General features: G+C 66.8%; 57 protein-coding genes and 1 riboswitch. Of the genes, 34 read left to right on the top strand and 23 right to left on the bottom strand.

What is annotated here, in order from left to right; all coding sequences use genetic code 11:
* Positions 1–10: 10 nt before the first annotated feature.
* The 6 genes from rplT to EJI01_RS07890 all read right to left on the bottom strand — a co-directional run bounded on the left by rplT (position 11) and on the right by EJI01_RS07890 (position 5,590).
* A complete protein-coding gene (gene rplT / locus EJI01_RS07915; RefSeq protein WP_028253492.1) occupies positions 11–370 on the bottom strand; it encodes a 50S ribosomal protein L20 in 360 nt (119 codons plus the stop codon).
* Positions 371–394: 24 nt separating this feature from the next.
* Positions 395–598 carry a 50S ribosomal protein L35 gene (gene rpmI / locus EJI01_RS07910; RefSeq protein ID WP_028253491.1) on the bottom strand — a complete coding sequence of 68 codons (204 nt, stop codon included), beginning with the start codon at positions 596–598 and terminating at the stop codon, positions 395–397.
* A gap of 147 nt (positions 599–745) precedes the next feature.
* Entirely contained in the window at positions 746–1,357 is a 612-nt protein-coding gene (gene infC / locus EJI01_RS07905; RefSeq protein WP_126836544.1) for a translation initiation factor IF-3, read from the bottom strand.
* A 99-nt stretch (positions 1,358–1,456) separates the two neighbouring features.
* Positions 1,457–3,364 carry a threonine--tRNA ligase gene (gene thrS, locus EJI01_RS07900; protein WP_126836543.1) on the bottom strand — a complete coding sequence of 636 codons (1,908 nt, stop codon included), beginning with the start codon at positions 3,362–3,364 and terminating at the stop codon, positions 1,457–1,459.
* A gap of 271 nt (positions 3,365–3,635) precedes the next feature.
* Positions 3,636–4,955 (bottom strand): isocitrate lyase, encoded by a 1,320-nt coding sequence (gene aceA, locus EJI01_RS07895; RefSeq protein ID WP_126836542.1) that lies wholly within the window; start codon positions 4,953–4,955, stop codon positions 3,636–3,638.
* A gap of 218 nt (positions 4,956–5,173) precedes the next feature.
* The gene (locus tag EJI01_RS07890; protein WP_126836594.1) at positions 5,174–5,590 is read right to left on the bottom strand and encodes a gamma-glutamylcyclotransferase; all 417 of its coding nucleotides are present in this window, start codon (positions 5,588–5,590) and stop codon (positions 5,174–5,176) included.
* A gap of 39 nt (positions 5,591–5,629) precedes the next feature.
* On the opposite strand from EJI01_RS07890, the gene EJI01_RS07885 reads away from it, so the two are divergent.
* Entirely contained in the window at positions 5,630–6,556 is a 927-nt protein-coding gene (locus EJI01_RS07885) for a DMT family transporter (protein WP_126836541.1), read from the top strand.
* Between the two features lie 183 nt (positions 6,557–6,739).
* On the top strand, positions 6,740–7,156 hold the full coding sequence (locus EJI01_RS07880) for an SWIB/MDM2 domain-containing protein (RefSeq protein WP_126836540.1): 417 nt from the start codon (positions 6,740–6,742) through the stop codon (positions 7,154–7,156).
* Between the two features lie 62 nt (positions 7,157–7,218).
* Here EJI01_RS07880 and EJI01_RS07875 read toward each other — a convergent pair whose 3' ends face one another.
* A complete protein-coding gene (locus EJI01_RS07875) occupies positions 7,219–8,943 on the bottom strand; it encodes a thiamine pyrophosphate-binding protein (RefSeq protein WP_126836539.1) in 1,725 nt (574 codons plus the stop codon).
* A 93-nt stretch (positions 8,944–9,036) separates the two neighbouring features.
* On the opposite strand from EJI01_RS07875, the gene EJI01_RS07870 reads away from it, so the two are divergent.
* The 13 genes from EJI01_RS07870 (at position 9,037) to EJI01_RS07810 (ending at position 22,843) form a co-directional block, all read left to right on the top strand.
* A complete protein-coding gene (locus tag EJI01_RS07870; protein ID WP_126836538.1) occupies positions 9,037–9,684 on the top strand; it encodes a TetR/AcrR family transcriptional regulator in 648 nt (215 codons plus the stop codon).
* 99 nt (positions 9,685–9,783) lie between these two features.
* Entirely contained in the window at positions 9,784–10,758 is a 975-nt protein-coding gene (locus tag EJI01_RS07865; RefSeq protein ID WP_126836537.1) for a Bug family tripartite tricarboxylate transporter substrate binding protein, read from the top strand.
* Between the two features lie 24 nt (positions 10,759–10,782).
* Positions 10,783–11,946, top strand: a complete 1,164-nt coding sequence (locus EJI01_RS07860; protein ID WP_126836536.1) for a Gfo/Idh/MocA family protein — start codon at positions 10,783–10,785, stop codon at positions 11,944–11,946.
* Between the two features lie 10 nt (positions 11,947–11,956).
* A complete protein-coding gene (locus EJI01_RS07855; protein ID WP_126836535.1) occupies positions 11,957–13,144 on the top strand; it encodes a dihydrodipicolinate synthase family protein in 1,188 nt (395 codons plus the stop codon).
* 27 nt (positions 13,145–13,171) lie between these two features.
* Entirely contained in the window at positions 13,172–14,194 is a 1,023-nt protein-coding gene (locus EJI01_RS07850; RefSeq protein WP_126836534.1) for an NAD-dependent epimerase/dehydratase family protein, read from the top strand.
* Between the two features lies 1 nt (position 14,195).
* Positions 14,196–15,263, top strand: a complete 1,068-nt coding sequence (locus tag EJI01_RS07845; protein ID WP_126836533.1) for a dihydrodipicolinate synthase family protein — start codon at positions 14,196–14,198, stop codon at positions 15,261–15,263.
* A gap of 65 nt (positions 15,264–15,328) precedes the next feature.
* Positions 15,329–16,339: a Bug family tripartite tricarboxylate transporter substrate binding protein gene (locus EJI01_RS07840; protein ID WP_126836532.1), complete on the top strand. Its 1,011-nt coding sequence runs from the start codon at positions 15,329–15,331 to the stop codon at positions 16,337–16,339.
* The gene (locus EJI01_RS07835; protein ID WP_126836531.1) at positions 16,336–16,932 is read left to right on the top strand and encodes a tripartite tricarboxylate transporter TctB family protein; all 597 of its coding nucleotides are present in this window, start codon (positions 16,336–16,338) and stop codon (positions 16,930–16,932) included. The genes EJI01_RS07840 and EJI01_RS07835 overlap by 4 nt, the downstream gene beginning before the upstream one ends.
* A gap of 15 nt (positions 16,933–16,947) precedes the next feature.
* Entirely contained in the window at positions 16,948–18,474 is a 1,527-nt protein-coding gene (locus EJI01_RS07830) for a tripartite tricarboxylate transporter permease (protein WP_126836530.1), read from the top strand.
* Positions 18,475–18,485: 11 nt separating this feature from the next.
* Positions 18,486–19,340, top strand: a complete 855-nt coding sequence (locus tag EJI01_RS07825; protein ID WP_126836529.1) for a sugar phosphate isomerase/epimerase family protein — start codon at positions 18,486–18,488, stop codon at positions 19,338–19,340.
* Positions 19,333–20,757: an enolase C-terminal domain-like protein gene (locus tag EJI01_RS07820; RefSeq protein ID WP_126836528.1), complete on the top strand. Its 1,425-nt coding sequence runs from the start codon at positions 19,333–19,335 to the stop codon at positions 20,755–20,757. The genes EJI01_RS07825 and EJI01_RS07820 overlap by 8 nt, the downstream gene beginning before the upstream one ends.
* A gap of 33 nt (positions 20,758–20,790) precedes the next feature.
* On the top strand, positions 20,791–21,669 hold the full coding sequence (locus tag EJI01_RS07815) for a sugar phosphate isomerase/epimerase family protein (RefSeq protein ID WP_126836527.1): 879 nt from the start codon (positions 20,791–20,793) through the stop codon (positions 21,667–21,669).
* Between the two features lie 55 nt (positions 21,670–21,724).
* Entirely contained in the window at positions 21,725–22,843 is a 1,119-nt protein-coding gene (locus EJI01_RS07810; RefSeq protein WP_126836526.1) for a DNA glycosylase AlkZ-like family protein, read from the top strand.
* Here the strand turns inward: EJI01_RS07810 and EJI01_RS07805 are convergent.
* On the bottom strand, positions 22,821–23,186 hold the full coding sequence (locus EJI01_RS07805; protein WP_126836525.1) for an ArsR/SmtB family transcription factor: 366 nt from the start codon (positions 23,184–23,186) through the stop codon (positions 22,821–22,823). The genes EJI01_RS07810 and EJI01_RS07805 overlap by 23 nt on opposite strands.
* Positions 23,170–23,631, bottom strand: coding sequence for an SRPBCC family protein (locus EJI01_RS07800; RefSeq protein WP_126836524.1), 462 nt, complete (start codon positions 23,629–23,631; stop codon positions 23,170–23,172). The genes EJI01_RS07805 and EJI01_RS07800 overlap by 17 nt, the downstream gene beginning before the upstream one ends.
* Before the next feature lie 166 nt (positions 23,632–23,797).
* A riboswitch (FMN riboswitch) is annotated at positions 23,798–23,975 on the top strand.
* Positions 23,976–24,063: 88 nt separating this feature from the next.
* Here EJI01_RS07800 and EJI01_RS07795 point away from each other — a divergent pair.
* From EJI01_RS07795 to EJI01_RS07785, 3 genes are all read left to right on the top strand, one after another.
* Positions 24,064–24,576 carry a 6,7-dimethyl-8-ribityllumazine synthase gene (locus EJI01_RS07795; protein ID WP_126836523.1) on the top strand — a complete coding sequence of 171 codons (513 nt, stop codon included), beginning with the start codon at positions 24,064–24,066 and terminating at the stop codon, positions 24,574–24,576.
* A gap of 13 nt (positions 24,577–24,589) precedes the next feature.
* Entirely contained in the window at positions 24,590–25,264 is a 675-nt protein-coding gene (locus tag EJI01_RS07790; protein ID WP_126836522.1) for a glutathione S-transferase family protein, read from the top strand.
* 110 nt (positions 25,265–25,374) lie between these two features.
* Positions 25,375–25,833, top strand: coding sequence for a hypothetical protein (locus EJI01_RS07785; RefSeq protein WP_126836521.1), 459 nt, complete (start codon positions 25,375–25,377; stop codon positions 25,831–25,833).
* A 269-nt stretch (positions 25,834–26,102) separates the two neighbouring features.
* Here the strand turns inward: EJI01_RS07785 and EJI01_RS07780 are convergent, their stop codons facing one another.
* Together EJI01_RS07780 and EJI01_RS07775 are read right to left on the bottom strand one after the other, a co-directional pair.
* Positions 26,103–26,855, bottom strand: a complete 753-nt coding sequence (locus EJI01_RS07780) for a sulfite exporter TauE/SafE family protein (protein ID WP_409513936.1) — start codon at positions 26,853–26,855, stop codon at positions 26,103–26,105.
* Between the two features lie 4 nt (positions 26,856–26,859).
* Positions 26,860–28,101, bottom strand: a complete 1,242-nt coding sequence (locus EJI01_RS07775) for an MFS transporter (RefSeq protein WP_126836519.1) — start codon at positions 28,099–28,101, stop codon at positions 26,860–26,862.
* Positions 28,102–28,190: 89 nt separating this feature from the next.
* Between EJI01_RS07775 and EJI01_RS07770 the strand changes: the two genes are divergently transcribed.
* From EJI01_RS07770 to EJI01_RS07760, 4 genes are all read left to right on the top strand, one after another.
* Positions 28,191–29,012: an AraC family transcriptional regulator gene (locus EJI01_RS07770; RefSeq protein WP_126836518.1), complete on the top strand. Its 822-nt coding sequence runs from the start codon at positions 28,191–28,193 to the stop codon at positions 29,010–29,012.
* Between the two features lie 75 nt (positions 29,013–29,087).
* Positions 29,088–30,779 carry a SulP family inorganic anion transporter gene (locus EJI01_RS07765; protein ID WP_126836517.1) on the top strand — a complete coding sequence of 564 codons (1,692 nt, stop codon included), beginning with the start codon at positions 29,088–29,090 and terminating at the stop codon, positions 30,777–30,779.
* Entirely contained in the window at positions 30,776–30,985 is a 210-nt protein-coding gene (locus EJI01_RS29595; protein WP_312846040.1) for a hypothetical protein, read from the top strand. Before EJI01_RS07765 ends, EJI01_RS29595 begins: the two co-directional genes overlap by 4 nt.
* A complete protein-coding gene (locus EJI01_RS07760) occupies positions 30,928–31,581 on the top strand; it encodes a metallophosphoesterase (RefSeq protein WP_312846039.1) in 654 nt (217 codons plus the stop codon). Before EJI01_RS29595 ends, EJI01_RS07760 begins: the two co-directional genes overlap by 58 nt.
* Here the strand turns inward: EJI01_RS07760 and arfB are convergent.
* Entirely contained in the window at positions 31,550–31,963 is a 414-nt protein-coding gene (arfB, locus tag EJI01_RS07755) for an alternative ribosome rescue aminoacyl-tRNA hydrolase ArfB (RefSeq protein ID WP_126836516.1), read from the bottom strand. The genes EJI01_RS07760 and arfB overlap by 32 nt on opposite strands.
* A 24-nt stretch (positions 31,964–31,987) precedes the next feature.
* Positions 31,988–33,730, bottom strand: coding sequence for an alkaline phosphatase D family protein (locus EJI01_RS07750; RefSeq protein ID WP_126836515.1), 1,743 nt, complete (start codon positions 33,728–33,730; stop codon positions 31,988–31,990).
* 211 nt (positions 33,731–33,941) lie between these two features.
* On the opposite strand from EJI01_RS07750, the gene amrB reads away from it, so the two are divergent.
* From amrB to EJI01_RS07735, 3 genes are read left to right on the top strand one after another with little or no spacing between them, the layout of a single operon-like run.
* Positions 33,942–34,748, top strand: coding sequence for an AmmeMemoRadiSam system protein B (gene amrB / locus EJI01_RS07745; protein ID WP_126836514.1), 807 nt, complete (start codon positions 33,942–33,944; stop codon positions 34,746–34,748).
* Positions 34,745–35,830 carry an AmmeMemoRadiSam system radical SAM enzyme gene (gene amrS / locus EJI01_RS07740; protein WP_126836513.1) on the top strand — a complete coding sequence of 362 codons (1,086 nt, stop codon included), beginning with the start codon at positions 34,745–34,747 and terminating at the stop codon, positions 35,828–35,830. The genes amrB and amrS overlap by 4 nt, the downstream gene beginning before the upstream one ends.
* Positions 35,831–35,841: 11 nt before the next feature.
* Positions 35,842–36,318 (top strand): YbhB/YbcL family Raf kinase inhibitor-like protein, encoded by a 477-nt coding sequence (locus EJI01_RS07735; protein ID WP_126836512.1) that lies wholly within the window; start codon positions 35,842–35,844, stop codon positions 36,316–36,318.
* Between the two features lie 19 nt (positions 36,319–36,337).
* Here EJI01_RS07735 and EJI01_RS07730 read toward each other — a convergent pair whose 3' ends face one another.
* Both EJI01_RS07730 and clpB read right to left on the bottom strand, forming a co-directional pair.
* The gene (locus EJI01_RS07730; protein ID WP_126836511.1) at positions 36,338–36,670 is read right to left on the bottom strand and encodes a hypothetical protein; all 333 of its coding nucleotides are present in this window, start codon (positions 36,668–36,670) and stop codon (positions 36,338–36,340) included.
* A gap of 5 nt (positions 36,671–36,675) precedes the next feature.
* On the bottom strand, positions 36,676–39,297 hold the full coding sequence (gene clpB, locus EJI01_RS07725) for an ATP-dependent chaperone ClpB (RefSeq protein WP_126836510.1): 2,622 nt from the start codon (positions 39,295–39,297) through the stop codon (positions 36,676–36,678).
* A gap of 169 nt (positions 39,298–39,466) precedes the next feature.
* Between clpB and EJI01_RS07720 the strand changes: the two genes are divergently transcribed.
* A complete protein-coding gene (locus tag EJI01_RS07720; protein ID WP_126836509.1) occupies positions 39,467–40,465 on the top strand; it encodes a Bug family tripartite tricarboxylate transporter substrate binding protein in 999 nt (332 codons plus the stop codon).
* Positions 40,466–40,567: 102 nt separating this feature from the next.
* On the opposite strand, the gene EJI01_RS07715 is transcribed toward EJI01_RS07720, so the two are convergent.
* Positions 40,568–41,128, bottom strand: a complete 561-nt coding sequence (locus tag EJI01_RS07715; RefSeq protein ID WP_126836508.1) for a molybdenum cofactor biosynthesis protein MoaE — start codon at positions 41,126–41,128, stop codon at positions 40,568–40,570.
* A gap of 153 nt (positions 41,129–41,281) precedes the next feature.
* On the opposite strand from EJI01_RS07715, the gene dapA reads away from it, so the two are divergent.
* A complete protein-coding gene (gene dapA, locus EJI01_RS07710) occupies positions 41,282–42,271 on the top strand; it encodes a 4-hydroxy-tetrahydrodipicolinate synthase (protein WP_126836507.1) in 990 nt (329 codons plus the stop codon).
* Here dapA and moaD read toward each other — a convergent pair.
* From moaD to EJI01_RS07680, 6 genes are read right to left on the bottom strand one after another with little or no spacing between them, the layout of a single operon-like run.
* The gene (moaD, locus tag EJI01_RS07705; RefSeq protein ID WP_126836506.1) at positions 42,258–42,509 is read right to left on the bottom strand and encodes a molybdopterin converting factor subunit 1; all 252 of its coding nucleotides are present in this window, start codon (positions 42,507–42,509) and stop codon (positions 42,258–42,260) included. The two genes, dapA and moaD, sit on opposite strands and share 14 nt — an antisense overlap.
* A gap of 2 nt (positions 42,510–42,511) precedes the next feature.
* Positions 42,512–43,759 carry a gephyrin-like molybdotransferase Glp gene (gene glp / locus EJI01_RS07700; protein ID WP_260602367.1) on the bottom strand — a complete coding sequence of 416 codons (1,248 nt, stop codon included), beginning with the start codon at positions 43,757–43,759 and terminating at the stop codon, positions 42,512–42,514.
* On the bottom strand, positions 43,752–44,297 hold the full coding sequence (mobB, locus tag EJI01_RS07695; RefSeq protein WP_126836505.1) for a molybdopterin-guanine dinucleotide biosynthesis protein B: 546 nt from the start codon (positions 44,295–44,297) through the stop codon (positions 43,752–43,754). The genes glp and mobB overlap by 8 nt, the downstream gene beginning before the upstream one ends.
* An 18-nt stretch (positions 44,298–44,315) precedes the next feature.
* Entirely contained in the window at positions 44,316–45,731 is a 1,416-nt protein-coding gene (thrC, locus tag EJI01_RS07690) for a threonine synthase (protein WP_126836504.1), read from the bottom strand.
* Complete coding sequence (locus tag EJI01_RS07685) at positions 45,731–47,053, bottom strand: homoserine dehydrogenase (protein WP_126836503.1); 1,323 nt, start codon at positions 47,051–47,053, stop codon at positions 45,731–45,733. The genes thrC and EJI01_RS07685 overlap by 1 nt, the downstream gene beginning before the upstream one ends.
* Positions 47,054–47,081: 28 nt before the next feature.
* Entirely contained in the window at positions 47,082–48,308 is a 1,227-nt protein-coding gene (locus tag EJI01_RS07680) for a pyridoxal phosphate-dependent aminotransferase (RefSeq protein ID WP_126836502.1), read from the bottom strand.
* 66 nt (positions 48,309–48,374) lie between these two features.
* Here EJI01_RS07680 and EJI01_RS07675 point away from each other — a divergent pair, with 66 nt between their 5' ends.
* From EJI01_RS07675 to EJI01_RS07650, 7 genes are all read left to right on the top strand, one after another.
* The gene (locus EJI01_RS07675; RefSeq protein ID WP_126836501.1) at positions 48,375–48,761 is read left to right on the top strand and encodes an Mth938-like domain-containing protein; all 387 of its coding nucleotides are present in this window, start codon (positions 48,375–48,377) and stop codon (positions 48,759–48,761) included.
* 134 nt (positions 48,762–48,895) lie between these two features.
* Positions 48,896–49,372, top strand: coding sequence for a peroxiredoxin (locus EJI01_RS07670; protein WP_093109821.1), 477 nt, complete (start codon positions 48,896–48,898; stop codon positions 49,370–49,372).
* A gap of 191 nt (positions 49,373–49,563) precedes the next feature.
* Positions 49,564–51,312: a PhoH family protein gene (locus EJI01_RS07665; protein WP_126836500.1), complete on the top strand. Its 1,749-nt coding sequence runs from the start codon at positions 49,564–49,566 to the stop codon at positions 51,310–51,312.
* 75 nt (positions 51,313–51,387) lie between these two features.
* Positions 51,388–51,657: an EVE domain-containing protein gene (locus tag EJI01_RS29590; RefSeq protein ID WP_312846038.1), complete on the top strand. Its 270-nt coding sequence runs from the start codon at positions 51,388–51,390 to the stop codon at positions 51,655–51,657.
* Positions 51,621–51,833, top strand: a complete 213-nt coding sequence (locus tag EJI01_RS29585) for a hypothetical protein (protein ID WP_312846036.1) — start codon at positions 51,621–51,623, stop codon at positions 51,831–51,833. Before EJI01_RS29590 ends, EJI01_RS29585 begins: the two co-directional genes overlap by 37 nt.
* A 20-nt stretch (positions 51,834–51,853) precedes the next feature.
* The gene (locus tag EJI01_RS07655; protein WP_126836499.1) at positions 51,854–52,306 is read left to right on the top strand and encodes a GyrI-like domain-containing protein; all 453 of its coding nucleotides are present in this window, start codon (positions 51,854–51,856) and stop codon (positions 52,304–52,306) included.
* A 42-nt stretch (positions 52,307–52,348) separates the two neighbouring features.
* Positions 52,349–53,059, top strand: coding sequence for a helix-turn-helix transcriptional regulator (locus EJI01_RS07650; RefSeq protein WP_126836498.1), 711 nt, complete (start codon positions 52,349–52,351; stop codon positions 53,057–53,059).
* A gap of 25 nt (positions 53,060–53,084) precedes the next feature.
* Here the strand turns inward: EJI01_RS07650 and dnaB are convergent, their stop codons facing one another.
* A complete protein-coding gene (dnaB, locus tag EJI01_RS07645) occupies positions 53,085–54,488 on the bottom strand; it encodes a replicative DNA helicase (RefSeq protein WP_126836497.1) in 1,404 nt (467 codons plus the stop codon).
* Positions 54,489–54,541 lie beyond the last annotated feature (53 nt).

Genomic DNA, 54,541 nt, shown 5'->3' with positions numbered 1-54,541 from the left:
CTGTGCGGGATCAAGCAGCCAGCTTGGCCTTGACCTGCTCCACGATGCCGGCAAAAGCGGCCTTGTCGTGCACGGCGATATCGGCCAGGACCTTGCGGTCGATCTCGATACCGGCCTTGCGGATGCCGTTGGCGAACTGGCTGTAGGTCAGGCCCAGCTCGCGCGAAGCCGCATTGATACGGGCAATCCACAGTTGGCGGAACACGCGCTTCTTGGTGCGGCGGTCACGGTAGGCGTATTGGCCTGCCTTCATCACCGCCTGCTTGGCGATGCGGAAGACATTGCCGCGGCGACCGCGGAAACCCTTGGCGAGTGCGAGAACCTTCTTGTGGCGGGCGCGAGCCGTTACACCACGTTTGACGCGAGGCATGTGTGTACTCCTTGTTCGTCTGGATTAAATGCCGCTGCCGGGCAACATGGCGGCCATCGAAACCATGTTGGTCTCGTGAACTGCCGTTGCACCACGCAGGTGACGCTTGTTCTTGGTGGTCTTCTTGGTCAGGATGTGACGCTTGAAGGCTTGACCGCGCTTGACGGTGCCACCGGGACGAACGCGGAAACGCTTTTTCGCGCTGCTCTTGGTCTTCATTTTGGGCATGTGAATGCTCCTTTAGTTTGTGCTCGTGAGGCGCCGCGGATATTCCACGGGCTTGTTGGCCCCGAGACACTTCTTTATCCCGCCCTTGCCTGCACCTTGGAGTACTGGCAAAGGCGAAATCCCTTCGAATCCTTCTACCTCTTCAGCTCAGGCCGCAGCAGGTGCGGCTGTCGACTCAGCCGCCGGTTTTGCCGCGCCACCCGCCTTCTTGCGGCCCGGTGCGATCATCATGATCATCTGCCGGCCCTCGAGCTTCGGAAACTGCTCGACCACGATCGCGTCGCCCAGATCCTCACGAATGCGCTGCAACAGCGCCAGACCGAGTTCCTGGTGCGTGATCTCGCGCCCCCGGAAGCGCAAGGTAATCTTGCACTTGTCGCCCTCGTCAAGAAAGCGCCGGATGTTGCGCATCTTGATGTTGTAGTCGCCTTCGTCGGTACCCGGCCGGAACTTGATTTCCTTGACCTCGATGACCTTCTGCTTCGATTTCGCTTCGGCGGCCTTTTTCTGCTCGTGGTACTTGAACTTGCCGTACTCGATCAGGCGGCAGACCGGCGGATTGGCCGCCGCGACGACTTCCACCAGATCCACGTCTTGCTCACCGGCCAGCCGCAAGGCCTCGGCAAGACTCACGACACCCAGTTGCTCGTTGTCGGGCCCGATCAGACGGACTTCCGGGGCCATGATTTCCCGGTTCAGGCGGTGTTGGCGTTCCTCGCGGTGGCGGCGGTCGCGAAATGCAGTAGCGATGGTCAGGATCCTTCAATCAATCTGCTACAAAAACTGTAGCGAACGCCGTCTAGTCCACGCCCACAAGCAGCCTGATTGCTCAAAATCAGCCTTTGAACCGGTTCAAATTCAAAGCTTGTGTTGGATGTCGTCGGCGATCTTTTGGGAGAACGCCTCCACCGACATGGCACCGAGATCAAGATTGCCCCGGGCGCGCACTGCGACGGCACCTGCTTCCTTCTCCTTGTCGCCCACGACGAGGATGTAGGGAAGCTTTTGCAACGAATGCTTCCGTATTTTATACGTAATCTTCTCGTTGTGCAGATCGAGCAAAACTCTAAGCCCTTGATTTTGCAGCGATTTCGCAACCTGAGATGCGTAATCGGCCTGCCCCTCGCTGATATTGAGCACCGCGACCTGTACCGGAGCCAGCCAGGCGGGCAGCGCGCCGGCGTGATGTTCGATCAGCATGCCGATGAACCGCTCGAGGCTGCCGACGATCGCACGATGCAGCATCACGGGATGTGCACGGCCGCTGGACTCGGTGACGTACTCTGCGTCCAGGCGCTCGGCCATGTTGAAGTCCACTTGCATCGTGCCGCACTGCCACTGGCGTCCAATGGCGTCTCGCAGCGTGTATTCGATCTTCGGCCCGTAGAAGGCGCCTTCGCCGGGTGAGATGACGAACTCCACGCCCGATCGGCGCAGTGCCTCCATCAGCGCATGCTCGGCCTTGTCCCAGAGTTCGTCGGAGCCGATGCGGTTGTCGGGCCGCGTCGCGACCTTGTAGAGGATCTCGGTGAAGCCGAAATCGGCATAGACCTTGAGCAATTGCCCCGTGTAGGCCACGCATTCCTCGAGAATCTGGTCTTCGGTGCAGAAGATGTGGCCGTCGTCCTGCGTGAATCCCCGCACCCGCATGATCCCGTGCAAGCCGCCCGAGGGCTCGTTGCGATGGCACTGGCCGAACTCGCCGTAGCGCAACGGCAGGTCGCGGTAGCTGCGCAGATCGGATTTGAAGATCAGCACATGGCCCGGGCAGTTCATCGGCTTGAGCGCGTAGTCGCGCTTTTCCGATTCCGTCGTGAACATGTTCTCGCGGTAGTTCTGCCAGTGGCCCGTTTTCTCCCACAGGCTCTTGTCGAGGATCTGCGGCCCCTTGACTTCCTGGTAGCCGGTGTCGCGGTACACCTTGCGCATGTACTGCTCGACCTGCTGCCAGATCGCCCAGCCCTTGGGATGCCAGAACACCACGCCGGGCGCCACCTCGTCGATGTGGAACAGGTCCAGTTCCTTGCCCAGCCGTCGGTGGTCGCGCTTTTCGGCTTCCTCGATGCGCTGGATGTACTGGTCCAACTGCTTCTTGTCGGCCCAGGCCGTGCCATAGACGCGCTGCAGCTGCTCGTTCTTGGCATCGCCGCGCCAGTACGCGCCGGCCAGCTTCGTGAGCTTGAAGACCTTGAGGAAGCGCGTGTTCGGCACGTGCGGGCCGCGGCACATGTCGACGTATTCCTGGTGGTAGTACAGGCCCATCGCCTTCTCGTCGGGCATGTCTTCCACCAGCCGCAGCTTGTAGTCCTCGCCGCGGGACTTGAACACCTCGATGACCTCGTCGCGCGGCGTCATCTTCTTGACCACGTCGTAGTCCTGCGCAATCAGCTCGCGCATGCGCGCCTCGATCGCTTCCATGTCCTCGGGCGTGAAGGGGCGCTCGTAGGCGATGTCGTAGTAGAAGCCCTCCTCGATCACGGGGCCGATCACCATCCTCGCCGTTGGGTAGAGCTGCTTCACCGCGTGGCCTACCAGGTGGGCCGTCGAGTGCCGGATGATCTCCAGCCCCTCGTCGTCCTTGGGCGTGATGATCTGCAGCTTGGCGTCGCGGTCGATCAGGTCGCTGGCGTCGACCAGCTGGCCGTCAACCTTGCCGGCGACGGTCATCTTGGCAAGGCCGGGGCCGATGGACTTGGCAACGTCGGCCACCGAAACCGGGCCGGGAAACTCGCGGCGCGAGTTGTCGGGGAGCGTGATCTGGATCATGGAAGAAACCTCGGCGAGAAAACAAAAAAGCGCGGTCCGGGACCGCGCTTTGGCTTGATCATGTGCTGGATGCTTCCAGCGTGCGCGGCCTACCGGCCTCTTCCTTCAAGGAAAAGGCCGCTCGTTGCTTGCGGCGTAGTTCGCGGTGTCATAACCAAGGTGCCTTTCTCGCTCTTGTTGCTGCTGAGACGGAGCTGTCGATTCTATCCGCAGCCGAAAAAAATCCCCGCGGATTGCTCGCGCGGGGACAAAACTCAAGCGCCGATGAAGTTCAGTGGAACTGCTCTTCCTCGGTCGAGCCGGTGAGCGCCGTCACGCTCGACTTGCCGCCCTGGATCACGGTCGTCACTTCGTCGAAGTAGCCGGTGCCGACTTCCTGCTGGTGCGACACGAAGGTGTAGCCGCGATCGCGAGCCGCGAACTCGGGCTCCTGAACCTTCTCGACGTATGCGGACATGCCGCGCTTCACGTAGTCCTGCGCCAGGTCGAACATGTTGAACCACATCGAGTGGATGCCGGCCAGCGTGATGAACTGGTACTTGTAGCCCATGGCGCCGAGTTCCTTCTGGAACCTGGCGATGGTCGCGTCGTCGAGGTTCTTCTTCCAGTTGAAGGAGGGCGAGCAGTTGTACGCCAGCATCTTGCCGGGATGCACCTTGTGCACGGCCTCGGCGAACTTGCGCGCGAACTCGAGGTCGGGCGTGCCGGTCTCGCACCACACCAGGTCGGCATAGTGGGCGTAGGCGACGGCGCGCGAGATCGCCTGCTCGATCCCCTTCTTCGTCTTGTAGAAGCCTTCGGCCGTGCGCTCGCCCGTGAGGAAGGGCTTGTCGTTCTCGTCGTAGTCGCTGGTCAGCAGGTCGGCCGCTTCGGCGTCGGTGCGGGCGATCACGAGCGTCGGCGTGCCGCAGACGTCGGCCGCCATACGCGCTGCGATCAGCTTCTGCACCGCTTCGGTGGTCGGCACCAGCACCTTGCCGCCCATGTGGCCGCACTTCTTAACCGAGGCGAGCTGGTCCTCGAAGTGCACGCCGCCGGCGCCGGCCTTGATCATCGCCTTCATCAGCTCGAAACCGTTGAGCACGCCGCCGAAGCCTGCTTCGGCATCGGCCACGATCGGCGCGAAGTAGTCGACATAGTCCTTGTCGCTGGGGTTCGCGCCCTTCGACCACTGGATCTCGTCGGCGCGGCGGAAGGTGTTGTTGATGCGCTCGACCACCGACGGCACGGAGTCGACCGGGTAGAGCGACTGGTCGGGGTACATCGAGGCGTAGCTGTTGTTGTCGGCGGCGACTTGCCAGCCGGACAGGTAGATCGCCTTGACGCCGGCCTTGACCTGCTGCATGGCCTGGCCGCCGGTGAGTGCGCCAAGGCAGTTGACGTAGGGCTCGTTGTTCACGAGATCCCAGAGCTTCTCGGCACCGCGGCGCGCCAGGGTGTATTCGATCGGGAAGGAACCACGCAGGCGCACCACGTCGGCTGCGCTGTAGCCACGCTTGATGCCCTTCCAGCGCGGGTTGGTGGCCCAGTCTTTTTCGAGGGCGGCGATCTGCTGTTCGCGGCTGAGTTGTTCAGTGATGGTTTGGGGCATGGTCACTCCGAGGGTTGATTGAGAGTTGGGCGCTGGGGCCGTGGAATGACTGTACGACAGGCCTCCTACTCTTATGTCTTATAGAAGACATATTTTTTGCCCTTAAAAATCAACCACTTACAGCAAATTTTCTCAATGCGGAACAAACTTTCTTGTATTGAGAAAAAATATTGCAATGCAGCATGCACAAATTTCGCGATGTGCAATGAACTCTTCATTCATGAAATCGAGCGCATGTGCGTCAGCCAGTCGCCGCTCGCGATCACCGGCCTGCCCACGATGCGCTTCGGATGAATCTCATAGACCAGGCACACGAGTTCCTTTGCACCGGCTTGTACTTTCAGTTCCCGCTTGATGTATTCGCCGCTGTCGCCAGGCTTCACTTCCTCGAGCAGATCGAGCTGTGCTTCGAGTGCCGATGTGATGGCATAGATCTCGCCGACCACCCGTGCGGTCCCGCCGAGCACGGCGCCCGGATAGCTGCCCAGGTCGTACAGCGTGCCCGCGATGGAGGCATCGGCCACATGCTCGGGCGCCGGCGAGAAGCGAGCGATGTCATTGCGTCCGCCCGCGCGCAGGGTGCCGTAGACGAACACGTGGCGGGTCGGGCCCGCCGGGCCTGCGGAATGGGGCATCATCGAAATCAATTCTTGCTGCGCAACGCGCCCAGTCTATTGAACACCGCCCTCCCCGCACCCGGCCGCTTCGTGGCCTACGGTTGCCTGGCCCTGAGCATGTCGCTCGTCGGCAGCTACGTCGCACTCTCCAAACCGCTGGTGGTTGCCTTCCCGGTGCTGCTGCTCGCGTGGCTGCGCTTCGGCATAGCGGCGTTGGCGATGCCGCATTGGCTGCGCCGTCCGAGCGATGAGCCGGCGATGACCGCGCGCACGCGCGGCCTGGTCTTTCTCGAGTCCTTCCTCGGCAACTTCCTGTTCTCGATCTGCATGTTGTTCGGCGTGAGCCTGACCAGCGCGGTGTCCGCGGGCGTGATCATGGCGTCGATCCCCGCCGTCGTCGCGCTCACGAGCTGGCTGTTTCTGCGCGAGCGCATCACGATGCGCATCTGGATCGCGATCGCCTGCGCGGCGCTCGGCATCGGCCTGCTCGCGTTCGCGCCGGCACACGCGCAAGCTCATCCAGGCAGCGGCGCGTCGGCATCGATGCCCTGGCTCGGCAACCTGCTGGTCTTCTGCGCCGTGCTCTGCGAGTCCGCGTACGCTGTGATCGGCAAGTCGCTCACCGGCCGGCTCGGCCCCAAGCGCATCTCTTCTCTGATCAACCTTTGGGGCTTCGTGCTCTCGACGCCGCTGGGTATCTGGTTCGCGCTTCGCTTCGATTTCGGCGCGGTGTCGCTCGGCCTCTGGGGCCTCCTGATCGTCTATGCGCTGGCCGCGAGCATCTGGACCGTGTGGCTCTGGATGACCGGCCTCAAAGGCGTGCCGGCCTCGCAGGCCGGCGTGTTCACCGTGATGCTGCCGATCAGCGCGGCCGTCGTCGGCGTGCTCGTTCTGGGCGAGAGTTTGTCGCTGCTGCAGGTCTGCGCGTTCGCGCTTGCGCTGCTCGGCGTGGTGCTCGCCACGTGGCCTTCGCGCCGCCCCTGAGACAGCGTGCGCACCGCTCGGAGGGAAAACGAGCACTTCTCTCCTCTGAAAAAACAACAGCTCCCAATGAAAAAAGCGCTTTTTCCCTTGGAAACGCGTTTCTTCTCCTTTAGCATCCGCAATGCCAGTGGAGACACCGCTTTTCATTGGTGAAAGTGTCCAATCCAAAAAAGGAAATCAACCATGGCAACTGCAAAGAAGGCTCCGGCCAAGAAAGCTCCTGCGAAAAAGGCCGCTCCGGCCAAGAAGGCGGCTCCTGCCAAGAAGGCTGCGGCGAAGAAGGCAGCTCCCGCTAAGAAGGCCGCTCCCGCCAAGAAGGCTCCTGCGAAGAAGGCAGCTCCCGCCAAGAAGCGCACGCCCAACGCCGCGTTCATGAAGGCCCTGACCCCCAGCCCGGCGCTCGCTGCCGTGGTCGGCTCGACGCCACTGCCGCGCACCGCTGTCGTGAGCAAGTTGTGGGACTACATCAAGAAGAACAATCTTCAAGACAAGGCCAACAAGCGCAACATCAACGCCGATGCCAAGCTGAAGGAAATCTTCGGCAAGCCGCAAGTGTCGATGTTCGAGCTCGCCTCCTTGATCGGCAAGCACGTCAAGTGAGCCCCGGAGCGCCATCGGCGCCCCGAGTGAAGAAAGCCGGCGCGAGCCGGCTTTTTTTTGCCCTACACGCGCGGTCGCGCCTGCGCGGCCTGGGTGATCGACGACAGCGTGCCGCGTGTCGTGATCACCTCGGGATCCAGCGGAATTTCGATCAGCGTCCCCGTCTCGGCCGCCAGCGCGCGCAGCAGCGCAGCTTCGAACTGGGCGGTCTCGGTCACGCGTTCGGCCGCATAGCCGTAGGCGCGGGCCAGCGCGCAGAAGTCCGGATTGCGCAAGGCCGTGCCACTGACATTCGCCGGGTACTCGCGCTCCTGGTGCATGCGAATGGTGCCGAACATGCTGTTGTTGAGCAGCACGATGATGCTCTTGCCTCCGTGCTGCGAAGCGGTGGCGAGCTCCTGTCCGTTCATCAGGAAGTCGCCGTCGCCGGCAATGGTGAAGGCGACGCGCCCGGTGGCGATGTTGGCCGCGATGCCGGCGGGCACGCCGTAGCCCATGGCGCCGCTGGTCGGCGCGAGCTGTGTCTTGTGGCCCTTCGCGAGGCCGTGGTAGCGGAAGTAGCGATGCACCCAGCTCGCGAAGTTGCCCGCGCCGTTGGTGATGGCCGCGTCCTGCGGCAGGTGCTGCTGCAGCAGCCGAACCACCGCCGCCATGTCGACCGCGCCGCGCGGCGTCTCGGCCGGCAAGCCCGCGAGGGCCTGGGGCTCGAGGTTCGCGAGGTAGTCCGCGTTGGCCTGCGCCGTCCACGCCTCCCAAGGCAGTTCGGCCGGCGCGCTCAGCACCTCGAGACTGCGCGCGGCCGCGCTCATGCCGGCATTGATGGCCAGGTCGGCTTGGTAGACTCGGTTGAGCTCTTCGGCGCTGGCATGGATGTGCACCAGCGTCTGCCTTGCCTTCGGCGCTTTGAGCAGCGTATAGCCGCCGGTGGTCATCTCGCCGAGGCGCGGGCCGATCACGAGGACCAGGTCGCTCTGCCTCACGCGCTCGGCCAGCTTCGGATTGATCGCGATGCCGACGTCGCCGGCATAGAGCGGATGATGGTTGTCGAAGGTGTCCTGGAAGCGAAAAGCATTGGCGACCGGCAGCCGCCAGTTCTCCGCGAAGCGTTGCAGCGCCTGCGCCGCCTGCACGGTCCAGCCGCCGCCGCCGGCGATCACCAGCGGGCGCTCGGCCTTCATCAGCAGCGCGCGCAATGTACGCAAGGCGCCGGGGTCGCTCCAGGGCTGCACGGCCTCCACGCGCGCCAGCGGCCGCGCCGAGGTCATGATGCGCAGCATATCTTCGGGCAGCACGAGCACCACCGGCCCGGGACGGCCGTTCATCGCCGTGGCGAAGGCGCGCGCGATGTACTCGGGAATGCGGTCGGCATCGTCGATGCGCTCCACGCGCTTGGCGAAGCCCTTGGTGCTGGGGCCGAAGAAGCTGCCGTAGTCGACCTCCTGGAAGGCCTCGCGATCGCGGAAGTCGCTGCCGACGTCGCCCACGAAAAGCACCATCGGCGTCGAATCCTGGAAAGCGTTGTGCACGCCGATCGAGGCATTGGTGGCGCCCGGGCCGCGCGTCACGAAGCAGATGCCCGGTCGACCGCTGAGCTTGCCGTGCGCCTCGGCCATGAAGGCCGCCCCGCCCTCCTGTCGATTGACGATGAAGCGGATGCGTTCGCCATAGGCATGGAAGCCATCGAGCACCGCCAGAAAGCTCTCGCCCGGGACGCCGAAGGCCAGCTCCACGCCTTGCTCGACCAGGCACTCGACGATCAAGTGGCCTGCAGGTTGCGATGAACTCATGGACGTGATGCCTCTGTTGCAATATCGGTGCGCGGATTATCTGCGTGCACCGAAATCCCTTGTCTTAATTCACCAACTGGTTAAATTCCGTTCATGAAAGCCCCACTCCCTGCGTCCGCAGAACCGCGCTCGCGCGACGCGGATCGCTCGCAACTCGCGATCCTGGCCTCGGCGCGGGACGAGTTCGCGCAGCGCGGCCTCGCCGGTGCGCGCATGGACAGCATCGCGGCGCGCGCCGGGCTCAACAAGCGCCTGATCTACTACTACTTCGGCAGCAAGGACGACTTGTTCCTAGCCGTGCTCGAACGCACATATGCCGACATCCGCGAGGCAGAGCAGATGCTCCACCTCGACGAGATCGAGCCGGTCGAAGCGATCCGGCGATTGATCTCCTTCACCTGGCACTACTACCTCGACCACCCCGAGTTCATCACGCTGCTCAACAGCGAAAACCTGCACCGCGCGACCCATCTCAAGCGCTCCGACCGCATCCAGGAAATGAACTCGCCGCTGGTTCAGCTGCTCGACACGGTGCTCGAGCGCGGCCGCAGGGACAACCTCTTCCGCGCCGGCGTCGACCCGGTGCAGCTCTACATTTCCATCGCCTCGCTCTGCTACTTCTATCTCTCGAACAACGACACGCTGTCGGCCGTCTTCGGCCGCGACCTGCGCGCGCCCAAGGCCATGGCGCAGCGGCTGTCGCACATGACCGACCTGGTGCTGGGCTACGTGCTGCGCTGATACGGGTATCTCCTAGGGTTCGGCCGTTGACGGGCCGGCGCATGGCTTTTTAGAATCTCTAATTCACTTTTTGGTGAATTGCACACAAGGAGACTCCCCATGCCCACGACCCGACGCACCGCCCTCATCGCCGCGCTGGCGCTCAGCACCTCGCTCGGCGCTGCGGCGCAAGGCGCCTATCCCAACAAGCCGATCCGCGTGATCGTGCCCTTCGCGGCCGGCAGCACCACCGACATCATTGCGCGCGCCATCGCCGACAAGATGGGAGCCAGCATGGGCCAGACCCTGGTGATCGACAACCGCGGCGGCGCCAGCGGCACCATCGGCCAGCAGGCCGTGGCCACGGCAGCGCCGGACGGCTACACGATCATGATCCACTCGTCCTCGCACACGGTCAGCCCCTCGACCTTCGCCAAGCTGCCCTTCGACACGATGAGCGACTTCGCCGGCGTCACGCCGATCGCCTCGCTGCCGAACGCGCTGGTGATCTCGCCCTCGAAGAACATCAAGACGCTGAAGGACCTGATCGCGGCGGCCAAGGCCAAGCCCGGCAGCATCAACTTCGCGTCGGCCGGCCAAGGCAGCGCCACGCACTTGAACGCGGAGAAGTTCAAGCTGGCCGCCAACATCGATGCCACCAACATCCCGTTCAAGGGCTCGGCCGAAGCCGTGACCGAAGTGCTGGCCGGCCGCGTCGACTATTACTTCTCGCCGATCGCGCCGGTCATCGGACAGATCAAGGACGGCCAACTGCTCGCGCTGGCCGTGGGCTCGCCCAAGCGCGCGGCGGCGCTGCCCGACGTGCCGACCACGACCGAGGCCGGCGTGCCCGGCTCCGAGTTCAATTTCTGGATCGGAATGATGGCGCCCGCCAAGACGCCGCGCGACATCGTGATCCGGCTGCACGACGAGGTCGCGAAGGCGCTCGCCAGCCCGGAGGTCAAGGAACGCTTCCTGAAACTCGGCGCTGACGCCTGGACGCTCAAGCCCGAGCAGTTCGATGCCTACATCAAGGAAGAAATCGCCAGCAACGCCAAGCTCGTGAAGGCCGCAGGCCTCACGCCGACGCAGTAAAGACTCAAGGAAGGAAATACATACATGGCACAGCAACGACTCGGAATCATCATGCACGGCGTCACCGGACGCATGGGCATGAACCAGCACCTGATCCGTTCGATCGTCGCGATCCGCGCCCAGGGCGGCGTCACGCTCTCCAACGGCGACAAGGTCATGCCCGACCCGATCCTCATCGGCCGCAACGCCGAGAAGATCGAGGCGCTGGCCAAGGCGCACGGCATCCAGCGCTGGGGCACCGACCTCGATCGCGCGCTGGAGAACAAGGACGACACGATCTTCTTCGACGCCGGTACTACGCAAATGCGCCCCACCCTGCTGGCCAAGGCGATCCGCGCCGGCAAGCACGTGTACTGCGAGAAGCCGATCGCGACCAACCTCAACGAGGCAGTGGAGATCGCACGCCTGGCGGAAGGCTCGGGCCTCAAGCACGGCGCGGTGCAGGACAAGCTCTTCCTCCCCGGCCTGCGCAAGCTCGACATGCTGCGCCGCGCCGGCTTCTTCGGCCGCATGCTCTCGGTGCGCCTGGAGTTCGGCTACTGGGTGTTCGAGGGTGACCTGCAGCCGATCCAGCGCCCCTCGTGGAACTACCGCAAGGAAGACGGCGGCGGCATGATCCTGGACATGATGTGCCACTGGCGCTATGTGCTCGACAACCTGTTCGGCGAGGTGCAGTCGGTCTCGTGCCTCGGTGCCACGCACATCCCCAAGCGCTGGGACGAGGACGGCAAGCCTTACGAAGCCACCGCCGACGACGCCGCCTACGCCACCTGCGAGCTGCGCGGCCACAGCGGCGAACCGGTGATCGCGCAGCTCAACATGAGCTGGGCCACGCGCGTGCGCCGCGACGACCTCGTGACCTTCCACGTCGACGGCACCGACGGTTCGGCCGTGGCGGGCCTGTCTTCCTGCCGCGCCCAGTCGCGCGTGGCCACGCCGCGCCCGATCTGGAACCCGGACGAGAAGCAGACCATGAACTTCTTCGACCAGTGGCAGGAAATCCCCGATTCGCAGCCCTACGACAACGGATTCAAGATCCAGTGGGAGCACTTCATCCGCCACGTGGTGGAAAACGCGCCCTACAAGTGGACGCTGCCCGAAGGCGCCAAGGGCGTGCAGCTGGTGGAGGCCGCGCTCGAATCCTGGAAGGACCGGCGCTGGATCGACGTGCCGGCGCTGAAGATCTGAGGATCGACCGATGGCTCTCTCCCTGACTCTTCCGACTGCAGCGGGTGCGCTCGCGCCGTACACGCTGCGCGGCACGACGCCGGTCAAGCCGCCTGCGGGCGTCAAGTTCGACCGCATCGCCTACTCGGCCGCGCACGTCGTGGCGGATCCGCTCGCCGCCATCGACCCCTGGCTCGAATGCGCCGTCGACTGGGACGCCACCATTGCCTATCGCCGCCATCTGTGGTCGCTGGGCCTGGGCGTGGCCGAGGCCATGGACACCGCGCAGCGCGGCATGGGCCTGGATTGGCCGACGTCCCTGGAGCTGATCCGCCGCTCGCTCGACGCGGCGAAGGACGTGCCGGGTGCGCTCGTCGCCTCCGGCTGCGGCACCGACCACCTGAGCCTGATCGACGTGAAAAACGTCGACGATGTGATCCACGCCTACGAAGAGCAGATGGAAGCCATCGAGTCGCTCGGCGGCAAGCTGATCGTGATGGCCAGCCGCGCGCTGGCCCATGTCGCCAAGAGCCCGGCCGACTACGAGCGGGTCTACGACCGCATCCTCTCGCAGGCGAAACAGCCGGTGGTGCTGCACTGGCTCGGCGACATGTTCGATCCCGCGCTGGCAGGCTATTGGGGCACCAAGAATGTCGACGCGGCGATGGACACCGCGCTCGCCATCATCGCGGCCCATCCGCACAAGGTGGACGGCATCAAGATCTCGCTGCTCGACAAGGACAAGGAGATCGCGATGCGACGCCGCCTGCCGGCGGGTGTGCGCATGTACACCGGCGACGACTTCAACTACGCCGAGCTGATCGCCGGCGACGGATTCGGCAGCGAGCCCACGCACGGGAAGAGCGATGCGCTGCTGGGCATCTTCGATGCCATCGCGCCGGCGGCGAGCGCCGCGCTGGGCGAACTGGCGCAGGGCAATACCGAGAAGTTCCACGCGATCCTCGGCCCCACGGTGCCGCTGTCGCGCCACATCTTCGCGGCGCCCACGCGCTTCTACAAGACCGGCGTGGTGTTCATGGCCTGGCTCAACGGCCACCAGAAGCACTTCGCGATGGTCGGCGGCCAGCAGAGCACGCGCTCGCTGCCGCACTTCGCCGAGCTGTTCCGGCTTGCAGATGCGGCCAACCTGCTGGAGCAGCCGGAGCTGGCCGTGTCGCGCATGAAAACGCTGCTCGCGATGCACGGCGTCGACGGCTGATCCACACGCCACACGGGGATCGCCACCATGCCATTGCCCGACCGCTTCGAAGACCTCGAACAGCTCGAGGACCTGATGTCGCAACCTTCCGCGGCGCTTATGCAGACGCTGCAGAAGGTGGAGGGCGACATCCTGGTGCTGGGCGTCGGCGGCAAGATGGGCCCCACGCTGGCCCGCATGGCCCAGCGGGCGACGCCGGGCCGCCGCGTGACCGGCGTGGCGCGCTTCTCCGAGCCCGGCCTGCGCGGGCGGCTCGAAGGCCACGGCGTCGAGTGCGTCGAAGCCGACCTGCTCTCGCGCGAGGCGCTGGCGGCCCTGCCCGACGCCCCCAATGTGGTCTTCATGGCCGGGCGCAAGTTCGGTTCCTCCGGCAGCGAATGGCTGACCTGGGCGATGAACGCCCACGTGCCCGCACTGGTGGCGGAGCGTTGGCGCAATTCGCGCATCGTGGCCTTCTCGACCGCCTGCGTGTACCCCTTCGCCGAGGTGCGCGGGCCGGGCGCGCGCGAAGACGTGCCGCCGACGCCGCCGCCCGGCGAGTACGCGAACTCCTGCGTCGCACGCGAACGCATGTTCCAGCACTTCTCGCACCTGCATGGCACCGCGGGGCGGTTGATCCGGCTTTCCTATGCGATCGATATGCGCTACGGCGTGCTGCACGATCTGGCGCAGAAACTCGTCGCGCGCGAGCCGATCGATCTGACGATGGGCCATGCCAACATCATCTGGCAGGGCGAGGCCAACGACTGGACGCTGCGCACGCTGGCGCACTGCGACACGCCGACCTCGCCGCTCAACCTGAGCGGGCCGCCCATCTCGATTCGCGAAGCGGCGCAAGGGCTGGCGCAGCGTCTCGGCGTCGAAGCGATCTTCACCGGCCGCGAGGCCGGCACCGCCTGGCTGATCGACTGCCGCCGCGCCTTCGAGCTCTTCGGGCCGCCGCAGGTCGCACTGGCGCGCATGCTGGACTGGACCGCCGACTGGACGCGCCGTGGAATGACGAGCCTCGGCAAGCCGACCCATTTCGAAGCGCGCGACGGCAAGTACTGACATGCACTACTCGGAAATCCCACCGGCCTCGCTCGCGCTGCTGAAGCGCGGCGCGGTGATTCCCGCGCACCTGCTCGCGCTCGACGCCAACCGCAAAGTCGACGAACGCCGCCAGCGCGCGATGAGCCGCTACTACCTCGATTCCGGCGCCGGCGGCCTGGCCGTCGGCGTGCATTCGACGCAGTTCACGATCCGCGAGGCAGGCCTGTACGAGCCGGTGCTCGAGCTCGCGATGCAGGAAGCGCTGACCTGGGAGCCTCTGGACGGCAATCGCCCGCTCTTCATGATTGCGGGCCTGGCGGGCTCGACCGCGCAAGCCAAGGCTGAAGCCGCGACCGCGTGCACATTGGGCTACCACGCAGGCCTGCTGAGCCTCGCCGCGATGAAGGGCGCGAGCGAAGACGCGCTCATCGATCATTGCCGAGCCATCGCCGATGTGATGCCGCTGGTCGGCTTCTACCTGCAGCCCGCGGTGGGCGGCATCCCTCTGCCCGTCGGCTTCTGGCGCCGCTTCGCCGCGATCGACAACGTGGTGGCGATCAAGATGGCGCCCTTCGACCGCTACCGCACGCTGGACGTGCTGCGCGGCGTGGTCGAGGCCGGCGCCGAGGCGCGCGTCATGCTCTACACCGGCAACGACGACCACATCGTGCTGGACCTGCTCACGCCCTACCGCTTCATGCGCGACGGCAAGGAAGTGGCGGTGCGCATCAAGGGCGGCCTGCTCGGGCACTGGAGCGTGGGCACGCGCCGCGCAGTGCAACTGCTCGCGCGCATCCACGACATCGCTTCGGCCGCATCGGTGCCCACGGAGTTGCTGACGCTCGATGCGCAGGTGACCGATTGCAATGCCGCCCTGTTCGACGTCGCCAACGATTTCCGCGGCTGCATCGCCGGCTGCCACGAGGTGCTCCGGCGCCAGGGCCTGCTGGCCGGCACCTGGTGCCTCGATCCGCTCGAAGGCCTGAGCCCGGGCCAGGCGGCCGAGCTCACGCGCGTGCACGACGCCTACCCCGATCTGCACGACGATGGCTTCGTCGCCGAACATCTGAAGCGCTGGCTGAGTTGAGCCGCTTCGCTTTCAAAGGTTTTCGCATCCCGTTTCCCCAGTTCAACTCATCACCAGGAGACACCATGCAGAAGCGCACCTTGATCCGAAGCATCGCCATTGCCGCGGCACTCGCCGCGATCGGCGGATCCGCCCTGGCCCAGCAGTGGAAGCCCGAGCGGCCCATCACCATCATCGTCCCCTGGGCCGCCGGCGGCTCCACCGACCAGGTGACCCGCGTCACCGCGGCGGAGATCGAGAAGACGCTGGGCCAGAAGGTGGTGATCGTCAACCAGCCCGGCGCCTCGGGCTCGATCGGCAGCAAGAGCGCGCTCGATGCGGCCAAGGACGGCTACACCTGGACCGCCGGCGCGGCGCAGGACCTGGGCTCCTACGAAACGCTGGGCATGCTCAAGACCAAGATCGCCGACTGGCACCTGTTCCTCAACGTCGCCAACGTGCAAGTCATCGGCGTGAACGCCGCCGCACCGTACAAGAGCGCCAAGGACCTGCTGGACGCCATGAAGGCCAAGCCCGGCCAGATCAGCGTGGCCACGGCGGGCGTGACCTCGGCCGGCCACAACGCGATGGAGCTCATCGCGAAGAGCACCGGCGTCAAGTACCGGCACGTAACCTATGACGGCGGCAACCCGGCGGTGGTGGCCACGGTGGCCGGCGAGACCGAGGTAACGACGCAGCTCGCGGTCGAGCAGGCCGACATGATTCGCGGCAAGCGCATCCGGCCGCTGGCCACGGTGAGCGACAAGGCATTGGAGCTGGAGGGCTTCGGCACCATCGAGCCGCTCTCGAAGACGCTGCCCGGCTTCAAGGCGCCGACCAACTATTTCGGCATCTTCATTCCCAAGGGCGTGCCCGACGAGGTGGTGAAGACGGTCGAGAAGATCTGGGTCGACAACATCGCCAAGAGCGAGACGCTGAAGAAATACGCCACCAGCCGCGGCGCACTGTTCGCGCCGCTCTACGGCGCCGAGGCGCAGACGGCCGTGATGCCGGCCATACAGGCCAACGCCTGGCTGTTGTTCGACAGCGGCAAGGCCAAGGTCTCGCCCGAGACGCTCGGCATCGCACGGCCGTGACGACCGCCACCGACACCGACACCGACACCGACACCGCGGCCGGCGCCGAACGCGCGGCAGCGGAGGCCGATGCCGCGGCGCACGCGCGCAAGACCTCGCCGCGCTCGGACCTCCGGCAATCGCTGGGCTGGATCGCGCTCGGCATCGCGACCACCATCGGCTCGCTGCGCATGGATCGGCTCGAGAGGCAGGACATCAACCCCTACACCGTGCCGGGCCTGCTGCCGGGCCTGCTCGGGGTGGTGTTCGTGTTCTTCGGCCTGTTGCTGCTCTACCGTTCCTGGCGTCGCCTGGTCGCTTCGCCGTATGCGCACAGCGCGGTCACCGGAAACGACCGTACGGAGTTCCGGCGGATAGGGACGGTGCTCGCACTGTGCATCGGGTTCGCTGCCGGCCTCGTCGGCCACGGCCTCGCCTTCTGGCTTGCGACCGCCCTATTCGTTACGGTCTCCATCGCCGTCCTGCAATTCGCCGAACGCAGCGCACGCAACCAGCGCCTGCGCGGACTGGCGTTCGCGCTCACCGTCGGCCTGGCGACCGGCGTCGTCATCACCTACGTGTTCCAGGAACTGTTCCTGGTGCATCTGCCCTGAACCGCAGGAGACCGCATGTTCGAAGGTCTGAGAATGCTGGGGGAGTCGTACCTCGGCTTCCTGAACTTCTGGTCCCTTGCCTACGGTCTGGGAGGCGCCCTGCTGGGCATCGTCGTCGGCGTGCTGCCGGGCCTGTCGGCCACGCTCTGCATTGCGCTCCTGACGACGCTCACGATCAAGCTGTCGCCCAACGACGCGATCCTGATCCTGATCTGCGCCTATGTCGGAACCATCTACGGCGGCAGCCGCACCGCCATCCTTCTCAACATCCCGGGTACGGCAGCCAATGCCGCTTCGTGCGCCGACGGCTATGCGCTCGCGCGCAAGGGCGAAGCCGGCCGCGCGATCGGCATCGCGACTTCGGGGGCTTTCACCGGCACGCTCTTCGGCGTGCTGTGCCTCGCCATGTTCACGCCGGCGCTGGCGGAGATCGCGCTGTCCTTCGGCGCTTTCGAGTTCTTCTGGCTCGCGCTCTTCGGTGTCGCGATGTCCGGCAGCATCGTCGGTGAAGACCCGCTCAAGGGCTGGCTCATGGGCTGCCTCGGCCTGCTCGTCGCGCAGATAGGGCAGGAAGGCCTCTACGCCTACGACCGGTTCACCTTCGGCTGGGACGAGCTCTCCGGCGGGATCGCGCTGATCCCCGCGCTCATCGGCGCCTTCGGCTTCGCCGAGGTGTTGACCTCGCTGGCGGAACCGATCGAACGCAAGCTCGTCGCCGTGCGCGATTCCGCGCTGCCTCGCTTCCGGGAGGTCGTCAGATACTGGCGTACCGTGCTGCGCTCCGGCGTCATCGGCGTGGTGACCGGCATCCTGCCGGGCGTCGGGGAGGACTCCGGCGCCTGGATGTCGTACGCCGCCGCCAAGGCAGCGAGCCCTGAGCGCGAGCAGTTCGGCAAGGGCTCGATCGACGGCCTGATGGCAGCGGAGACCGGCGACATGTCGGCCATCCCCGGCGGCATCATCCCGGCACTCGCTTTAGGCATTCCGGGCTCTGCCCCCTCGGCGGTGCTGATGGCCGCCATGATCATCCATGGCATCCAGCCCGGCCCCATGCTCATGATCAGGACGCCGCACTTCATCTACGACGTGGTGGCGATGACGACGCTGGCCACCATCAGCATCCTCTTTTTCGGCTTGTTCCTGGTGCGGCCGCTCCTGCTCGTGCTGCGCGTGAAGCGTTCGGTCCTCATGCCCATCATCTTCGTACTGTGCACGGTCGGCGCGTACGCGATCGCCTCGCGCCTCTTCGACGTCTACGCCATGTTGGCGATCGGCGTCGGAGCGTTCTTCCTGCGCCGTCGCGGCTACGAGATGGCGCCCTTTGTCCTTGGCCTGGTGCTGGGCGACCTGCTGGACAAGAGCCTGCGCCGCGGCCTGGTGCTGTCCGACGGCAGCATCGAGCCCTTCTTCACGCGGCCCATCTGCGCGGCGCTCGCGGCGGTCACCATCCTGACGATGCTGATGTACATCCCGGCGGTGAACGTCCGCCTGCGCCGGGCCTGGGGCGGCGCCAAGCGCTTCGTGTTCCGCCGCAGCGCCTGAGGCCGGACGTCATGAAATTTTCTCTCTGCAACGAGGTCCTGAAGGAGTTGCCTTTCGAGGCCCAATGCCGATCCGCGGCGGCGCTGGGCTACGACGCGCTGGAGGTGGCGCCCTTCACGCTCGCGGCCGACCCGATGGACCTCGGGGATGCAGAGGCGCGCGCCTTCGGCCGCATGGCACGCGACCACGGCATCGAGATCAGCGGACTGCACTGGCTGCTGGTCGCGCCCGCGGGCCTGTCGATCACGAGCGCCGACGCCGCGCTGCGGCAGCGCACCACCGCCGTCATGCAGCGCCTGGTCGAACTCTGCGCGCTATTGGGTGGGCGCTACCTGGTGCACGGCTCGCCCAGGCAGCGCTCCGTGCCGCCGGGCGATACGCATGCCGCGGCGCTCGAACGCGCGCGCGAGTGCCTGGCGGCCGCCGCACGATCCGCGCAGCAATGCGACGTCATCTATTGCATCGAGCCGCTGGCCACGGCCGAGACCGACCTGTTGAACACCGTGGCCCAGGCGGTCGAGCTGGTGCAAGCCATCGCCTCCCCTGCATTCAAGACCATGATCGATTGCAGCGCGGCCGGTCAAGTCGAAGCCGAAGACGTGCCCGCACTGATGCGTCGCTGGATGCCCACCGGCCACATCGCCCACGTGCAGGTGAACGACCCCAATCGCCGCGGGCCGGGGCAAGGCGAGATGCGCTTCGCACCCATCCTCGCGGCGCTGCGCGAGATGCGGCAGGCCGGCCACTACCAGGGCATCGTCGCGGTCGAACCTTTCGACTATGTGCCCGACGGCATGGGCTCGGCCGCGCGCGCCATCGGCTACTTGCGCGGGCTCGAAGAAGCAGCGGGAGTTGGCCATGGTTGAGGCGCCGCGCTTCGTGATCCGCGAGATCGCGCTGTTCGAGCGCCCGGTGGTGCTGCGCCTGCCCTTCCGCTTCGGCGTGGTGACGCTGACCGAATGCCCCCAGGCCTTCGCGCGCGTGCGCATCGAGTTCGCCGACGGGCAGAGTGCCTGGGGGGCCGCCGCCGAATTGATGGCACCCAAGTGGTTCGACAAGGACCTCGCGCTCAGCAACGAGGACAACTTCGACCAGCTGCGCCGCGTCACGGCGCTGGCGCGCGAGGCCTACCTGAGCGAGACCACGCCCGCGAGCGCCTTCGGCCACTTCGCGCGGCACCACGACGCGCACCGCCTGGCAGCCGGGCGGCTCGGCTTTAATCCGCTCCTCGCCAGCTACGGGCCTGCGCTACTCGACCGCGCTGTGCTCGATGCGCTGTGCCGTGCATTGCAGATGTCGTTCTACGCAGCGGTGCGCAGCAATGCCGCGGGCATCGGTCCGGCACGCCCTGAGTTCGACGGGTTGGAGATGGACGCTTTCCTCGCCAGCCTCACGCCGGGCGCGCACATCGAGGCACGCCACACCGTCGGCATGCTCGATGCCATCACAGCGGCCGAGCTGAAGGAGCCGGTGGCCGACGGCCTGCCGGAAACGCTCGAGGACGTGGTGCGCGTATACGGCCACCGCTATTTCAAGCTCAAGGTGGGCGGCGACATCGATGCCGACCTCGCGCGCCTCCGCGCGATCGAAGCCGTGCTGGACCGCATCGGCGATCCCTACTTCGTCTCGCTCGACGGCAACGAGCAATACGCCGACGCGGCCGGCATCGCCGAGCTGATGGCGCGCATGCGCGAGACGCCCGCGCTCGCGCGGCTCTACGCCTCGATCCTGTTCGTCGAGCAGCCGATCGTGCGCAAGCTGGCGCTGGAACGCGACCTTCGCGACCTGCGCAGCGCGAGCATCGGCAAGCCGGTGATCATCGACGAGTCCGACGGCGAGCTCGACAGCTTCGTCCAGGCCCGGGCGCGCGGCTATGCCGGCGTGTCCTCGAAAACCTGCAAGGGCTTCTACAAGTCGCTGCTCAATGCGGCGCGCTGCGCGGCATGGAACGCCGAGCCCTCGCAGATCCGCTACTTCATGTCGGCCGAGGACCTGACGACGCAGGCCGGCCTGGCCGTGCAGCAGGACCTGGCCCTGGTCAACCTGCTGGGCATCACGCACGTGGAGCGCAATGGCCACCACTACGTCAACGGCATGGCCGCGCTGCCGGATGAAGAGCAACAAGCTTTTCTCGACGCGCACGGCGACCTCTACGAGCGCTCGCACGGCGCGGCGCGCCTCTGCATCGCGAATGGCCGCATCGCCCTCGCCTCCCTGGACTGTCCCGGTTTCGCGAGCGCGGCCATGCCCGACTTCGACGCCATGACGGCGCTCGCCATCTGATCCCTCACCAACCCTATGCTTCCAACTTTCCCCATGCGCGATTTCTCTCACGACCACGAGTGGCTCTCCATCAATACCGCCACCGTGCGCAAGCAACGCGGCGCCGAAGTGGCGCTCGACCGCATCATCGACCAGTGCGCCGCACGCGGCATCCGTGCCATCAGCCCCTGGCGCGACCAGGTCGCCGCCGCCGGCATCGACAAGATCGCGAAGCAGCTCAAGGCGCACGGCATCGGCCTGTCGGGCTACTGCCGCGGCGGCTTCTTCCCGGCGCCCGATGCGGCCGGTCTCGCAGCCGCGCTGGACGACAACCGCCGCGCCATCGACGAAGCGAAGATGCTGGACGCGCCTTGCCTCGTGCTGGTGGTCGGCGCCCTGCCCGGCGCGCTCGAGGGCAAGGCCCTCTACAAGGACCTGTCTCGCGCGCGCGCCGAAGTGCACGACGGCATCGCCGCCTCGCTCGACTACGCGCGCGAGGTCGGCATGCCGCTCGCCATCGAGCCGCTGCATCCGATGCAGGCCGCCGACCGCGCCTGCATCAACACGCTCGAGCACGCCCTGGACCTGTGCGACGAACTCGATCCGCAGCGCTCGGGCATGCTCGGCGTCGCGCTCGACATCTACCACGTGTGGTGGGACCCGAAGCTCGAACAGCAGATCGCGCGCGCCGGCAAAGAGCGCCTGCTCGCCTACCACGTCTGCGACTGGCTCACGCCCACGCGCGACCTGCTGAGCGACCGCGGGATGATGGGCGACGGCGTGGTCGAGCTCAAGAAGATCCGCGGCTGGGTCGAGGCCGCCGGCTTCGATGGCTTCAGCGAAGTCGAGATCTTCTCCGCGCTCGACTGGTGGCAGCGCCCGGGCGAGGAAGTGCTCGACACCTGCATCGAGCGCCACCGCAGCACGGTTTAGGGCCTGTGAACAGGCCGTGCTGCACGCACCAGCCGGCTGTGCTGCAATCCGCCGCATGGCTGCACCCACCCTCGACGACCTGCGCCGCTATGCCGTGGCGCGCACCCTCTTCAAGGCCACGACCCTCCCGCGCGCGATCCGGCGCCTCGGCTTCGTGCAGGCCGACCCGATCCGCGCGCCGGCACGCGCGCAAGACCTCACGCTGCGCCATCGCGTCGAAGACTACCGTGCGGGCGACCTCGAAAGCCGGTACGCCAGGCTGGCGATCGACGAAGACTGCCTCGTCAACTACGGCTTCCTGCCGCGCGAGCACCTGGCCCTGATGCATCCGCGCGAGGCCAAGCGCGCGTGGGACGCCGAGACCCGCCGCAAGGCGGCCGAGGTGCTGGCCTTCGTGCGCGAGCACGGGCAAGTGCATCCGCGCCAGGTCGAACAGCATTTCGCCCACGGACGCGTGAAGAACTACTGGGGCGGCTCGAGCAACGCCACCACGCACCTGCTCGACGGCATGCACTACCGCGGCATGCTGCGCGTGGCGCGGCGCGACAGCGGAACCCGCGTGTACGAAGCGGCGGCCCATGCGCCCGGCGACGACAGCCCCACCGGCCGGGCACAGCGCGCCGCCGCGCTGATCGATCTCGTGGTGCGCAAGTACGCGCCGCTGCCGGCCGCGAGCCTCACCTACCTCGTTCGCCTGCTCGGCTACGGCGCCCCGCACCTGTCGGCTCACACCCAGGCCGCCTTGCGCGAAGCGCGCGAAGCGCTCGCCAGCTGCCGCATCGACGGCACCACCTGGTACTGGCCGGCCGACGAGAACCCGGCCTCGCGCCGGCACGCCCCCGACGAGGCGGTGCGCCTGCTCGCGCCCTTCGATCCGGTGGTGTGGGACCGCCGCCGCTTCGTGCTGCTGTGGGGCTGGACATACAAGTTCGAGGCCTACACGCCGCCTGAGAAACGCCAGCTCGGCTACTACGCGCTGCCCCTGCTGCGGCACGACCGCGTGATCGGCTGGGCCAATGTCGCGGCGCGCGAAGGCCGGCTGCAACCGTCCTTCGGCTACGCCGGCGCGAAGCCGCGCGACGCAGCCTTTCGCGCGGCTCTCGACGACGAACTGCAGCGCATGACCGAATTCCTGGCCCGGAGGCCAGCGCTCAATCCTCGACGGCCAGCTTGAGCCGCATGAGCGCCTGATCCCACTGCTGCGCGATGGCATCGAGCGAGCGCCGGCCTTCTTCCAGCCGCGCCCGCTCCAGCTCCCAGAGCCGTTCGCGCCCGATCTTCACGTCATGCACCAGGCCCGCGCCAGCCAGCACCTGCAAGTGCTTGGTGACGGCCTGCCGCGTGATCTCGGTGCCGGCGGTGAGCTGCGCGATCGACATCGCGCCGCCGGCACACAGCACGGTCACCAGGCGCAGGCGCGTCTCGTCGCCCAGCGCAGCGAAGATCGAAGCAGAGTTCTTCAGCGCCGGCTTCTTCAGCGACGAGCGCTTCGCGGGCGCGCTAGGGCGTGGCGACATGTTTCTCGATGTTTTTCATCTGCTCGTCCCAGCCGCCGCTGTTCATGCGGAAGGCCTCCAGCCGGCGTTCCGGCGGGATCTTGTCGAAGCCGGATTCGACCAGCGTGAGCAAGGTGCCGTCCTCGACTTCGGTCAGCTCGAACTCGACCAGCGTGGTGGGCTCATGGGAATAGTCGACGGCAGGATCGATCGCCGCCGGATGCCAGCGCAGGGCCAGCAGGCGCTCCGGCTCGATGCGCTCGACCAGCACATCGAAGACCAGATGCTCGTAGCCCGGATAGGTGATGTTCCCGCGCGCGTGCTGGCCGGCGGCAAAGACCTGCCCCTTCAGCGCCACGCCGAACCAGCCGCCGAACTCCTCGGCGTTCGACAGCGCGCGCCAGACCCGCGAGCGCGGGGCCTTGAGAAGAATCTTTCTTTCGATACGGTCCGTGGATGCGTTCATATGCAACCTCCTGGCTGCATATTAGGCAATGCCAACGCCAAACGCAACCATTTCATTGCATTTCCGGCGAAGGCCCCGCGCCGCGCGAGGTCTGGCGCACGCGCGACAACATGCCCGCCGCGCCGCTCCTAGAATCGCCGGGCCGCCGCACGAAAGCGCGTCGGCAAAGCGTTCTCAGGGCGGGGTGGAATTCCCCACCGGCGGTGATGGCGACACGTTCGCACGAGCCCGCGAGCGCCTGCGGCGCGTCATGCGCCGCAGGGTCAGCAGACCTGGTGAGATCCCGGGGCCGACGGTTCAGGGCTTCTGACGAAGTCCCACAGTCCGGATGAAAGAGAGCGCGACCCCGTTGCCGGGCAGGCGCCTTCGCGCGTGCCCCGGCCTCGGGTTCGTGCGCCCTGATTCAGGCAACCCTTGTACAAGAGGCAAACCATGAGTCAGATCAACGACCTTCCCCTCTCCGCCGTGGCGTCGACCGAAGCATCGCGCGGCCGGCGCATCGCCTTCGTGCAGGCGCAATGGCATTCGGACATCGTCCACCAGGCGCGCGACGCCTTCCTCGAAGAGATGCAGCGCCGGGGCGTGCCGCAGGACGGCATCGACATCTTCGACGTCCCCGGCGCCTTCGAGATTCCGCTGCATGCCAAGCGGCTCGCCAATTCGGGGCGCTATGCGGCCATCGTCGGCTGCGCGCTGGTGGTCGACGGCGGCATCTACCGCCACGAGTTCGTCGCCAGCACGGTTGTGCAGTCGCTGATGCAGGTGCAGCTCGAAACCGACGTGCCGGTCTTCTCGGCAGTGCTCACGCCGCACCACTTCCACGAGCACATCGAGCATCGCAAGTACTTCCACCGCCATTTCGCAGTCAAGGGCACCGAAGTGGCCGAGGCTTGCGTCAAGACTCTCGAAGGGCTGCGCCGCGTTGACGAACTGCTCGCCGCTTGAGTAGGCTTTGGCGATGAACACCGTCGCCAAGCCCTACACCCTCTACGGCGCGCCCGGTTCGGGCGCGACGCCCGTGCATGCGGCGCTCACGCTGATCGGCGCGCCCTGCACCATCGTCGATGTCGCGCCCTGGAAGAGCGAAGCCGAGCGAGACAAGCTGCTGCCGGTCAACGCGATGCGGCAGGCGCCGGTGCTGGTGCTGCCTTCGGGCGAGGTCATGACCGAGAGCGCCGCGATCCTGGTCTGGCTCGGCGACCGCCATCCGGATGCGGGTCTCGCCCCCGCCATCGACGATCCGCAGCGCGCGCAGTACCTGCGCTGGATGAGCTTCGTCTCCGCCGCGATCTATTCCTTGTTCTGGGTGCGCGATGTGCCATCGCGGCTGGCAGCCGATGCGGCGGCCGAAAAGGTGATCCTCGAACGCACGGAAGAACGCATCGCCGAATGCTGGCGTCTCATGGATGCGCAGATGCCGCGCGGCACGCCCTACCTGCTGGGCGACGCCATCGGCATGCTCGATCTCTACGTGACGGTGGCCTCGCGCTGGACGCCGCGGCGACGGCGCTTCTACCGCGAGGCGCCCCGCATGGCCGAGGTGGTTCGCCGCGTCGATGCCGAGCCGCGCCTGGCCGAGTTCTGGGCCGCGCGCTATCCCTTCGTCCCTGGCTGCGAGGCCGCAGAGTCCTGAGCCGCGTGGGGCCATCCAAGGGTTTGCGCTGACAAGATCCCGGTCAAACCCTGTTCCCGAGTCCCGTAAGAATTGCGTAAGATTCGCGGCCACGCCCCAACAGGACCCCCATGCTCGACATCGATTTGCCCGTGCCTGCTGCGGCGGTTCGCAGCCTTCTCGCCAACCACGGGATCGTCCCGGCGCTGGCCTTGCTCAACGACCGGACACTCTATCGATTCACGGCCATCTACAAACTGAGTGGCGAGGTGATGCATGCGGCGCACGCATTCGACCGCATTTCCGAATACCGAACCTGGCTGAAGGTGGTGCCGCTCGGCAGGAGCTTCTGCCAGTATGCGATCGAGCATGGCGAGTTCGTGACCAGCCATGCCTCCGCGGACCAGCGTCTGACGAGCCGCCCCTACGCCGGCTTCGTCGAGTCCTACTACGGCCAGTTGCTGACGCGCGCCGACGGCACGCCCTATGGCACCTTCATCCATTTCGATCTGGAGCCGCGCAGCATTCCAGCGGAGGAAGTCGCCTTCCTGCGCGAGGTGATCCCGCAGTTCATCGACTACCTGGGATGAACTAGGGCCTGTTAACGCTATTTGCGGGGTCGCGAAGGCCTGCCAGGGCGGGCCAATCAAGGCGCGCGACGCCGTGCGTGCGTCGGCACGCACAAGGAGCGCAACGCCGAGTGGCGCGCCCTGGCAGGCCTTCCCTCCGGGTTGCCCAGCCAAGGGGCCGTCTGCGGCGTTGCCCGCGCTTGCAAGGCGCAAGCCTTGCCGCGCGCGGGCGCCTTGCATCCAGCCCCTTGGCTGGGCAACGCGATCCCCGCAAATAGCGTTAACAGGCCCTAGCCGGTCCGCACCAGCAGCTCCGGCACCGAGGACGCCAGCAGCGCCACGCCCGACAGCGTCAGGAGTCCCAGCACGACCTGGCGAAAGCGCGCCTCGCTGATGCCGATGTAGAGCCGCGCACCGAGCAGCACCGGTACCAGCACCGCGACCGCGACGATGCCGAGGAAGGGCAGCGTCTGGACGCCGACGAGGCCCGTGCCCAGATAGAGCGAGAAGGCCACCACCAGCATCGAGAGATTGAAGTTCTGGATCACGGCCCGCTGCACGTCCTTCTCGAGGCCGCGCAGCGTGCACCAGAGCGTCGGGATCGCCCCGGTGAAGCCGCCGAGGCCGCCGCAGACGCCGCCGATCAATCCGATCACCGCATCGGCCGGCCGGCCGCCTGCGCTCACGCGCGGCAGATCGCGCGCCATCAGCATGGCCGGGCACCAGAGCACCAGCAGGCCGCCGAGACAGGCCTTGAACAGCGGCACGTCGAGCCGCGGCAGCAGCCACACGCCGATCGGCACGCCGACGAGACCGCCGAGGACGAAGGGCAGCAGCAGCGACCAGTTGAAGCCGCGGCGCACCGTGACCGCCGCAATCACCTGGCCGGCGAGCGCGCCGAAGGTCGCGAGCACCGCGGCCAACTTCGGATCCACCGTCCAGGCCCAGAAGGACATCGCGACCAGCCCGAACGCGAAGCCCGACAGGCCCTGCACGAATCCGGCCACGACCGCGCCGAACGCAACGATCAAGTAGAGCGACAAGAGCTCAGGCCGACGCGGGGACGAGGGCTTCGCGGCGCACGCGCCGCACATTGAGGGCGCTGGCGATCAGCACGGCCTGCACCACCGCGAGCCCGATGATCACGCTGGTGTACCGGCCATGGTCCATCAGCCGGCCGAAGATCAGCGGCGCCAGCGCCTGGCCGATGTCCAGGCCCGCGTAGACCACGCCGTAGACGCGGCCGGTCGCATTGGCCGGCGTCGAGCGCTTGACCAGCAGGTCGCGCGAAGGCCCCGCGATACCGGAGGCGAAGCCCATCGCGCCGAACATCACCGGCACCACGATGGGCGGGAAGTCGGCCAGCGCGAGCACCAGCGCCAGCACCGCGGCCGTGCCGAAGGCGGCGCCCACCACGCGCTCGCAGCGCGAGGGGTCGGACGCCAGGAAGCCGCCCACCACCATGCCGGCCGCGCTGGCCACCATGTAGATCGTGAGACACACAGCGACCAGCGCCACCGGCACCGCGTGCAGATGCCCGGCCGCCGCCGGCGCGAAGGTCTGCACCACGCTCAGCGCCATCGCATAGAAGAAGAAAAAGCCGAAGCACATCCAGACCGCCGGGATCTTGAGGAAGGCGAATTCGCCGGTCGGCGCCGCATCCGAGCCGGTCGCCTTGTGCACCGCCTTGACGTCGAGCGCGAGCACGCTGCGGTTCCACCACAACACCGCCAGCACCACCAGCGCCAGCGCGCCGGCCGAGGCCAGCGCCACGCGCCACGAGAACGCGATGGCCAGCGGCACCACGAAAGCCGGCGCCACCGCCCAGCCCAGGCTGCCGGTGATGCCGTGCACGCTATAGGCATGGCCCAGGCGCGTGGGCGCCACCTTGCGGTTGAACAGCGTGTAGTCGACCGGGTGGAACACGCCGTTGCCGATGCCCGCGACCACCGCGCTGGCGAGCAGCATCCAGTAGCTCTGCGCCAACGCATAGCCAAAAGCCGCGAGGGCCAGCAACCCGAGCCCCACGAACAGCACCGGCCGCGGGCCCAGCTTGTCGACCAGGAAGCCCGAGGCCGCCTGCACCACGCAAGAGACCACGAAGAACACGGTGAGCACCGCGCCGAGCTCGGTGTAGCTCACGTCGAAGGCGTCCTTCAGCCACGGAAACAGCGGCGGCAGCACGAGCTGGGCGAAATGGCTGATGGCATGCGCCAAGCCGACGAGGCCGATCAGCTTGGCGTCGGAGCGCAAGGTGGGCGTGGCGGCGGAAGCGGAGGATGAAGACATGAATTGCAACAAGAAACCGGAGCGGGCACCGATCGTATTCCCGGAGGTGACGGCAGAATGGCGATACAGAGACAACATTTGTCGAAATCATGCCGCCCCTTGCCGCCACGCCGATCTACAGCGTCGCCTCGCTCACGCCTCACCTCTATGCGCCCGACGCGCTGCGCCCGCTGCGCGCCAAGGAACATTTTCTGAAGGCCGACACCTTCGTCGAGCTGCATTCCCACCCGTGGCCGCAGCTGACCTTCTCGACGCGCGGCGTGATCCGCCTCAGCACCGAGGACGGCAGCTACATCGTGCCGCCCTCGCGCGCACTCTGGGTGCCGGCCGACATGCCGCACAGCGTCACCTTGATCGAAGACGCCGAGCTGCGCACCGTCTATCTGCACAGCTGGCTCGGGCCGGCCTGGGAGAAATGCGAGGTGCTGGAGATCAGTCCCTTGCTGCGCGCCCTGATGCTCGCGCTCGACACCACGCCCGACGGCCTGCCGCCGGCCGACCCGCACGCGGCGCAGCGCGAGCGCTGGATCGCGCCGCTTCTGGTCGACGAGCTCGAGCGCGCGACGCAGATCCGCATCGACGTGCCGCTGCCGGCCGACAAGCGCCTGCGCCAGTTGTGCGAGACGCTGCTGCGCAACCCGGCGAGCCGCGCCACGCTGGCCGAACGCGCCGAAGCCATCGGCGCCAGCGAGCGCACCGTGGCACGGCTGTTCCGCGACCAGCTCGGCATGAGCTGGCAGCAATGGCGCCAGCAGGCCGTGCTCGCGCATGCGCTGCCACTGCTCGCGCGCGGCATGGCCGTGAGCCAGGTGGCGTCGGCGAGCGGCTACGCGACCGACAGCGCCTTCTGCGCGATGTTCAAGGCCGCGACGGGGAAATCGCCGACGGCGTTCCAGCACAAGAAGAAGTAGCTGTCCGCGGGCACTGGGCCGTGCTTTCGTATCATCGGCAGGTGCACCCCGAACAACATTCAGCGCGCTGAAGGCATGGCCCTTCATCGCGACCAGCTCGTGCGCTGGCTTCCCTTCCTCGGCTGGCCTCGCCCGAGCCGCGCGCTGCTCACAGGCGAAGCGCTGGCCGGCATCACCGTGGCATTGATGGTGATCCCGCAGGGCGTGGCCTATGCGGCGCTGGCCGGGATGCCGCTGGTCACGGGAATCTACGCCTCGCTGCTGCCGGCCCTGATCGGCGTGATGTTCAGCGCGTCGACGCGGCTGTCGGTCGGACCGACCGCCTTGTCCAGCCTGCTGGTCGCGGCCTCGCTCGGCCCGCTGGCCATTCCGGGCAGCGCCGAATGGGTGGCGCTCGCGGTGTGGCTGTGCCTCATGTCGGGTGCGATCCAGCTGGTGCTCGGGCTCGGCGGTTTCGGCTGGGTGCTGCGGCTGGTCAATTCGCCGGTGCTGATGGGCTTCACGCAGGCGGCTTCGGTGCTGATCATCTTGTCTCAGCTGCCGGCGCTCTTCGGCTTCACCGGCCGCAGCATCGACCAGCTGCTGCACGGCGCGCCGCCCGATTTCCTGGCCATTGCCTTCGGGCTCGGCAGCATCGCGGCGCTGTGGCTCGCCAAGGAGCGCTGGCCGCGCTTCCCGGCTGCCATGGTGGTGGTGGGCGCGTGTGCGGCCATCAGCGCGGCCATCGGCTATGCGCTGCGCGGCGGCGCGGTGGTCGGCACCCTGCCCTCGGGGCTGCCGGCCTTCTACTGGCCCGGTCCGCTGCCGCTCGGCACCTTCGGCGCACTGCTGCTGCCGGCCTTGATGATCACGCTGGTGAGCTTTCTCGAGACGGCCTCGAGCGCCAAGGTCGACAACGCGCGGGCCGGCAAGCTCTGGAACGAGAACCAGGACCTGATCGGCCAGGGCCTGGCCAAGATCGCCTCCGGCCTCTCAGGCGCCTTCCCCACCAGTTCCTCGTTCTCGCGCTCGGCCATCAATCTCTACGCCGGCGCGCAGACCGGCTGGGCCACCGTGTTCTGCGTGCTGCTGATCGGCGCCGCGCTGCTGTGGGCGATGCCGCTGCTCTACCACGTGCCGCAGGCAGTGCTCGCGGCGATCGTGGTGGTCGCCATGCTGGGCCTGGTGCGGCCGGGGCAGTTCGTCGCGCTGTGGCGCATCTCGCGCGTCGAAGCGGTCACCGCGCTGGTCACCTTCGTGCTCACGATCGCGACCTCGCCCTCGATCTACTGGGGCGTGCTGGCCGGCCTCTTGATGAGCCTCAGCCACTACATGTACCGGCATTTGCATCCGCGCATCATCGAAGTCGGCCTGCATCCCGACGGCAGCCTGCGCGACCGCCACCTGTGGAACCTGCCGCCGCTCGCGCCGCAGCTGCACGCGATGCGCATGGATGCCGAGCTCGACTTCGCCACCGCGAGCACGCTGGAGCGCGCCATCACCGTCACGCTGGCGATGCGGCCCGAGCTCACCGACATCTGCCTGTTCGCGCAGCCGATCAACCGCATCGACGTGACCGGCGCGGAGGTGTTCGGCACGATCCGGCGGCTACTGGAATCCAAGGGCGTGCGGCTGCATCTGAGCGGCCTCAAGCTGCCGGCGCAGCAGGTGCTGGAACGCGCCGGGCTGCTGAGCCCAGGACCGATGCTCTTCGTCTACCGGACCGACAGCGACGCGCTGGCCGCGCTGGCCGATGCGTCCGTCCTGCAGCAGGAGCGCGCCGCATGAAGCTCCACATCCTCTCCGACCTGCACCTGAGCCGCGGCGTGCTGCCGCATCCGCAGACCGATGCCGATCTCGTCATCCTGGCCGGCGACATCGCGCGCCCGGCCGAAGCGCTGGCCTGGGCCGCGGGCTTCGACAAGCCGGTGCTCTATTGGCGGGCAACCACGAGTTCTACGGCGGAAGCATCCACGGCACGATGCGCGAGCTGAAGGCACGCGCTGCCGGAACGCGCATCCGCGTGCTCGACGACGAGGAAGTCGTGATCGACGGCGTGCGCTTCCTCGGCAGCACGCTGTGGACCGACTACCTCCTGTTCGGCGCGGGCGAGGCGCGCACGTCGGCAATGGCCCTGGCCGCCCAGTTCATGCGCGACTTCAGCCGCATCCGGTTGAACGAGGACTCGCCCGCCCTCTTCGCGCCGGCGGATGCAGCCGCATTGTTCCGGCGCCACGCGGCCTGGCTGGCCGACCGGCTGGCCGAGCCGCATGCGGGGCCGACCGTGGTCGTCACGCACCACGCACCTTCGCCGAAGAGCATCCATCCCCGCTTTGCCGGCTCGCCGATCAACGCCTCTTTCGTATCCGACCTGGAAGCGTTGATGCGCGGTGGTGGGCCCGAACTCTGGATCCACGGCCACACGCACGACAGCTTCGACTACCGTGTGAACAGCACGCGCGTGCTGTGCAACCCGCGCGGCTATGCGCGCGACGGGGTCGACGAGAACGCGCTGTTCGACCCGCTGCTCACGGTCGAGGTCGGCGGCGCGGCGGCGCTCAATCCTTCACCGGCCCACGCAGGCTCTTGATTTCCGAGCGCTGGCTCTTGCCCTCGAGCCGCCGCTGCTTCGCGCCATAGCTGGGCTTGGTCGGCCGGCGCACGCGCGGCGGCGTCGCGACGCTGTCGACCAGCTCCTGCAGCCGCGCCAGCGCGTCGGCGCGGTTCATGTCCTGGCTGCGGTGCTTCTGCGCCTTCAGCACCAGCACGCCTTCGTGCGTGATGCGGCTGTCGCGCAGCGCGAGCAGGCGTTCCTTGACGTCCTCGGGCAGCGAGCTCGCGGGGATGTCGTAGCGCAGGTGCACCGCGCTCGACACCTTGTTGACGTTCTGCCCGCCCGCGCCCTGCGCGCGGATGGCGCTGAACTCGACCTCCAGCGGGTCGACAAGGATGGGCAGGCGCGGCGCGGGCATCCGCTATTCTGGCCCGCCCGGCTGCTACACCGGCAGCACGTCGAGCTGGCCTGCGCCGGGCAAGGCATGCAGGCTCGCCGCAAGCCGTGCCGAATAGGAGCGGCTGAACACCGTGCTGACCTCCGTCCAGTCGCCCCTGGCTTCTGCCGGCGTGAGCGTAAGCACCAGGCAGCCGCGCTTGCTCGTCTCCGCATAGCGCAGATCCCTCACCAGCCTGGGAAACGCATCCGAGAGGACGGGACCGGAGATCAGCGGCAGCGCGCGCTCGAAACCCGGCGAGCTGACCGACGCCGTCGCGAACTCCACGCCGACGCGCTGGCCCGCGGCATCGGTCAGGTTGCTGGCCCACGCGTTGTGCGTATCGCCCGCCAGCGATACGAGGTTCTTGCCCAGCGAACGGGCCGTGACCAGAACCGATTCGCGCGCCGCGGGATAGCCGTCCCAGGCATCGAGGTTGTAGGGCACGCGGCGCTGGTTCAGCAAGGCGCGCTGGCTGTCGCTGCGCAGGGCCTCCGGCGTGGCCTGGGCGGCCAGGAATTCGGCCACCGTCTCGGGCGTGAATGCGCTTGCGATGGAGAGCGGTATTTCCATGCGCGCCATGAGCACCTGGTTCCCCAGCACCTGCCAGGTGGCGCCGGAAGCGGCCAGCCGGGCCGACAGCCAGTCCGATTGCTCGGCGCCCAGAAGCTGGCGCGACGCGCCCGCTGCCGCGCCGGCCAGATACTGATCGAGATCGACCTGCTGGTCTCGTCCGATCAGCCGGGTATCGAGCATGTGCAGCGATGCGAGCGTGCCGAAGTCGAAGGAGCGGTAGATCTTCAGCGGATTCGATGGGTCGGGCATGCGAACGGGAATCCATTCGCGATAGGCCTGCATCGCCGCCGCACGGCGCGCGGCAAAGCTGCCTTCCGTGGCCGGATCGTGGTTGACCGCGCCGCCGGACCACGCGTTGTCGGCCACGTCGTGGTCGTCCCACACAGCGATCACCGGCAGCTTCGCGTGGAATGCGATCAGGTCCGGGTCGGTGCGGTACTGCGCATGGCGGCGGCGGTAGTCGTCGAGGGTGATGAGTTCGTGAGGCGGTTTCGCTTCGCGATCGACCGTGAAGGCCAGCTCCGACCCGAAGCCCAGCAGCCCGAACTCGTAGATGTAGTCGCCCAGGTGCAGGGCCACGTCGATGTCCGTGCGCTTGGCCAGTTCGGCATACACATTGAAGTAGCCGGCCGGAAAGTTCGAACACGAGACCACGGCCAGCTTCAACTGCGACACATTGCCGACGGGCAAGGTCTTCGTGCGCCCCGTGGGCGACGGCTCCGATCCGAGATAGAAGCGGTAGTAGTAGACGCTCGCGGGCTGCAGGCCGGTGGCATCCACCTTGACGGTGTAGTCCTGCTCCGCTCCGGTGTTCGCCGTGCCGCGGGCCACGATGCCGCCGAAGTTGGGATCGCTCGCCACCTCCCAGCTCAGGTTGAGCGCGCCCGGGCTCGGCGACGTGACGCGCGTCCACAGGATGACACGGTCGGACAAGGGGTCGCCGCTTGCGACACCATGCGGGAAGAGGCTGCCCGTGCCGGCGGGGGGTGCACCGCCGCCGAAACCACCGCCACCATCGCCGCCTCCACCGCAACCGGACACACTGACGCCGCTGCCCACGAACATGGCGTACAGAACCGCGCTGCGGATGAAGGCGCGGCGCGAAGGCTCGGGCAACATGCCCTGCGAATCCGCCGCGGTTTCGGAGGCCTCGGTGCCCTGGGCTTTGCGCATGTCTCGCTCCTTGCCCGCTTTGATCGGCGGACGGTGGCTGGATTGGATGCGCAGGCAAGCGGCCACCGCGTAGGTGCGGATCAATCTGCGAGGTCGGCGAAGCGCTTACAACGAGTCACAGCCTGTTGCGAGTGCACACAGAGAACAGCGTCGCGCACTGTTTGACGCTGGCCCGCGACGGGTCCATATTCAACTCAGGAGGTGTGATGCCATGCCTGCCGTTCGCCCCGCCGCCGTCGCGGGGACCTTCTATCCCAGCGATGCGCTGCAGCTGCAGCGCGAGGTCGGCGATTGCCTTGCCGCCGCCGACAGCGCGGTCGCCGAATCTGCGCATCCACCGAAGCTGCTGATCGTTCCGCACGCCGGCTATGTGTATTCCGGCGCCGTCGCGGCCCAAGCCTATGCCCTGCTCGCACCGTGGCGCGATCGGATCACGCGTGTCGTGCTGATCGGTCCGGCCCATCGCTGCGCGGTGCGCGCGCTGGCGGCACCGGAAGCGGACGCCTTCGATACGCCGCTCGGCCGGATCGCGCTGGAACATGCGTCCCTGGCCCGGCTCGGCACCCCGCCGCAGGTCGTGCACGACGACTGGCCCCACGCCTTCGAGCATTCGCTGGAGGTGCAACTGCCGTTCCTGCAGATGGTGCTGGACAGCTTCGCGCTGGTCCCCCTGCTCGTCGGCAGTGCGAATCCCTCCGAGCTGGCGCAGGTTCTGGATCGGCTGTGGGGTGGGGACGAAACGCTGATCGTCGTCAGCTCAGACCTGTCGCACTACCTGCCGTATGCGCAGGCGCAGGCGCGTGACCGCGCAACGGTGCAGCGCATCCTCGCCTTCGACGGCGCCCTGGTTCCCGAGGAGGCCTGCGGCGCGCTGGCGATCAACGGTGCGCTGCAGGCGGCGCGCAGCCACGGCCTGCAGCCGCGCCTGCTGGACCTGCGCAATTCCGGCGACACCGCGGGCGACCGCCGCCGCGTGGTCGGCTACGCGGCGATCGCGTTCGAGGCGCCGCCATCATGAGCGCGAGCCATCCCGGGCGCTGGTGGCACAGGCTGGACGACGGGCGCATCCAGTGCGACCTGTGTCCGCGCGACTGCCGGCTGCACGAAGGCCAGCGCGGAATGTGCTTCGTGCGCCAGCGCATCGGCGACGAAATGGTGCTCGCGACCTACGGGCGCAGCTCCGGCTTCTGCCTCGATCCGATCGAGAAGAAGCCGCTGAATCATTTCCATCCCGGCTCCAGCGTGCTCTCCTTCGGCACCGCCGGCTGCAACCTGGCATGCAAGTTCTGCCAGAACTGGGACATCTCCAAGAGCCGCGAGATGGACCAGCTGATGGACGCCGCATCGCCGCAACGCGTCGCCGAGCTGGCGCGCCAGCGCGGCGCGCTGAGCGTGGCCTTCACCTACAACGACCCGGTGATCTTCGCCGAGTACGCGATGGACGCGGCCGATGCCTGCCATGCGCTGGGCGTGTTCAGCGTCGCCGTGACCGCGGGCTACATGCACGCCGCGCCGCGGCGCGAGTTCTACGCCAGGATGGATGCGGCCAATGTCGACCTCAAGGGTTTCACCGAAGCCTTCTATTTCCAGCAGACCGGCGCCCACTTGGCGCCGGTGCTCGACACGCTGCAGTACCTGCACCACGAGACGAGCTGCTGGTTCGAGATCACCACGCTGCTGATCCCCGGCCACAACGACAGCGATGCCGAGATCGAGGCGATGAGCCGCTGGATCGCCGATCACCTCGGGCCGGACGTGCCGCTGCACTTCACCGCCTTCCATCCGGACTACAAGATGATGGACGTGCCGCCGACGCCGCCAGCGACGCTGACGCGCGCCCGCGCCATCGCGCTCGCCAACGGGCTGCACCATGTCTACACCGGCAATGTCCACGACGTGGAAGGCGGGACCACTCGGTGCCCGCATTGCCGCGCGCCGCTGGTGCGCCGCGACTGGTACCTGGTGCTGGACTGCGAACTCGATGCGCGCGGCGAATGCCCGCACTGCGGCACGCCGATCGCCGGCCGCTTCGGCACCTTCGAACGCGGCTTCGGCCGTCGGCGCATCCCCGTGCGGGCAGCGCAATCCCTGCCGTCATAAAGGAGACCCCCATGAGCCTGACCCTCACTTCCACCGCGTTCGCACAAGACGGCGCGATACCGGCCATCCATACCTGCGAAGGCAAGGACGTGTCGCCGCCGCTGGCGTGGAGCGGCGCACCCGCGGCGACCCTGAGCTTCGCGCTCATCGTCGACGACCCGGATGCGCCCGATCCGGCGGCACCCAAGATGACATGGGTCCACTGGGTGCTCTACAACATCGGCGCGGAGGCCAGCGAGCTCGCCGAAGCGGTCGAGCCGGCCGCATTGCCGGCGGGCACGCGCCAGGGCGTCAACGATTGGGGCCGCACGGGCTATGGCGGGCCTTGCCCGCCCATCGGCCGACACCGCTACTTCCACAAGCTCTACGCGCTCGACGCCGTGCTGCCGGAACTCGAGCGTCCGGACAAGGCCGCGCTCGAGAAGGCGATGAAAGGACACGTGCTCGCGCAGGCGGAGCTGGTGGGGACGTACGAGAAGCGGCGATAGGTGTCGCCGCCCGCCCGCCTTATTCGCCGCGCGACGCCGGACGGGCTTCCACGTCAGTCACGCGGCCCGGATCGCGCAGGCGCACCGGGCTGTCGGCGGCCTGGCCGCGCGCTCGCGCCGCAGCCACGTCGGCCGCGGTGGGCTCGGCCGGGCGCGCTGCGGCCCGAAAGCGATCGAAGCCGTGGCGTGGGTCGAAGCGCATCACCCAGGGCTGGACCGGCTGCCCCGTGAGGCGTGCCCAGCCGTAGCGCAGGCCCCAGACCGCCGCCAGCAGCAGCACGGCGACTGCGAGGCTGGCCGCGAACAAGAGGCCCAAGAAGAACAGAACGAGGCGCAAAAGAAAGTTGAGCATCGAAGTTAGGCTACGGCCTCCAGGCTTTGTTCCCCGGCCTTGCGGAAGCTGAACTGCCCCGGCGCCTGGATCGGGTCGGTGGTGACGACGATCGTGTCCTTCGGGCCGAAGCTGCCGTCGAGCAGCAGCTTCGAGAGCGGGTTCTCGATGCGCTGCTGGATCGCGCGCTTGAGCGGCCGGGCGCCGAACACCGGATCGAAGCCGACCTTGGCGATCTCCGCCAGCGCTGGCGGCGACACCTCGAGCCCGAGGTCCATCTTGGCCAGGCGCTCCTGCAGCACCTTGAGCTGGATGGCCGCGATCGCCTCGATGTTCTTGGCGTCGAGCGCATGGAACACCACGGTCTCGTCGATGCGGTTCAGGAACTCGGGGCGGAAGTAGTTCTTCAGCTCGTCCCAGACCGCGTCCTTGATCTCTTCGTTCGACCGGCCCACCATCGCCTGGATGATCGGCGATCCGATGTTGCTGGTCATCACGATCACCGTGTTCTTGAAGTTCACGGTGCGGCCCTGGCCGTCGGTCAGGCGGCCGTCGTCGAGCACCTGCAGCAGGATGTTGAAGACGTCCGGATGCGCCTTCTCGACCTCGTCGAGCAGGAGCACGCTGTAAGGCTTGCGGCGCACCGCTTCGGTCAGGTGGCCGCCCTCCTCGTAGCCCACGTAGCCGGGCGGCGCACCGATCAGGCGGGCGACCGAATGCTTCTCCATGAACTCGCTCATGTCGACGCGGATCAGGTGGTCTTCGCTGTCGAACAGGAAGCCGGCGAGCGCCTTGCACAGCTCGGTCTTGCCCACGCCCGTGGGGCCGAGGAACAGGAAGGAGCCGGTCGGTCGGTTCGGGTCCGCGAGGCCCGAGCGCGAGCGGCGGATCGCGTTGGCAACCGCGCCGATGGCCTCGTCCTGGCCGACCACGCGCTCGTGCAGCTTCTCTTCCATCATGAGCAGCTTGTCGCGCTCGCCTTGCATGAGCTTGGCCACCGGAATGCCGGTGGCGCGCGCCACGACTTCGGCGATCTCCTCGGCGCCGACCTGCGTTCGCAGCAGCGTGGGCGCGCTGGACTTGCCCTTGCTGGCCTCGGTGTCCTGCGCTTCCTTCAGGCGTTTCTCCAGGCCCGGGAGCTTGCCGTACTGCAGCTCGGCGACCTTGTTGAAGTCGCCCTTGCTGGTGAACTCGGCGATCTGGAACTTGATCTTGTCGATCTCTTCGCGGATCTGCGCGCTGCCCTGGGCCTGCGCCTTCTCGGCCTGCCAGATCTCGTCGAGATCCGCGATTTCCTTCTGCAGGCGCTCGATCTCGCTCTCGATCAGCGCCAGCCGCTTCTGCGAGGCCTCGTCCTTCTCGCGGCGCACGGCCTCGCGCTCGATCTGCAGCTGGATCAGGCGGCGGTCGAGCCGGTCCATCACCTCGGGCTTGGAGTCCATCTCGATCTTGATCTTGGCCGCGGCCTCGTCGATCAGGTCGATGGCCTTGTCGGGCAGGAAGCGGTCGGTGACATAGCGGTCGGACAGCTCGGCCGCGGCGACGATGGCCGGGTCGGTGATGTCGACGCCGTGGTGCACTTCGTACTTTTCCTTCAGGCCACGCAGGATTGCAACCGTTGCCTCCACGCTGGGCTCGCCCACCAGGATCTTCTGGAACCGGCGCTCCAGCGCGGCATCCTTCTCGATGTACTTGCGGTATTCGTCGAGCGTGGTGGCGCCCACGCAATGCAGCTCGCCGCGCGCGAGCGCGGGCTTGAGCATGTTGCCGGCATCCATCGCGCCTTCGGCCTTGCCGGCGCCGACCATGGTGTGCAGCTCGTCGATGAAGACGATGGTCTGGCCCTCGTCCTTCGCGAGCTCGTTGAGCACGGTCTTCAGGCGCTCCTCGAATTCGCCGCGGTACTTGGCGCCGGCCAAGAGCGCCGCCATGTCGAGCGAGAGCACGCGCTTGCCCTTGAGCGACTCGGGCACCTCGCCGGCAACGATGCGCTGCGCCAGGCCTTCGACGATGGCGGTCTTGCCGACGCCGGGCTCGCCGATCAGCACGGGATTGTTCTTGGTGCGGCGTTGCAGCACCTGGATGGCGCGGCGGATTTCCTCGTCGCGGCCGATCACCGGGTCGAGCTTGCCGAGGCGGGCGCGCTCGGTGAGGTCCAGGCAGTATTTCTTGAGCGCTTCGCGCTGGCCCTCCGCATCGGCGCTGTTCACGCCCTGGCCGCCGCGTACGGCATCGATGGCGGCTTCGATCGATTTGCGTGTCACGCCGTGGCTGCGCGCCAGGTTGCCGATCTCGGCCTTGCTGTCGGCCAACGCGAGCAGGAAGAGCTCGCCGGCGATGAACTGGTCGTTGCGCTTAATGGCTTCCTTCTCCGTCGCCTGCAGCAGCTTGCCCAGCTCGGGGCCGACCTGAACCTGGTCATGGCCCTGCACCTGCGGCAGCTTCTTGATCGCCGCTTCGGCGGCCTGCAAGAGGCCCGGCACGTTGGTGCCGGCGCGTTCCAGCAAGGCCCGCGGGCCGTCGTCCTGGCGCAGCATGGCGACCAGCAGGTGGACCGGTTCGATGTAGGGGTTGTCGTTGCCGAGAGCGAGCGATTGCGCGTCGGCGAGGGCTTCCTGGAATTTGGTTGTGAGTTTGTCTTGGCGCATGAATGACTCCGATTCCCCGGCATGTAGGGATGTATGGCACGAAATTCAAGCCAGAGGCGTCGGTCGAAGCCGCGTCGGCGCCACTCGTACAGAATAGCCATTCGCGGCGCGGGCACGCCAGTTGCTCGCTTGTTTCGCCCTGTTGTTCATCAATCATCTGGAGTTGCTCATGTTCTGTTCAAGGTGGATTGCCGCTTCCGCGCCGCGCCGGGTCTTCGCACTCGGGCTGCTGGCCGCGATCGCGGGCTTTTCTGGCTTCGCGCAGGCGCAGCAGGGCACGCCGATCAAGCTGTTGGTCGGCTTTCCTGCCGGCGCCGGCAGCGATGCGATCGCCCGCACGCTGGCAGAGAAGCTCAAGGACCAGTTGGGCGCTCCGGTGGTGGTCGAGAACCGCGCGGGTGCCGGCGGCCAGATCGCCGCGCAGGCCCTCAAGGCCGCCGCGCCGGACGGCCATACGCTGTTCCTCTCGCATGACCACAGCATTTCGATCCTGCCGCAGGTGGTGAAGAACGCGGGTTTCAATCCGGCCACCGATTTCGTGCCGGTCGCCGGCTTCGCGACCTTCGCTAACGTGCTCGCGGTATCGGGCGGGACGCCGGCGAAGAACCTGGACGAGTACCTCAAATGGGTGCGCACCCAGCGCGGCGGCAAGGACACCATCGGCGTTCCGGCGCCGGCCTCGATCCCCGAGTTCCTGGTGAAGATGATCGGCGCCAAATACAAGATCGACGTGCAGTCGGCACCCTACCGCGGCAGCGCGCCGATGACGGCCGACATGCTGGGCAACCAGATCAGCGCCGGCATCGCTTCGGTGCCCGACTTCATCGAGAACCACCGGGCCGGCAAGGTGCGTATCGTGGCCACCATCGGCAGCAAGCGCCAGGCGCTGCTGCCGCAGGTACCGACCTTCACCGAACTCGGCTTCGCCAACCTGGAAGACCTGCCCTACTACGGCGTGTTCGCGCCCGTCGGCACGCCGCAGCCGGTGATCGATCGCTTCGGCGATGCCCTGGCCAAGGTGCTGGCCATGCCCGACGTGAAGCAGAAGCTCACCACCATGGGGTTGACGGTCGCCTACGAGCCGCAAGGCCAGTTCGCCGGCCGCGTACGCAGCTATACGCAGACCTGGCAAGGCATCATCAAGGCCAGCGGCTTCACACCTCAATAGTGTTGGCCCCCCGGCTTTTCACGCCGCTTTGCGGCGTGTAACTCCACCCCCCAAGGGGGAGGCGCGGCTCGCCTTGGGGCGGCCCGGCGGCGGCCGCATGACTCAAGCGTTGCTGGCGCTGATGCCCCAGCGCGCCAGCGCCGCGTCGTCGGCCACCCGCGCGTCGACCCAACGTGCGCCCTCGGGCGTCTGTTCCTTCTTCCAGAACGGCGCCTGCGTCTTGAGATAGTCCATCAGGAATTCGCAGGCCTGAAAGCTTTGGCCCCGATGGGCCGAGATCACGGCCACCATCATGATCTGGTCGAGCGGCTGCAGAAGGCCCACGCGATGGATCACGCGCGCGCCGAGGATGTCGAAGCGGCGATGCGCCTCGTCGATCATGGCTTCGATGGACTTCTCGGTCATTCCGGGGTAGTGCTCGAGCTCCATTGAAGTGATCGCAACGTCGCCATCTTTCGCCGCCGGGCCGCCCCCAGGCGAAAGAGCCCCCTCGGGGGGCAGCGAGGACACGCCAGTGCCGAGCGTGGGGGCCACATTCCGGTCGCGCACGGTGCCGACGAAGCTGCAGATCGCGCCGATTCGTTTGTCGTCGCTGCGCAACGCGGCGATCTCGTGCGCGAGATCGAAATCGGCTGTCTGAATGAAAACGCGTGGGCTGCCCATGGCCGGATTGTGGCACCGCGTTAGACTGCGTCGATGCCTCCCCGCGCCTTGCCCCACTGCCGTGCTTCGCTCGAAGCGATGGCCGCGGTGCGCGCGGGCGGCCAAGCCAAAAAACCAGAGCTCGTCTGACCGGAGCTTCGGTTCCGTCGTCGGATGAGCGACGGAACTGCAAGGCTCCAGCCGAAGCTGTTTTCTCCTGTGCGCGCATCCGATGGCGGTTCTTCCATCGGTCGATCCCTGAAGGACATCTGCGTGCACCCCTCTTCTTCCATCCCTGATTTCTCGGGCCTCTGGATCCCGCTCGTGACACCGTTTCGCGAGGACGGCGCGATCGACCATACGGCACTCGCCGCGCTGGCCGAGCAGCTCGCATCCACCGGCATCGCCGGCTTCGTGGTCTGCGGCTCGACCGGCGAGGCGGCGGCGCTCGACGGCGACGAGCAGCTCGCGGCGCTGACCACCGTCTCGAAGGCCGCGCCCGCACTGCCGCGCATCATGGGCATCTCGGGCTACCACCTCGGCAAGACCTTGGACTGGGTGCTCCGGCTGAACGATTGCGAACTGGCCGGGCTGTTGGTGCCGGCGCCGAGCTACATCCGACCCTCGCAGGCGGGCCTCATCGGATGGTTCGGCGCCATCGCCGAAGCCAGCGCCGTGCCGCTCCTGGTGTACGACATCCCGTACCGCACCGGCGCCACGATCACGCGCGAGACGCTGCTCTCGCTCGCAACCCATCCGCGCATCCGCGCCATCAAGGACTGCGGCGGCGACATGGCCAAGACGCGGGCGCTGATCGCCGACGGCCGCCTGCAGGTGCTGGCCGGCGAGGACGCGCAGCTCTTCGGCACGCTGGCCGAGGGCGGCGCGGGCGCCATTGCCGCCAGTGCGCATCTGCAGACCGCGCGTTTCGTGCAGGTCATGCAGTTGCTTCGCGAAGGGCGGCTGGCCGAAGCGCGGGCGCAATGGCAACCGTTGCTGCCCCTGATCGAAGCGCTGTTCGCCGAGCCGAATCCCGGACCGCTGAAGGCCGTGCTCGCCAACGAAGGATGGATGCAGGACGAACTGCGCGCGCCGATGACGCGTGCCGGAAGCGAACTGCGCGAGCAGCTGTTCCGAACGCAGGCCGCGCTCAGCCGCCGGTGACCGGCGGGAAGAAGGCCACTTCCTGTCCTTCGCGCAGCGCAGCACTCTCGGCGCTCATGACCTGGTCGAGCGCCATGCGCACGGCCTTGCCGCGGGCCAGCGCGCTCGCATGCGGCTCGCCGCGCGCGATCAGTTCGTCGCGCAGCGCGGCCAGATCGGACGCGCCGGTCTCGACGGTCTCGCTGCCGGTTCCCAGTGCCTCGCGCACCGAGGCGAAGTAACGCACGGTGACTTTCATGTTCAGGCCAGGAGCGACGCGAAGGGAATGAACTGCACCATATCGCCGGACTTGAAAGGCTGGCCCGCCGGCGTGTCGATCACGCCGTCGCCCCAGACCATCGAGGTCAGCACGCCGGAGCTCTGGTTGGCGAACAGGTCGAGCCCGCCCGCGGCATTGCGCCGTGCGCGCAGGAACTCGCGGCGCCGGTCGGCGCGCGGCCAGTCGAAATCGGCACGCATCGGTACCCGCGCGGGCGCGACGCGCGTTGCGCCCTGCAGCGTCAACAAAAAGGGGCGCACGAGGAGCAGGAAGGTCAGGAAGCTCGACACCGGATTGCCGGGCAGCCCGGTGAGGTGCGCATGGCCGATGCGGCCGTAGGCGAAGGGCTTGCCCGGCTTCATCGAGAGCGACCACAGGTCGAGCTGGCCGAGTGCCCGCACGGCCGCCTTGATGTGGTCTTCCTCGCCGACCGATACGCCGCCGGTGGTGATGATCAGGTCGCTGCGAAGCGATGCGCCGCGCAAGGCCTCGATGGTCGCATCGCGCTGGTCGGGCACGATGCCCAGGTCGGTGACCTCACAGCCGAGCCGCTGCAGCAGCGCCCGCATGAAGAAGCGGTTGGAGTTGTAGATCGAGCCAGGCTTCATCGCCTCGGGCGTCACTTCGCCGGGCATCACGAGTTCGTCGCCGGTCGACAGCAGCGTGACGCGCGGGCGCTTCGCCACCAGCAGCCGGTCGAGGCCGACGCTGGCGGCCAGTCCCAGCCCTGCGGGCGTGAGGCGCTCGCCCTTGGACAGCACCACGTCGCCGGCCGCCACATCTTCGCCGGCGCCGCGAATCCACTGGCCCGCGGCGGGCACGACCTCGATGCGCACGCTTCCGAGTCTGTCTTCCCCGGGCAGCGCGCTCGTGTCTTCCTGCATCACGACCGCGTCGGCGCCTTCGGGGATCTGCGCACCGGTAAAGATGCGCGCTGCAGTGCCGGCGGCAAGCGCCGTGCCCACGCTGCCGGCCGGAATGCGCTGCGCCACCCGCAGCACGGCGCCGGGCGCCGCGCAATCGGCGACGCGCAGCGCATAGCCGTCCATCGAGCTGTTGTCGCGCGGCGGCACGGTGAGCGCCGACACCACATCCTGCGCGAGCACGCGGCCGTCGACTTCGAAGGTGGAGACGCTTTCGATGCCGACCTGCGGCGTGGCGGCGGCGAGCAGGCGTGCGAGCGCCTCGTCGAGCGGCATCAGGGGGGGGCGGGCGGATGGATCAGCCATGGCGTTCCATCTTGTACTCGAAACGCCCCGCGTTCTGCAGCAGCCAGTCGCCGATGCCATCGACGTCGTTCAGGTCGAAGATCGGCAGGTCGGTGGCGGTCGGCAGCAGTTCCGGCGTGTCGGTCGCGATCGCGACGATGTGCGCGTCCTCGGCGTAGCGCGCCGGGCGGGCCGCCTCGCCCTCCCCCGGCTCGCGCCAGATCTCGATCTTGAACAGGTCGCTGTGCTTGAAGCCTTCGACCAGGACCCAGTCGACGCCATCATCGAGTTCAGCCACCAGATCGTGCACGCCGAGCTGCGTCGGCCGCTCGAACTCGCGGATCAACGCAAGGCGCTTGTCCGAAGCGACCACCACTTCGAAGGCGCCGGCTTCGCGATGCCGATGGGTGTCCTTGCCCGGATGGTCGATGTCGAACTTGTGATGGGCATGCTTGACCACCGAAACGCGCTGGCCGTGCAGCTTGAGAACGGGGATCAGGCGCTCGACCAGCGTGGTCTTGCCCGCGCCCGAGAAGCCGGCGAAGCCGATGACTTTCATGCGCCGCCTTCCTGGGGGTCAATCACAGTGCTGGGCAATGTAGGCCTTGACTGCCTCGGCATCCGCCGGCAGCTTGACCACGCGCTTGGGCAGCGCCTCGATGCCTTCGAAGCGCGCCGGACGTTCCGGCTCGCGGCCCAGCGCCTCGACGATGGTTTCGGCGAACTTGATCGGCAGCGCGGTCTCCAGCACGATCATCGGAATGCCCGGCGCGAGATGTTCGCGCGCGGCCTTGAGGCCGTCGGCCGTGTGGGTGTCGATCAGCGTCGCAAAGCGCTTGTCCGTATCGCGGATGGTCGCGAGCCGATCCGCATGCGTGCTGCGGCTGCTCGCGAAGCCGAAGCGCGACGCGGCTTGCGCGAAGGCCGGATCAGCGCTCAGGTCGAAGCGGCCGCTGCGGCCCAGCTCGCCTTCGAACAGGCCACGCGTCTTTGCCGCATCGCGGCCCACCAGATCGAACACGAAGCGCTCGAAGTTACTGGCTTTGGAGATGTCCATCGAGGGGCTCGAAGTTTCGTGCGTGTCGGCAGCCGAGCGCACGCGGTAGACGCCGGTGCGGAAGAACTCGTCGAGCACGTCGTTCTCGTTGGTCGCGACCACCAGCGTGCGGATCGGCAGGCCCATCGAACGCGCCACGTGTCCGGCGCAGACGTTGCCGAAGTTGCCCGAGGGCACGGTGAAGCTGACCTGTTTGTCGTTGCTCGTCGTGGCCTGGAAATAGCCGGCGAAGTAGTAGACCACCTGCGCCAGGAGGCGCGCCCAGTTGATCGAGTTGACCGTGCCGATCCTGTACTTGCGCTTAAAGCCCAGGTCGTTCGAGACCGCCTTGACGATATCCTGGCAGTCGTCGAAGACGCCGGCGACCGCGATATTGTGGATGTTGGCATCCTGCAGGCTGAACATCTGCGCCTGCTGGAACGGGCTCATGCGGCCGTCGGGCGAGGTCATGAAGACGCGCACGCCCTTCTTGCCGCGCATCGCGTATTCGGCCGCGCTGCCGGTGTCGCCGCTGGTCGCGCCGAGGATGTTGAGTTCCTCGCCGCGGCGCGCGAGTTCGTACTCGAACAGGTTGCCGAGCAGCTGCATCGCCATGTCCTTGAAGGCCAGCGTCGGGCCGTTGGACAAGGCCTCGAGGTACACGCCGTCCTCGAGCTCGCGCAGCGGCACGATCTCGGGCGTGCCGAACACCTCGGCGGTGTAGGTCCTGGCGCAGATCGCCTTCAGGTCGGCCGGCGGGATGTCGTCGATGTAGAGCGAGAGCACCTCGAAGGCCATCTCGGCATACGGCAGGCCGCGCCACTTCGCGAGCGTGGCGGCGTCCACCTGCGGGTAGTGTTCGGGCAGGTACAGGCCGCCGTCGGGTGCGAGGCCCTCGAGCAGGATCTCGCAGAAGCGGCGGCGGTCGGGATGGCCGCGCGTGGACAGGTAGCGCATCAGGACAGCTCTTCCTTGCGGATGCGCACGATCGGCGCCAGCACGGTGGGCAGCGCCTGCAATTGCGCGAGCGCATCGTCCAAAGTGCCTTCACGCGTGTCGTGCGTGAGGATGATCAGGTCGGTCTGCGTCGATCCCTCGCCGCCCACCTCGTCGGCTTCGCGCTGCAGCACCGCGTCGATGCTGATGCCGGCGGTAGCCAGGAGACCGGTGACCTGGGCCAGCACCCCGGCCTCGTCGGCCACGCGCATGCGCAGGTAGTAGCTGGTGATCACCTCGGCCATCGGCAGGACCTTGAGGTCGCTCATTGCGTCGGGATGGAAGGCCAGATGCGGCACGCGATGCGCTGCATCGGCGGTGTGCAGGCGCGTGATGTCGACCAGGTCGGCGATCACGGCGCTGGCAGTCGGCTCGCTGCCGGCGCCCTTGCCGTAATAGAGCGTGGTGCCGACGGCGTCGCCGTTGACCACAACGGCATTCATCGCGCCTTCGACGTTCGCGAGCAGGCGCTTCGCGGGCACCAGGCTGGGATGCACGCGCAGCTCGATGCCTTGCGGCTTGCGCTTGGTGATGCCGAGCAGCTTGATGCGGTAGCCGAGCTGTTCGGCGTACTTGATGTCCTGCGCCGCGAGCTTGGTGATGCCTTCGACGTGCGCGCGGTCGAACTGCACCGGGATGCCGAAGGCGATGGCGCTCATCAGCGTGACCTTGTGCGCGGCGTCGACGCCCTCGATGTCGAAGGTCGGGTCTGCTTCGGCGTAGCCGAGGCGTTGCGCCTCCTTCAGCACGGTGCCGAAGTCCAGGCCCTTGTCGCGCATTTCCGAGAGGATGAAGTTGGTGGTGCCGTTGATGATGCCGGCGATCCACTGGATGCTGTTGGCCGTGAGCCCTTCGCGCAGCGCCTTGATGATCGGGATGCCGCCGGCCACGGCGGCCTCGAAGGCCACCATCACGCCCTTGGCATGGGCGGCCGCGAAGATTTCGGTGCCATGCACCGCGAGCAGGGCCTTGTTGGCCGTCACCACGTGCTTACCCGCGGCGATCGCCTCGAGCACCAGCTCCTTTGCGATGCCGTAGCCGCCGATCAGCTCGATCACGATGTCGATGTCGGGGTTTGCGATCACGGCGCGCGCGTCGTTCACGACCTGCACGCCCTCGCCGACAGCGGCCTTGGCGCGCGCCAGGTCGAGGTCGGCGACCATCGTGATCTCGATGCCGCGCCCCGCACGGCGCTTGATTTCTTCCTGGTTGCGCTGGAGCACGTGGAAGGTGCCGCTGCCGACCGTGCCGATGCCGAGCAGGCCTACTTGGATGGGTTTCATTCGTTTCGTCTTTTGAGCGAGGGGGGCCTCAGGCTGCGGCCCGGTTTCTGTAGCGTTCGAGGAAGTCGGCGATGCGCTGCACTGCTTCGCGCAGGTCTTCTTCATGCGGAAGGAACACGATGCGGAAGTGGTCCGGCGTCGCCCAGTTGAAGCCGGTGCCCTGGACCAGCATCACCTTGGTCTCCTTCAGCAGCTCGAGGAAGAACTGCCGGTCGTCGTCGATCGGGTAGACCTTGGGGTCCAGCTTGGGAAACATGTAGAGGGCCGCATTCGGCTTGACGCAAGTCACCCCCGGAATGGCAGTGATGAGCTCGTAGGCCAGATCGCGCTGGTGGCGCAAACGGCCGCCGGGCCCCACGAGGTCGTTGATGCTCTGGTAGCCGCCGAGCGCCGTCTGGATCGCCCATTGACCCGGCACGTTGGGACACAGGCGCATGTTCGAGAGCATGTTGAGTCCCTCGATGTAGTCCAGGGCCACCTTCTTGTCGCCCGACACGACGAGCCAGCCGGCGCGGTAGCCGCAGGAGCGGTAGCTCTTCGACAGCGAGTTGAAGGTCAGGGTCAGCACATCTTTCGATAGGCTGGCGATGGCTGTGTGCTTGACGCCGTCGTACAGCACCTTGTCGTAGACCTCGTCGGCGAGGATCACGAGGCCGTGCTCGCGCGCGATCGTAACGATGCCCTTGAGCAGATCGTCCGAATAGAGCGCCCCCGTCGGGTTGTTGGGGTTGATGACCACGATGCCCTTGGTGCGGGGCGTGATCTTGGCGCGGATGTCGTCGAGGCTCGGCATCCAGCCGTTGTCCTCGTCGCAGAGGTAGTGCACAGGCGTGCCGCCCGAAAGGCTCGCGACGGCGGTCCACAGCGGATAGTCGGGGGCCGGCAGCAGCAGCTCGTCGCCGTCGTTGAGCAGCGCGTTGGCGGCCATCGCGATCAATTCGCTCGCGCCGTTGCCCAGGTAGATGTCGTCGAGGGTGACGCCGGCGATGCCCTGTTTCTGAGTCTCGTGCATCACCGCCTTGCGCGCCGCGAAGATGCCCTTGCTGTCCGAGTAGCCGGACGAGGCAGGCAGGTTGCGGATCATGTCCTGCTGCACCTCTTCGGGCGCATCGAAGCCGAACGGGGCGAGGTTGCCGATGTTGAGCTTGATGATTTTCTGGCCCTCTTCCTCCATTTGCTTCGCGGCATCCATGATCGGGCCGCGGATGTCGTAAAGCACATTGGCCAGCTTGGCCGATTTCTTGATCGCTTTCAAAGTCCCTCCAAGGGCGTCTGCACGGGGGAAAACCTATAATTTGACCACAGTTCCCCCGGCCTCCCGATGAAGCTCCAGCCCGACAAATCCGACGTCCAGACCCTTACCGCGCACGGCCCCGGCTGGGTGGCCATCAACAACGAAAAGGTCGAAGGCAGCGTGGTGGTCGGCTCGCGCGGCGAGCGCTTCGCGTGGGACTGCACCCGCTTCGACCAGCTCGGCGCCGAGCATTTCGCGCAGTTGGCCTCGATGGGCGCGGAGTTGATCATCTTCGGCAGTGGCGGGCGCATCCGTTTTCCGGAGGCAGCCTGGCTACAGCCGCTCATGGCGCGGCGCACGGGCGTGGAGACCATGGACACGGCCGCAGCCTGCCGCACCTACAACATCCTCGCCGGCGAAGGCCGCCACGTGGTTGCAGCCCTTCTGGTCGAGAGGCCGGAAGGTGGGAAATAAAGGGCGTTTCGGGGTAAAATACCGGGTTGCAAACCGGCGGCCCGCCCAGTAAAGCAACGACCAATCCTCCATTTCGAGCGCCTCCAGAGCCAGGAGTCGCTTGAACATGGAATCAAACGGAGAAAACAAGTTTCATGGCGATCGTTGTCAACAAACCCATTCCCGAATTCGACGCCAACGCCACCGGCGGCATCAAGGTCTCGAACACCTCGCACCTCGGGCACGTGCTGGTGATGTACTTCTATCCCAAGGACAACACGCCCGGTTGCACCACTGAAGCGATGCAGTTCCGCGATCGCTACAAGGATTTCGTGAAGGCTGGCGCCACCGTTTTCGGCGTGTCGCGCGACAACATGAAGTCGCACGACGAATTCAAGGCCAAGCTCGAACTCCCTTTCGAGCTGATTGCGGACACCGAAGAAAAAATGTGCCACATGTTCGGCGTGGTCAAGAACAAGATCATGTACGGCAAGAAGGTCAAGGGTATCGAGCGCAGCACTTTCCTGATCGGTGCCGACGGCGTGCTCAAGGCCGAATGGCGCGGCCTCAAGGTCCCCGGCCATGTCGATGACGTGCTCAAAGCAGTCAAGGCGCTCAAGAAGGCCGCCTGATCTCCTGCAAGCGTGTACTTCTGCGCGGTCGCGTTGGCGATGCGCAACGTTCACGGGAGGTGACACATTGGATGTGCATAATGGTTTCATGCCGTTGAGCTCCACGACCGCATCCCCCGAACAAAGCCGCCCTGGTCTTCAGGCGGCTTTTTCGCTTTCTGGCCTCCTTCTTTTTGCGAGCGAACCGCCCCATGCCCCTGCCTCCCGCACCCACGAAACGCGCCGCATTGCTTTCGCCCGAGGCGCACGACGCGCCCGCCCGTTCAGCGCACGGAAGAAACGGCCGCCGCTCGGCCGATCGGCGAACTGAAGAGAGCCGGTCCAGCGGGCCTCAGCCGCTCGAACTGTTCGACCGTCACGCCGCGGAAGGCGGCGGCAGCGTCGAGGCGCCGCCCGTGCCCAAGGTGAGAGCGCTGGCGCCCTATCCGGCGCCGACATCTCCGTCGCGCAGCCAAATCGAAAGCCGCCCCGCTCCTGCCCCGGCGGCACCGCAGAACACGGCGCGCGCCAAGCGCAGCAAACCCAACGGTCCGGCCAAGCTGTTCGTGCTGGACACCAACGTGCTGCTGCACGACCCGATGTGCCTGTTCCGCTTCGAGGAGCACGACATCTTCTTGCCGATGATCGTGCTGGAGGAACTCGACGGCCACAAGAAAGGCACGACCGAAGTCGCGCGCAACGGCCGCCAGACCAGCCGCACCCTCGATGCGCTCGCCGGCACACAGGGCGCCGACATCGCCAAGGGCCTGAAGCTCGACTCCACCGGCCATCGGGAATCCGGCGGCAAGCTTTTCTTCCAGACTGCTCCGCTCGACTACGCGCTGCCGACCAGCCTGCCCCAGGGCAAGGCCGACAACCAGATCCTCGGCGTCGTGCAGGCGCTGCGGGATCTTTACGCGCAAGACGCGCCGGACCGGCCGAAGCAAGAAGTGGTGCTGGTGTCGAAGGACATCAATATGCGCGTCAAGGCGCGCGCGCTCGGCCTCGCGGCGGACGACTATCAGAACGACAAGACGCTCGAAGACGGCGACCTGCTCTATTCCGGCTCGCTGGCGCTGCCGGCCGATTTCTGGACGCGCCAGAGCAAGACGGTCGAGAGCTGGCAGAGCGGCAGCAGCACCTTCTACCGCATCAGCGGCCCGATCGTCCCGAATCTCTACATCAACCAGTTCGTCTTCTTCGAAGCACCCGGCGAGCCGAGCATGTACGCGCGGGTCACCGAGATCCGCGACAAGACCGCGGTGCTCAAGACGCTCAAGGACTACGGGTCGATCAAGAATGCCGTCTGGGGCGTGAACACGCGCAACCGCGAACAGAACTTCGCAATGAACCTGCTGATGGACCCCGAGGTGGACTTCGTCACCCTCACCGGCACCGCCGGCACCGGCAAGACGCTGATGGCGCTGGCCTCGGGCCTCACCCAGGTGCTCGATGACCGGCGCTACACCGAGATCATCATGACCCGCGCGACCGTGAGCGTCGGCGAGGACATCGGCTTCCTGCCCGGCACCGAAGAGGAAAAGATGGGCCCCTGGATGGGCGCGCTCGACGACAACCTCGAGTTTCTGGCCAAGGGCGACAGCGGCGGCGCCGGCGAATGGGGCCGCGCAGCCACCAATGAGCTGATTCGCAGCCGCATCAAGATCAAGAGCATGAACTTCATGCGCGGCCGCACCTTTCTCAACAAGTACGTCATCATCGACGAGGCGCAGAACCTGACGCCCAAGCAGATGAAGACGCTGGTCACGCGCGCAGGTCCGGGCACCAAGATCATCTGCATGGGCAACCTGGCCCAGATCGACACGCCCTACCTCACCGAGGGCTCCTCGGGGCTGACCTTCGCGGTCGACAAGTTCAAGGGCTGGCCGCACAGCGGGCACATCACGCTGGCGCGCGGCGAACGCTCGCGCCTGGCGGATTTTGCGAGCGACGTGCTGTAGCGAGCTTGCGTTCCTGCGCTTTGCGCGAAGGCTGCTGACAGGACGTTGTCAGTAGCCTCCGCGCAGCATCGCGGCATGAACCGCAGGAATTGGATCGCCGTCGCCAGTGCAGAACATGCACGCCGCGGGCGCGACCACGGCAGCGTGGGCTTCATGCAGGTCGGCCATGGCAAACTCGCGCCCCTCCGGCGCATCGCGCCGGGTGATCGCGTCGCGTACTACGCACCCGCCACGGTGCTCCATGGCACCGACAAGCTGCAGAGCTTCGTCTCGATCGGCGTCGTGCAGACGGGCGAGCCGAAGCGGACATGGCCGACGGCTTCGTGGCCTGGCGACGCGGCGTGAGCTACGTGGCCGCGCAGGAGGCGCCGATCCTGCCGCTCATCGACCACCTCGACTTCATAGAGAGCCCGAAGCGCTGGGGCTCCAAGCTTCGCTTCGGGCTGTTCGAAGTCAGCGACCACGACATCCACCTGATCGCCGGCGCCATGAACGCCAGCATCCGGGCATTGGACCTTTGATTCATCAGGAGAAAAAAACCATGCAACCCCAGCTCCAACGCCATGACGCGTTCAGCATCGCCGGGCTGACCGTGCGAACCAGCAACCAAGAGGAGAACAACCCGCAGTCGGCCCGCATCGCCAAGCTCTGGACGCGCTTCTTCGACGAGCGCGCCTACGACCGGCCGAACCGGATCAACGACATGCGCCTCTACAGCGTCTATTCGGCCTACGAATCCGATGCGCATGGCGCCTTCGACATCACGACGGGCGTGGCCGTCTCGCATGGCCCGGCGACGGTGCGGATTGAAGCCGGCGACTACCTCGTCTTCAGCGGGCAAGGCGAGATGCCGCAGATGGTGCTCGCGGTCTGGCAGTCGATCTGGCAGTATTTCGAGCAGCACCCCGAAATCAAGCGCACCTACCGCAGCGACTTCGAGGCTTACAGCGGCCCCGACCAGGTCGCCATTCACATCGGCGTCACCCTGGACTGACAAAGATTTCGACAAGAAGCTCGTTCGACTTGACCTGCCTGCATGCGCCGTGCCGACCGCCTGTTCCAGATCGTCCAGCTCATCCGCGGGCGACGACTCACGACCGCCGCCTTCCTGGGACAGCGCCTGGAGGTGTCGGAACGAACCGTCTATCGCGATGTGGCCGACCTGCAGCGCCAAGGCGTGCCGATCGAAGGCGAAGCCGGCGTCGGCTACCGATTGGGCGCAGGCTTCGACCTGCCGCCGCTCATGTTCACGCAGGATGAGGCCGCGGCCCTTGTCGCCTCGGCAAGGCTGGCGCAGAGCTCGGTCGATCCCGCCCTGGCGCGCGACATCCAAACCGCGCTCGGCAAGATTCTCTCGGTCCTGCCGCCGGCGGCGCGCGCCTCTGCGGAGAGCCTGGCGCTCTTCGCGCCGTCGTTCGCCATCGACGATGGCACGCGCGGCCGGTTGCAGACGTTGCGCGAAGCGGTGCAGTCGCGCAACAAGCTGCGCATGGACTACCGCGACGTCAGCGGCGCGCCGAGCCAACGCATCGTGCGGCCGCTCGGCTGCTTCTATTGGGGGCGGGTGTGGACCTTCTCGGCCTGGTGCGAACTGCGGCAGGATTTTCGTGCCTTCCGGATCGATCGCATCGACCAGATCGAGGTCCTGCCCGATCGCTTTCGCGACGAACCCGGCAAGACGCTGGCCGAGATGCTTCGCCGTCTGCAGGACGATCCGGCAGACCCTCAACCGTCCCGGTTGCAGTAGCGTCGTTTCGCCGCGCTGGCCGAGATCAGAAGTCGGCCCCTCCGCTGGCCAGGTTCTCGAACTTGGTGAGCGGCTTGAGGAATGCAAGCTTGACCGTGCCCGTTGGGCCGTTGCGATGCTTGCTGATAATCACCTCGGCCACACCGGGCTCCTTGCTGTTCTTGTCGTAGTAGTCATCGCGGTAGATGAACATGATGATATCGGCATCCTGCTCGATGGCACCGGACTCGCGCAGGTCGCTCATCATGGGGCGCTTGTCGGTGCGGCTTTCCACGCCGCGGCTGAGCTGCGACAATGCGATCACCGGGCACTTGAGTTCTTTTGCCAGCATCTTCAATCCACGAGAAATCTCACCCACGGCTGTGGCGCGGTTCTCGTCGCTCATGCTGCTCGACACGCTCATCAGTTGAAGATAGTCGACCACGATCAAGCCGAGCTTCCCGTACTGGCGTGCGAGGCGGCGTGCATTCGCACGCAATTCACTGGTGGTGAGACCCGGCGTCTCGTCGATGTGCAGCGATACGTTGCGCAGCTTCTCGATAGCTTCGGTGAGACGCGGCCATTCTTCGTCGGTGAGCTTGCCTGTCCGCAGGTGACCCTGGTCGATGCGCCCGATCGAACCGACGATGCGCACTGCCAGTTGTGACGCCCCCATTTCCATCGAGAACACTGCGACAGGCAGCCCCTCGTTGAGCGCCACGTGCTCGGCGATGTTGATCGCCAGGGAGGTCTTCCCCATGGACGGCCGTGCGGCCAGCACAATCATGTCTCCCGGCTGCAGGCCGGAGGTCATCTTGTCGAACTCGTAGAAGCCCGTGCGCACGCCCGTGATGTCGTTGGGGTTCTCCGCCATCTCGGTCACGCGATCCAGCAGCTCGACCACCAGGGAATCCATGCCCTGGAAGCCCTGCTTCATGCGCGAGCCTTCCTCGCCGATGTTGAAGATCTTCTGCTCGGCCTCGTCCAGGATCTTGTCGACCGCCTTGCCCTGAGTGTTGAAGGCGTTGGTTGCGATCTCGTCGCTGGCACTCACCAGCTTGCGCAGGATCGAGCGCTCGCGCACGATCTCGGCATAGCGTCGGATGTTGCTAGCGCTCGGCACGTACTGGGCGAGCGAATTCAGGTAGGCCAGGCCGCCGATCTCTTCGGCCTTGCCGAGGTTCTGCAACTGCTCGTAGACCGTGATCACGTCGGCCGGCTTGCTGGCGTTGACCAGCGTTCCGATGGCCGCATAGATCAGCTTGTGTTCATGGCGATAGAAGTCGCTGTCCACCACAACATCGCCCATGCGGTCCCAGGCGCCGTTGTCGAGCAGCAGGCCGCCGAGCACGCTCGATTCGGCCTCGATCGAATGCGGCGGGATGCGCAGCTGCGCAACTTGGCGGTCGGCCGACGGATCGTTGTCGGCATAGGAGAAAACGGCGGACATGAACTTCCTTGCAACCTTGCATGCTAAGCCGCGCTGCGCACGGCGTCACGTGG

It is taken from the genome of Variovorax sp. MHTC-1 (assembly GCF_003984645.1).
Taxonomy (GTDB): Bacteria; Pseudomonadota; Gammaproteobacteria; order Burkholderiales; family Burkholderiaceae_C; genus Variovorax.
The sequence above is the reverse complement of the archived record's forward strand: the minus strand, read 5'-3'. Positions and strand labels throughout refer to the sequence as shown.

What these genes read in the sequence shown, in the direction of transcription:
- EJI01_RS07750 (WP_126836515.1), bottom strand. Translation starts at nt 33,730, where the DNA reads ATGCGCAAAGCCCAGGGCACCGAGGCCTCCGAAACCGCGGCGGATTCG.
- EJI01_RS07850 (WP_126836534.1), top strand. Translation starts at nt 13,172, where the DNA reads ATGCCATTGCCCGACCGCTTCGAAGACCTCGAACAGCTCGAGGACCTG.
- EJI01_RS07735 (WP_126836512.1), top strand. Translation starts at nt 35,842, where the DNA reads ATGAGCCTGACCCTCACTTCCACCGCGTTCGCACAAGACGGCGCGATA.
- EJI01_RS07815 (WP_126836527.1), top strand. Translation starts at nt 20,791, where the DNA reads ATGCGCGATTTCTCTCACGACCACGAGTGGCTCTCCATCAATACCGCC.
- EJI01_RS07685 (WP_126836503.1), bottom strand. Translation starts at nt 47,053, where the DNA reads ATGAAACCCATCCAAGTAGGCCTGCTCGGCATCGGCACGGTCGGCAGC.
- EJI01_RS07805 (WP_126836525.1), bottom strand. Translation starts at nt 23,186, where the DNA reads ATGTCGCCACGCCCTAGCGCGCCCGCGAAGCGCTCGTCGCTGAAGAAG.
- EJI01_RS07820 (WP_126836528.1), top strand. Translation starts at nt 19,333, where the DNA reads ATGGTTGAGGCGCCGCGCTTCGTGATCCGCGAGATCGCGCTGTTCGAG.
- moaD (WP_126836506.1), bottom strand. Translation starts at nt 42,509, where the DNA reads ATGAAAGTCACCGTGCGTTACTTCGCCTCGGTGCGCGAGGCACTGGGA.
- EJI01_RS07875 (WP_126836539.1), bottom strand. Translation starts at nt 8,943, where the DNA reads ATGAGTTCATCGCAACCTGCAGGCCACTTGATCGTCGAGTGCCTGGTC.
- EJI01_RS29590 (WP_312846038.1), top strand. Translation starts at nt 51,388, where the DNA reads ATGAACCGCAGGAATTGGATCGCCGTCGCCAGTGCAGAACATGCACGC.
- thrS (WP_126836543.1), bottom strand. Translation starts at nt 3,364, where the DNA reads ATGATCCAGATCACGCTCCCCGACAACTCGCGCCGCGAGTTTCCCGGC.
- EJI01_RS07650 (WP_126836498.1), top strand. Translation starts at nt 52,349, where the DNA reads ATGCGCCGTGCCGACCGCCTGTTCCAGATCGTCCAGCTCATCCGCGGG.
- EJI01_RS07655 (WP_126836499.1), top strand. Translation starts at nt 51,854, where the DNA reads ATGCAACCCCAGCTCCAACGCCATGACGCGTTCAGCATCGCCGGGCTG.
- EJI01_RS07670 (WP_093109821.1), top strand. Translation starts at nt 48,896, where the DNA reads ATGGCGATCGTTGTCAACAAACCCATTCCCGAATTCGACGCCAACGCC.
- EJI01_RS07790 (WP_126836522.1), top strand. Translation starts at nt 24,590, where the DNA reads ATGAACACCGTCGCCAAGCCCTACACCCTCTACGGCGCGCCCGGTTCG.
- arfB (WP_126836516.1), bottom strand. Translation starts at nt 31,963, where the DNA reads ATGCCCGCGCCGCGCCTGCCCATCCTTGTCGACCCGCTGGAGGTCGAG.
- EJI01_RS07730 (WP_126836511.1), bottom strand. Translation starts at nt 36,670, where the DNA reads ATGCTCAACTTTCTTTTGCGCCTCGTTCTGTTCTTCTTGGGCCTCTTG.
- EJI01_RS07840 (WP_126836532.1), top strand. Translation starts at nt 15,329, where the DNA reads ATGCAGAAGCGCACCTTGATCCGAAGCATCGCCATTGCCGCGGCACTC.
- EJI01_RS07865 (WP_126836537.1), top strand. Translation starts at nt 9,784, where the DNA reads ATGCCCACGACCCGACGCACCGCCCTCATCGCCGCGCTGGCGCTCAGC.
- EJI01_RS07770 (WP_126836518.1), top strand. Translation starts at nt 28,191, where the DNA reads ATGCCGCCCCTTGCCGCCACGCCGATCTACAGCGTCGCCTCGCTCACG.
- EJI01_RS07675 (WP_126836501.1), top strand. Translation starts at nt 48,375, where the DNA reads ATGAAGCTCCAGCCCGACAAATCCGACGTCCAGACCCTTACCGCGCAC.
- amrS (WP_126836513.1), top strand. Translation starts at nt 34,745, where the DNA reads ATGAGCGCGAGCCATCCCGGGCGCTGGTGGCACAGGCTGGACGACGGG.
- dapA (WP_126836507.1), top strand. Translation starts at nt 41,282, where the DNA reads ATGAGCGACGGAACTGCAAGGCTCCAGCCGAAGCTGTTTTCTCCTGTG.
- EJI01_RS07800 (WP_126836524.1), bottom strand. Translation starts at nt 23,631, where the DNA reads ATGAACGCATCCACGGACCGTATCGAAAGAAAGATTCTTCTCAAGGCC.
- EJI01_RS07665 (WP_126836500.1), top strand. Translation starts at nt 49,564, where the DNA reads ATGCCCCTGCCTCCCGCACCCACGAAACGCGCCGCATTGCTTTCGCCC.
- EJI01_RS07715 (WP_126836508.1), bottom strand. Translation starts at nt 41,128, where the DNA reads ATGGGCAGCCCACGCGTTTTCATTCAGACAGCCGATTTCGATCTCGCG.
- rplT (WP_028253492.1), bottom strand. Translation starts at nt 370, where the DNA reads ATGCCTCGCGTCAAACGTGGTGTAACGGCTCGCGCCCGCCACAAGAAG.
- mobB (WP_126836505.1), bottom strand. Translation starts at nt 44,297, where the DNA reads ATGAAAGTCATCGGCTTCGCCGGCTTCTCGGGCGCGGGCAAGACCACG.
- EJI01_RS07860 (WP_126836536.1), top strand. Translation starts at nt 10,783, where the DNA reads ATGGCACAGCAACGACTCGGAATCATCATGCACGGCGTCACCGGACGC.
- glp (WP_260602367.1), bottom strand. Translation starts at nt 43,759, where the DNA reads ATGGCTGATCCATCCGCCCGCCCCCCCCTGATGCCGCTCGACGAGGCG.
- EJI01_RS29585 (WP_312846036.1), top strand. Translation starts at nt 51,621, where the DNA reads ATGGCCGACGGCTTCGTGGCCTGGCGACGCGGCGTGAGCTACGTGGCC.
- EJI01_RS29595 (WP_312846040.1), top strand. Translation starts at nt 30,776, where the DNA reads ATGAAGCTCCACATCCTCTCCGACCTGCACCTGAGCCGCGGCGTGCTG.
- thrC (WP_126836504.1), bottom strand. Translation starts at nt 45,731, where the DNA reads ATGCGCTACCTGTCCACGCGCGGCCATCCCGACCGCCGCCGCTTCTGC.
- EJI01_RS07870 (WP_126836538.1), top strand. Translation starts at nt 9,037, where the DNA reads ATGAAAGCCCCACTCCCTGCGTCCGCAGAACCGCGCTCGCGCGACGCG.
- EJI01_RS07785 (WP_126836521.1), top strand. Translation starts at nt 25,375, where the DNA reads ATGCTCGACATCGATTTGCCCGTGCCTGCTGCGGCGGTTCGCAGCCTT.
- EJI01_RS07775 (WP_126836519.1), bottom strand. Translation starts at nt 28,101, where the DNA reads ATGTCTTCATCCTCCGCTTCCGCCGCCACGCCCACCTTGCGCTCCGAC.
- EJI01_RS07890 (WP_126836594.1), bottom strand. Translation starts at nt 5,590, where the DNA reads ATGCCCCATTCCGCAGGCCCGGCGGGCCCGACCCGCCACGTGTTCGTC.
- EJI01_RS07825 (WP_126836529.1), top strand. Translation starts at nt 18,486, where the DNA reads ATGAAATTTTCTCTCTGCAACGAGGTCCTGAAGGAGTTGCCTTTCGAG.
- EJI01_RS07765 (WP_126836517.1), top strand. Translation starts at nt 29,088, where the DNA reads ATGGCCCTTCATCGCGACCAGCTCGTGCGCTGGCTTCCCTTCCTCGGC.
- EJI01_RS07855 (WP_126836535.1), top strand. Translation starts at nt 11,957, where the DNA reads ATGGCTCTCTCCCTGACTCTTCCGACTGCAGCGGGTGCGCTCGCGCCG.
- EJI01_RS07845 (WP_126836533.1), top strand. Translation starts at nt 14,196, where the DNA reads ATGCACTACTCGGAAATCCCACCGGCCTCGCTCGCGCTGCTGAAGCGC.
- aceA (WP_126836542.1), bottom strand. Translation starts at nt 4,955, where the DNA reads ATGCCCCAAACCATCACTGAACAACTCAGCCGCGAACAGCAGATCGCC.
- EJI01_RS07720 (WP_126836509.1), top strand. Translation starts at nt 39,467, where the DNA reads ATGTTCTGTTCAAGGTGGATTGCCGCTTCCGCGCCGCGCCGGGTCTTC.
- clpB (WP_126836510.1), bottom strand. Translation starts at nt 39,297, where the DNA reads ATGCGCCAAGACAAACTCACAACCAAATTCCAGGAAGCCCTCGCCGAC.
- EJI01_RS07830 (WP_126836530.1), top strand. Translation starts at nt 16,948, where the DNA reads ATGTTCGAAGGTCTGAGAATGCTGGGGGAGTCGTACCTCGGCTTCCTG.
- EJI01_RS07795 (WP_126836523.1), top strand. Translation starts at nt 24,064, where the DNA reads ATGAGTCAGATCAACGACCTTCCCCTCTCCGCCGTGGCGTCGACCGAA.
- dnaB (WP_126836497.1), bottom strand. Translation starts at nt 54,488, where the DNA reads ATGTCCGCCGTTTTCTCCTATGCCGACAACGATCCGTCGGCCGACCGC.
- EJI01_RS07810 (WP_126836526.1), top strand. Translation starts at nt 21,725, where the DNA reads ATGGCTGCACCCACCCTCGACGACCTGCGCCGCTATGCCGTGGCGCGC.
- rpmI (WP_028253491.1), bottom strand. Translation starts at nt 598, where the DNA reads ATGCCCAAAATGAAGACCAAGAGCAGCGCGAAAAAGCGTTTCCGCGTT.
- EJI01_RS07880 (WP_126836540.1), top strand. Translation starts at nt 6,740, where the DNA reads ATGGCAACTGCAAAGAAGGCTCCGGCCAAGAAAGCTCCTGCGAAAAAG.
- amrB (WP_126836514.1), top strand. Translation starts at nt 33,942, where the DNA reads ATGCCTGCCGTTCGCCCCGCCGCCGTCGCGGGGACCTTCTATCCCAGC.